We start from the raw sequence: 41475 nt of genomic DNA on the forward strand, positions 1-41475 counted from the left end.
GGCGAACACCAGACCCGCGAGCGCGGCGAGCGCGCCCATATTGACGAAGGTCAGGAAGACAAGCCGCTCGGCCTTGATGCCGGAGAGCTTCGCCGCCTTGGCATTGCCGCCGACCGCGTAGATCTGCCGGCCCACCACGGTCCGCCGGGTCATGAAGCCGTAGAGCGCGATCAGGATGGTCATGATCACGAGCACATTGGGCAGGCCGCGATGCGAGGCGATCAGATAGGTGAAGTACAGGATCACGCCGGCAAGCACCGCGTTCTTGGCGGCGAAGACCGCGAAAGGCTCGACCTCGATGCCATGCGCCTGCTCGCGTGAGCGGCCCTTTACGCTGGCATAGACCAGGCCGAGGGTGAGCAGCGCGCCGATCGCAAGCGAGGTCGGATAGAGATGCGCCGCGCTCGGGAACATTTCAGGGATGAAGCCGGAGGACAGTTTCTGGAACGTCGCCGGGAACGGACCGACCGACTGGCCCTGCAACAGCGCCAGCGCCAGACCCTTGAACACCAGCATGCCCGCCAGCGTGACGATGAAGGAGGGAATGCCGAAATAGGCCACCCAATAGCCCTGCGCCGCGCCGATCGCCGCGCCGACCACGAGGCAGGCGAGAATCGCGAGCGGGAAATCGACGTGGTAGCGGACCATCAAGACGGCCGCGACCGCACCGACGAAGCCCGCCACCGAGCCCACCGACAGGTCGATATGCCCGGTGACGATCACGAGCAGCATGCCCAGCGCCATGATGACGATGTAGCTGTTCTGCAGCACCAGGTTGGTGAGGTTGAGCGGCTGCAGCAAGGTGCCGTCAGTCATGAACTGGAAGAACAGCATGATCGCAGCCAGCGACAGCATCATGCCGTAGCTGCGCAGGTTGTTCTTCAGGAAGCTGCCATGCGTCCGCTCCTCGGGAAGCGAAACCGTCTTGTCGGTCATGATTCTTATCCTCCCACCCGCGCCACGAGGCGGTCGTCCTGCAGGTTCTTGATTGCTTCGTTGCGCATGATAGCACGCATGATTTTCTCCTGCGTAGCGTCATGGCCGGCAAATTCGCCGACAAAGGCGCCGTCATTCATGACGCAGATCCGGTCGCAGATGCCGAGCAGCTCTGGCATTTCCGACGAGATCACCACCACGCCGCGGCCGGCCTCCGCCAACTCGTTGATGATACAATAGATCTCGTATTTTGCGCCGACGTCGATGCCGCGAGTCGGTTCGTCCAGGATCAGCACCTTGGGATCGGTCATCAGCCATTTCGACAGCACGACCTTCTGCTGGTTACCGCCGGAGAGCTGGCCGACTTCCTGATAGACGTCCGAACAGCGGATCCGCATCCGCCCGCGATAGCCGGACGCCGCCTTGAGTTCCGCGATGTCGTCCACCACGCCCTTGGGCGCGACCTGAGACAGGCTCGCCAGCGTGATGTTCTTACGAACGTCGTCGGCCAGGATCAGGCCGAGCTGCTTGCGGTCCTCGGTGACATAGGCAAGCCCGGCATCGATCGCGGCCGGCACGCTGGAGAGATTGACGTCGTGGCCCTCGAGCCGGACGCTGCCGGTGATGTGAGTGCCCCAGGCGCGGCCGAACAGGCTCATGGCGAATTCGGTGCGGCCGGCACCCATCAAGCCGGCAATGCCGACGATCTCGCCGCGGCGCACCTCGAAATTGACGTTCTTGATCACTTGGCGGTCGGGATGCTGCGGGTGATAGACCGACCAGTTCTCGACCGTGAAGACGGGCTCACCGATCTTCGGCTGCCGCTCCGGGAAGCGATGCGCCATGTCGCGATTGACCATGCTCTTGATGATCCGGTCCTCCAGGACCGGCTCGGCCCGGCAATCGATGCCGTCGACGGAACGGCCATCGCGCAGCACCGTGATGCGATCGGCGACGCGGGCGACCTCGTTCAGCTTGTGCGTGATCAGGATCGAGGAGATCCCCTGCTCGCGGAAGGTCACGAGCCGGTCCAGCAGCGCCTGGCTGTCGGCCTCGTTCAGGCTCGCGGTCGGCTCGTCCAGGATCAACAGCTTGACGCGCTTCGACAGCGCCTTGGCGATCTCGACCAGCTGCTGCTTGCCGACGCCGAGATCGGTGATCAGCGTATCGGGCGACTCCTTCAGGCCGACCTGGGCCAGCAATTGCTGGGTGCGCCGGTAGACTTCGTCGCGATCGATCACGCCGAAGCGTGACGGCGCGTGCGACAGGAAGATGTTCTCGGCGATCGACATCAGCGGGATCAGCGCGAGTTCCTGATGGATGATGATGATGCCGAGGGCCTCGGAATCATTGATGTCGCGGAAACGCCGCTCCTCGCCCTCGAAAATGATCTGGCCCTCATAGCGGCCATGCGGATACACGCCGCTCAGCACCTTCATCAGGGTCGACTTGCCGGCGCCATTCTCGCCGACGAGAGCGTGGATCTCGCTTGGCTCGACCGTGAAGCTGACGTCGCGCAGCGCCTGGACATTGCCAAAGCTCTTGCTGACGTTGCGCATCTCCAGGATTGCGGTCATCGTTTTGTGTCCCTGTCCAAGACTTCCATCTCCCCCGCCTTCAACTCACCCCGCCTGCAGGAAGAGGTGAGCGGAAGCCTCCGTGAAAGTCACGGAGGCTTCCCTCAGCCTGCCCCCTCTCCCCGCAAGGGGGAGAGGGAATTTAGAGCAAGATCACTCGACCTGCGACTTCTTGTAGTAGCCGCTGTCGAGCAGGACCTTCTCCCAATTGCTCTTGTCGACCACGACCGGCTTGAGCAGATAGGCAGGCACCACCTTGACGCCGTTGTTGTAGGTCTTGGTGTCGTTGACCTGCACCTGCTTGCCGCTCAGCGAGGCGTCGACCATGTCTGCGGTCACCTTGGCGAGGTCGCGGGTGTCCTTGAAGATGGTCGAGTACTGGTCGCCGCGCAGGATCGCCTTGACCGACGGCACCTCGGCATCCTGGCCGGAGATGACCGGCATCGGCTGGTTGCCGCTGCCATAGCCGACGCCCTTCAAGGACGAGATGATGCCGATCGAGAGACCGTCATAGGGCGACAGCACCGCGTCAACCCGCTTGTTGCCGTAGTAGGCACTGAGCAGGTTGTCCATGCGGGCCTGGGCGGTGGCGCCGTCCCAGCGCAGCGTGGCGACCTTGTCCATGCCCTTCTGGCCGGAGGCGACGACCAGCTTGCCGGAGTCGAGATAGGGCTGCAGCACCGACATCGCGCCATTGTAGAAGAAGTAGGCGTTGTTGTCGTCCGGCGAACCGCCGAACAGCTCGATGTTGAACGGCCCCTTGCCGTCCTTCAAGCCCAGCTTGTCGACGATCGACTGCGCCTGCAGCACGCCGACCTGGAAGTTGTCGAAGGTCGCGTAGTAGTCGACGTTCGGCGTGTCGCGGATCAGGCGGTCATAGGCGATCACGGTGACGCCCTTGTCCTTGGCCTGCTTCAAGACGTCTGACAGAGTGGTACCATCAATCGCGGCGATCACCAGCACCTTGGCGCCCTTGGTGACCATGTTCTCGACCTGCGAGAGCTGGTTCGGGATGTCGTCCTCGGCATATTGCAGGTCGGTGTTGTAGCCGCGCTCCTTCAGCACCTTGACCATGTTGTTGCCGTCGTCGATCCAGCGCGCCGACGACTTGGTCGGCATCGCGATGCCGATGGTCGGCTTGCTCTGGGCCATGGCCGCGCCGGACAGCGCGACCGTGCCGAGGCCGGCGAGCGCCGCGGCCATGATGGTCTTCAGTTTCAACATATTTCACTCCCTTTGTCTTCTCGACTTTGAACAAACGAACGTGCGATCTCTGATTGCAGTTCCAGGATAGCTCGGTAGCAGCGGATTGCCTTGCTGAACGATCCTCCTCTTAGCTTGAGAGCTTGACGTCGGGCTCGGCGCGGCCGCGCGCGCCGACCTCCAGCAGGAAGGTGCGCCCGTGTTCCGGATCGGCGGCCTTGGCCGCCTCGTCCATGTCCTGCCACGCCGAGGTGACGAGCAGGCGCGACAGATCAGGACCGACGAAGGCCGGGCAGCTGGCCTGGCTCGCCGGCACCTTCAGGCAGCGCAGGTGCTCGCCTTGCGGGCTGTAGACGTCGACGCAGCCGCCGCCCCAGCGCGCATTCCAGATCCGTTCCTCGGCATCGACCACGGCGCCATCCAGGCCGCCGATGCCACGATGCCGGATCAGCTCGGTCGGCGCTTGCAGCGGCAGGCCTGTCGCGGCATCGAGCGCGACGCGATAGAGCACGTTCTCGTCCGTGTCGGCGAAGTAGCCGACCGAACCGTCGGCGCTGAAGCAGATCGCGTTGGGAATGGTGACGTTCGGAAACAGCCGCTTGAGCTCGCCGCGATGGAGCGCGTAGATCGCACCCAGGCCGCGCTCGGCTTTACGGCCCATGGTGCCGATCCAGAACGTGCCGCTCGGATGCACGCGGGAATCGTTGGAGCGTGTTGCCGGATTGTCCGCTTCCAGCGGCAGGTACAATGACAACGCGCCATCGGCGAGGTTGCGGATATAGAGCCCGTCCTCGGTGACGATCAGCTGGCGTGCTGCATCGATCCGCCCCAGCGCGCTGGCCATCTTGCCGAGCACATGGCGGCGCACCTCGCCGCTGCCGATCTTGGCCTCGAACAGCAGGCCCTCGCGGATATCGAACCACCAGGCGGTGTCGGTTGCGGGATCGTAGGTCGGGCCCTCGCCGAGATGGCAGCGCTCGGCGCAGAGAACGGACGTCGGCACCTGCTCCATCATGCGGCAGCTCCGGAGGTCGAAAAGCGATACACAATGTTGTGCTTGTAGGTCTGGTCCGGCACGAGGCGCGGGCTCGGAAAATCCGGCCGGTTCGGCGCGTCGGGCCAGACCTGCGGCTCCAGGCAGAGCGCATCGGACTGTCGATGCAGCCGTCCCTTGCCGCCCTTGGTGCCGTCGAGATAGTTGCCGGAATAGACCTGCAGGCCGGGCTGGTCAGTCAGGAGCTCCATGACGCGGCCGCAGCGCGGCGCCTCCAGGCGCGCGGCAAGCCGCAACCCGCCGCCGCGCAGGCAGAAATTGTGGTCGTAGCCGTGCCCATTGCGGAGCTGCGTGTCGTCCGCGCGGATGCGTGCGCCGATGGCAGTCGCCTCGCGGAAGTCGAACGGCGTCCCCTCGACCGCGCGCGGCGGCCCCGCCAGCGGGATTGCGCTTTCATCGATGCCCAGGAAATGGTCGGCGGCGAGCGTCAGCCGATGATCGAGAATGTCGGTCTGCGCCGACACGCCGTCCAGATTGAAGAAGCTGTGATTGGTCAGGTTGACGACCGTCGGACGGCTGGTCTTCGCCGTGAATTCCACCGACAGCTCAGTCGGAGCGGTCAGCCGATAGGTGACGCGAACATCGAGCCGCCCGGGATAGTTCGCCTCGCCATCAGCGCTGACATAGAGCAAGGTCACGGCCGGCTGCGGGCCGTCCTCGACTTTGGTGATCTGCCACAGCCTGCGGTCGAAGCCGTCAGGGCCGCCGTGCAGCGCATGCGGCCCATCATTGGCACTGAGCCGGACCGTCTCGCCGTCAAGCTCGAAGCGCGCGTTCGCGATGCGGTTGGCATAGCGGCCGACGGTGGCGCCGAAATACTGGCGATGCGCGAGATAGCCTTCGATATCGTCATGGCCGAGCACGACGTCGTCGCAGATGCCGCCCGCATCCGGCGCGATCAGCGCCTGCAGCGCCGCACCGTAGGTGATGATACGCGCCTCGAAGCCGCGCTCGCCGCGCAGCACGACCCGGTCGACAGCACGCCCATCGGGCAAGGTGCCGAACACGTCCTCGATGATGCGTCCGCCCGCCATGCGTTTAGTCCTCGAATGGTTCGACGATGCGGCGGCTGCCGAGCAGGAACGCATCGGCCACCAGCCGCAGCGGCACCAGATCGACATCGATGGCGCCGTGCGCGGTCAGTTCGACGAAGCGACGATAGAGCCCGGGATATTCGGCCTCCTTTTCGTCGACCAGCACCTCGTCGCCCGCCACCAGCCTGGCGCCGCCGCTCGACAGTTTCAGTCGGCCGTCATCGGTATCGACCACGATGTCCCAGCTCTGCGGCCCGGTCTGGCGGAAATCGAACTCGGCTGCGATCGGCAGCCCGCCGGTATCGGTGAGCGCGAGATTGGCTGCAATCGGCGCGGCGCGATTGGACGGGAACGACAGCTCGGCCGAGGTGACGAACACCGGCTCGGGCAGGATGCGGGTCAGGATCGACAGCGCATTGATGCCGGGATCGAACACCCCGAGCCCGCCGGGCTCCCAGATCCAGGCCTGCCCCGGATGCCAGACCCGTACGTCCTCCTTCCAGTCGATCTTGACCCTTTTGATGCGCCGGCGAGCGAGCCAGTTGCGCGCGGGCTCGACCGCCGGCGCGTAACGGGAATGCCAGGTCGCAAACAAGGTGCGCTTTTGCGCGGCCGCCAGCGCCACCAGCGGATCGAGTTCGCTGACGGCCGCGCCCGGCGGCTTCTCCAGCATCACATGCTTGCCGGCCTTGAGCGCAGCAACGGCCTGGGCGCGGCGGACCTGCGGCGGCGTGCACAGCGCCACCGCATCGATCTCGGGTCCATTGCGCAACAGCTCTTCGATGGTGCTGAAATGCGGCAGGCCCGGCAGCGAGGCATTGCGGCTTGCGACCGCCGCCAGCGTCACGCCCTCGGCGGCTTTGATCGCGGGGACATGCTGGTCGCGCGCGATCTTGCCGAACCCGACAATGGCTACGCGAAGCTCGGCCATTACCGCCCCCAGCGCAGCACGACCGGATCAAGCCGGCGCGCGATCTCGATCAGGCCGGCGCGGGTCGCCGGATGCATCGGCGGCTGCGGCGCGCGCAGCGTGTCGTGCCGGATCACGCCGCCCTCCTTCATCAGCACCTTGCAGGCGGCAAGGCCGGCCTGCCGGTTCTCGTAATTGATCAGCGGCAGCCAGCGCTGATAGGCGTCGATCGCCTTGTCGCGCTCACCGGCGAAATAAGGATCGGTGATCTGGCGGATACCGTCGGGATAGCCGCCGCCGGTCATCGCGCCGGTCGCACCGGCGTCGAGATCGGCCATCAGGGTGATCGCCTCCTCGCCATCCCACGGCCCCTCGATTGCGGCGCCGCCGGCTTCGATCAGCGCGCGCAGCTTCTCGGCGGCGCGCGGCACCTCGACCTTGAAATAAGCGAGGTTCTCGATCTCCTTGGCCATGCGGGCCAGGAACGGCACCGACAGCGGCGTGCCGGCGACCGGCGCATCCTGCACCATGATCGGAATCGAGATCGCGTCCGACACGCCCTTGTAGAACTCGTAGATCGATGTCTCCGGCACGCGGAAGGTGGCGCCGTGATAGGGCGGCATCACCATGACCATCGCGGCGCCCTTCTCCTGGGCGCGGCGCGAGCGCTCGGCGCAGACGAAGGTCGAAAAATGCGTTGTCGTCACGATGATCGGCACGCGACCGGCGACATGCTCCAGCACTGTCGTCATCACCGTGTCGCGCTCGTCATCGGTCAGGACGAACTGCTCGGAGAAATTGGCGAGGATGCAGATGCCGTGCGAGCCGGCATCGATCATGAAATCGATCGCGCGCTTCTGGCCTTCGAGGTCGAGGCGGCCATCGGCATCGAACACGGTCGGCGCGACCGGGAAGACGCCTTTAAAACGCGGGGTGGCTGATGCAGTCATGAACACCTCTAGTGATTGTCGCGCGGCACGGGCGAGCCGCTGCGGCCGACCAGGAAGTCGAAGTCGACGCCGCGATCGGCCTGCAGCACGTGATCGACGTAAAGCTTCTGATAGCCGCGCGCGGCATGTGGCTTGGGCGGCGTCCAGGCGGCACGGCGGGTGGCGAGCTCCTCGTCGCTGACATGCAGGTGCAGCGAGCGTGCGGTGACGTCGAGCGTGATCATGTCGCCGTTCTTCACCAGCGCCAGCGGGCCGCCGACGGTTGCTTCCGGTGCGACGTGCAGCACCACGGTGCCGTAGGCCGTGCCGGACATGCGGGCGTCGGAGATGCGGATCATGTCGCGCACGCCCTGGCGGAGCAGCTTGGCCGGCAGCGGCATGTTGCCGACCTCTGCCATGCCCGGATAGCCCTTGGGGCCGCAATTCTTCAGCACCATGATGCAGGAGGCATCGATGTCGAGGCTCTCGTCATCGACGGCGTCATGCATCTCCTCGACGCTCTCGAACACGACGGCGCGGCCGGTGTGGCGCATCAGTTCCGGCGAGGCCGCCGATGGCTTGATGACAGCGCCGTTGGGCGCGAGGTTGCCGGTCAGGATCGCGATGCCGGCCTCGGTCTTGAACGGAGTCTCGAACGGCGTGATCACCTCCGAGTTCCAGTTCGGCGCCGACTCCACATTCTGCCACAGCGTCTTGCCGTTGACGGTGGGGGCATCCTTGTGCAGCAGCCCGCGCTCGCCGAGCGCGCGCAACACCGCCGGCAGGCCGCCGGCATAATAGAAGTCCTCCATCAGGAAGCGGCCGGAGGGCATCAGGTCGACCAGGCAGTGCACGTCACGGCACAGCCGGTCGAAATCGTCAAGCGAGAGCTCGACGCCAAGGCGACCGGCGATCGCGAGCAGATGCACGACCGCATTGGTCGAGCCGCCGATCGCAGCAAGCGTGCGGATCGCGTTCTCGAAGGCGGCGCGGGTCAGGATGTCCGACGGCTTGAGATCTTCGCCGACCATCTCGACGATGCGACGACCGGACATGCGCGCCAACAGGTTGCGGCGCGCATCAGCGGCGGGAATCGCGGCGTTCTCAGGCAGGCCGATCCCGAGTGCTTCCACCATCGAGGCCATGGTGGAGGCCGTGCCCATGGTCATGCAGCTGCCGGCCGAGCGGTTCATGGCCGCTTCGGCTTCATGAAATTCAGCCAAGGTGATCTCGCCGGCGCGCAGCTGCTCGCTCATCGAGATGATGTTGGTGCCGGAGCCGATGATCTGACCGCGATAGACGCCGCGCAGCTGCGGCCCACCTGAGACGCCAATGGTCGGCAGATCCGCCGAGGCGGCGCCCATCAGAAGCGCCGGCGTGGTCTTGTCGCAGCCCATCAGCAGCACGACGCCGTCGAGCGGATGGGCGCGGATCGCCTCCTCGACATCCATCGAGGCGAGATTGCGGAACAGCATCGCGGTCGGGCGCATCGTCACCTCGCCGAGCGAGGAGACCGGAAACTCCAGCGGATAGCCGCCGGCATCGAGCACGCCCTGGCGCACATGCTCGGCGATGACGCGGAAATGCGCGTTGCACGGCGTGAGCTCGGACCAGGTGTTGCAGATGCCAATCACAGGCCGGCCTTCGAAACGGTCCTGTGGCGTGCCGCTGTTCTTCAGGAATGAGCGATAATAGAAGCCCATCTTGTCCTGACGGCCGAACCACGCCTGGCTGCGCAGCGGCTTCTTCCGATCAGCCTGCTTTGAATTGTCGTTGCTCATTCCTGATCCGCTTGTTCGACCGACTGCGCATGGCGGCGCCGGCCGTTGTGAATGACTTCGATCATCGCAGCGGATGCCGCTTCGGCATCGCAGGCGGCGATCGCATCGACGATGCTTTGGTGCCAGACCAGCACGGTCTCGCGATCGGCGGTCTCGACCGGCGCGCTGAGCACGAACGAGGCGCGCAGCGCCGCCTCGATCACGGCGCCAATCGAACGCATGAACGGATTGCCGGCAGCATTGGCGACCGCGACATGCAGGCTGAGATCGGCCTCCGCGAAGGCCATCGAGGTCGATGGCTCGCGCCGCATCCGCTCCATCGCCTTGCGCATCTCGTCGAGATCATTCTCGCTGCGCCGTTCGGCCGCGAGCGCGGCCGCGCGCGGCTCGACCGCAAGCCGGATTTCAGCAAGATCGGACAGGAAGCGCCTGTTGATGCCGGCATCGAGATGCCAGGCGAGCACGTCAGGATCGAACATGTTCCAGGCCGCGCGCTCGCGCACCACAGTGCCGACCCGGGCCTTGGTCGAAAGCAGCCCCTTGGCGACCAGCGTTTTCACGGCTTCGCGCAGCACCGGCCGCGACACGCCGAACATGGCGGTCAGCTCGGCATCGCCCGGCAGCCGCGTGCCTTCGGAATAACGTCCGGAGATGATATCGATACCGATGCTGCGCGCCACTTCCGCGTGGTTGGAATGCGCCCGGCGGGTCGGAATGACGACGATATGCGAGGTCATGCGTGAGCCCTCGCGGTTTTGGCCGCCGAGCGGCGTGACAGTGCAATCAGTCCCTGCTGCAGGCCGATAAAGGCGAACAGCAGCACGCCGGTCGCGATCTTGGTCCACCAGCTCGAAAGCGTGCCGTCGAAATTGATATAAGTCTGAATCATGCCCTGGATCAGGACCCCTAGGAAGGTGCCGATCACCGAGCCCTGTCCGCCAGTGAGCAGCGTGCCGCCGATCACCACCGCGGCGATGGTGTCGAGCTCGACGCCGACGGCGGAGAGTGAATAGCCGGCCGCAGTATAGAAGGAGAAGACGATTCCGGCGAGACCCGCGAGCACGCTGGACAGCATATAGATTCGGACGGTCATCGACCCGACCGGGATGCCCATCAGGGCCGTGGTGGCACGGCTGCCGCCGAGCGCATAGACATTGGCGCCGAACCGCGTGAGATGCAGGAGCCACGCACCGGCGACAAGGACCACCAGCATCGCGATCGCGATTGCGGTCAGCCGCCCGCCCCCGGGCAGCCGGATCGCGAAATCCGATACCGTCGAATAGATCGGCGCCGATATCGGGATCGACTCGGTCGAGAGCAGGAAGCTGACGCCGCGCGCCAGGAACATGCCGGCCAGGGTGACGATGAAGGGCGGCAGGTCGAAAATATGGATGATGCTGCCCATTGCCGCACCGAACAGCGCGCACAGCCCGAGCACCATGGCAAAGGCGAGATAGGGCGGGATGCCCCAGCGCTCGATCGCCAAGGCCACGAACACCGTGGTGAAGCCGATCACCGAGCCGACCGACAGATCGATGCCGCCCGAGATGATCACGAAGGTCATGCCGGTCGCGACGATGCCGAGGAAGGCATTGTCGGTGAGCAGATTGGCGACCACGCGCGTGGAGGCGATGTTGGGAAATTGCAGCGCACAAAGCGCAAAGCCGGCGACGAGCACCAGCGCGGTAATCGCAATCGGCGACAGACGTTTCATGGCTTCTTGCTCCGCCACCGCGCCATGATGCCGGAGAGATCGGACAGCCGCGGCGACTGCACCAGCAGCACCGCCAGCACGACCACCGCCTTGACCAGCAGATTGAGCTCCGGCGGATAGCCGGAGAGCAGGATGCCCGTGTTCATCGCCTGGATGATCAGCGCGCCCGCGACCGCCAGCACCAGGCTGAAACGGCCGCCGAACAGCGAGGTGCCGCCGATCACCACGGCGAGGATCGCATCCAGCTCGAGCCAGAGCCCGGCATTATTGGCGTCCGCGCCCATGATGTCGGCGGCCGCGATCACGCCGGCCAGCGCCGCGCAGATGCCGCACCAGACATAGACCGCGAGAATCATGGTGCGGGTGCCGACGCCGGAGAGCTCGCTGGCGCGTGCATTGCCGCCTGTGGCCTCGATCAGGAGCCCGAGCGCCGAGCCGCGCACCACCGCCGCGGTCAGCAGCAGCATGCCGATCGCGATTGCCACCGGGGTCGGCAGGCCGAGCACCGCGCCGTTGCCAAGCCAGACCAGGTCGGGCGAGGTGAAGGTGACGATGCGCCCTTCCGTGATCAGCTGCGCGATGCCGCGCCCGGCCACCATCAGGATCAGGGTGGCAACAATGGGCTGGATCCTGAGCACCGCGACCAGGATGCCGTTCCAGAGGCCGCACAGGAGACCGACACCCAGTGCTGCCAGCAGCACGACCGGCAAGGAATGCGCATCGGCGAGGCTCGCCGCGGTGGCTCCGGCAATCGCCATCACCGCGCCGACCGACAGATCGATGCCGCCGGTCGCGATCACCAGGACCATGCCGAGCGAGAGCAGCGCCACCGGCGTACCGCGGTTGAGCACGTCGATGACGGAGCCGAACAGCCGGCCGTCCTGCAGATGCAGATTGAAGAATTGCGGCGAGACGACGCGATCGACCATCAGAATCACGATCAGCGCGAGCGCTTGCGCAAGACCACGGCGCGGCAGGCGGAGCGTCATGGCACCGCCCCTTGCGCTGCGGTCGCGCCGTCGGCCGCGATCGCGGCCAGGATGCTGGAAACCTCGACCGCCTCGCCCTTGAGCTCCTCGACATGGGCACGATCGCGCAGCACCACGACGCGGTTGGAATAGGTCACGATCTCGTCGAGCTCCGAGGAGATGACGAGCAGCGCCAGCCCCTGGTCGCAGAGGTCCCGCACCAGGCGGATGATCTCGGCATGCGCGCCGACGTCGATGCCGCGGGTCGGCTCGTCCAGCAGCAACAGCCGCGGCTCGGTGGCGAGCCAGCGCGCCAGCAGCGCCTTCTGCTGATTGCCGCCCGAGAGCAGTCCGATCGGACGCTCCGGGTCCGGCGGGCGGATGTCGAGCAGGCGGATGAAGCGCATCGCGATCTCGTCCTGCTCGCGGCGCGACAGCGGCCGGTGCAGGCCGCGCCGCGCCTGCAGCGCCAGCACGATATTCTCGCGCACGGTGAGATCGGCGACGATGCCTTCGGTCTTGCGTTCCTCCGGGCAGTAGCCGAAGCCGAGGCGTGCGGCGTCGCGCGGCGAGTTCAGCCTGACCGCTTGGCCATCGACCTCGGCTTCGCCGGAGTCGGCGCGCTCGGCGCCAAAGATCAGCCGCGCCGTCTCGGTGCGGCCGGAGCCGAGCAGGCCGGCGAGACCGACGACCTCGCCGTGTCGCAGTTCGAGATCGAACGGCGCCACATAGCCCTGCTTGCCAAAGCCCTTGAAGCTGGCGCAGACCTCGCCCATGGCGCCCGAGTGCGCCGGCGCCCGCGTCTCCGTGGTCTCGGCGAGCTCGCGTCCCAGCATCATCCGGATCAGCTCGAGCCGCGGCAGCGAGGCGGTCTCACGCTCGCCGATCAGGCGGCCGTTGCGCAGCACCGTGATGCGATCGCAGATCTCATAGACCTGGTCGAGGAAATGACTGACGAAGACGATGCCGATGCCAGCAGCGGCAAGCTGGCGCATCGCCTTGAACAGGATCTCGACCTCGTGGCGGTCGAGGCTCGCGGTCGGCTCGTCCAGGATCAGCACGCGGGCGGACAGATCGACCGCGCGCGCGATCGCGGTGACATGCTGGATGGCGACCGAATAGCTCGACAGCGGCGCGCCGACATCGATATCGAGGCCGAAGCCGTTGAGCAGCGCCTTGGCGCGCCGCCGCATCTCGGCCTCACGCACGACGCCGAAGCACGTCGGCTGCCGGCCGAGATAGAGGTTCTGCGCCACCGACAGGTTCGGCAGCAGGTTCACTTCCTGATAAACGGTGGCGATGCCGGCATCGAGCGCAGCCTTGGCCGAGCGCGGCGCGATCTCGCCGCCTGCGAGCCTGACGACGCCGGCGTCACGCGCGAACACGCCGGTCACGACCTTGATCAAGGTCGACTTGCCGGCGCCATTCTCACCGAGCAGCGCGTGGATCTCGCCTGCGCGCAGGGTGAAGTCGACCTCCTGCAGCGCCTTCAGCGCGCCAAAGCTTTTGCTGAGGCCGCGCACCTCGAGCAGCGGCGAGTCGAGATCGACATTGGTCTGCATTGCAGGGGCCTGCATTGCAAGTCACTCCCGCCGGCGCCCGCGCAATGCGCGGACGCCAAGCGATGCATCGACGTCGTCCCGGCGAAAGCCGGGACCCATACCGCGGATCATCTCAGTCAGGCACATGGCCGATAGTACGCGCCTTACTAACGCCGGTGGTCATGGGATCCTGGCGTGCACCAGGACGACGGGAACACTTCCATCTCTGTAGGTGGAGCTCAGTAGCCCAGGCCCTTCTTGCTGTCGTAGACCTTCTGCGGATCGTCAGCTGCGGTGTAGAGCTTCGATTCGGTCTGGATCCACTTCGGCGGCGTCGTGCCCTTCTCCTTGTAAGCGATGACGGCATCGAGCGCCGGACCGGCCATGTTCGGGGTCAGTTCGACGGTGGCATTGGCTTCGCCTGCCGCGATCGCCTTGAAGATATCGGGCACAGCATCGATTGAGACGGTGAGGATGTCCTTGCCGGGCTTCAGGCCCGCTTCCTTCATCGCCTGGATCGCGCCAACCATCATGTCGTCATTGTGGGCGTAGACCGCGCAGATCGACTTGCCGCCGTTCTCCGCCTTGATGAAGCTCTCCATCACTTCCTTGCCCTTGGCGCGGGTGAAGTCGCCGGTCTGGCTGCGCACCACCTTCAGGTTCGGATGCTTGGCGACGGCGGTGTCGAACCCCTTCTTGCGGTTGGTGGCAACGCTGGCGCCGACCGTGCCCTGCAGCTCGACGATGTTGCAGGCCTTGTCGCCGACCGTCTTGGCCAGCCAGTCGCCCGCCACTTCGCCCTCATGCACGCTGTCGGAGGTGACGGCGGTCAGGTACAGGTCCTTGCCGGAGGGATCGATGTCGCGGTCGAGCAGCACGACCGGAATCTTGGCTTCCTTGGCTTCCTTCAGCACGGCGTCCCAGCCGCTTGCGACGACGGGCGCGAGGAAGATGGCGTCCACGCCCTGCGCGATGAAGGAACGGATCGCCTTGATCTGGTTCTCCTGCTTCTGCTGCGCGTCGGCGATCTTGAAATTGACGCTGCGCTTGGCGGCTTCCTGCTTCGAGACCGAGGTCTCGGCCGCGCGCCAGCCGGACTCCGATCCGATCTGGGAAAAGCCGATGGTGAGCTGGGCGGCGCTCGCGGAATGGGCGAGCATCAGAGCGGCGGTCGCAGAGGCCGCGAGAAGAGCTTTAAAAGTCATGTGGCGCGTTCTCCCAAGATTATCTATTCGGGTGCGTACCCCGCGTCGCAGGTGTCTTCGCACCTTCTGGACTGGCTCAATCAGCCAGCGCGCCCTTATTCCACGGAACTCTCGCCGTGACTAGTCATATTATTTGACTATAATACTTTTTATGGAGACGGCTGCGGCGCGCGCCGGCGGCACGCGGAACGACCACTGAAGGTTGTTAGATCCGCACTATAGCGTTCGAAATTGTGAAAGCTAGCGGAGTGCCGCGGCATCGCGGGCGCGCTGCTCGATCGCGGCCCATGCGCCAGCCTTGATGTCGGCTGACGGCGCCACCCAGGAGCCGCCGATCGCCACCACCTTCTTATGCGCGAGCCATTGCGCCGCGTTGCCGGCATTGATGCCGCCGGTCGGACAAAAGCGGACAGTCGGGAATGGACCTGTGAGCGCATCGAGCGCAGGCAGGCCGCCGGCCGGCACGGCCGGGAAGAACTTCACCAGCTCATAGCCTCTGACGACGCAGGCGATCAGGTCCGACGGCGTTTGCACGCCGGGCGCAAACGGCAGCTCGCCTACCTTCGCTGCATCCAACAGCTCGATCGAAAGGCCCGGGCTGATCGCAAAGGCGGCGCCGAGCTTGGCCGCGCGCTCATAATCCTCCGGCGTCAACACCGTGCCGATGCCGACCACGGCGTCGGGCACCTCACCGACAATGGCGCGCGCCGCATCGAGTCCGGCCTGCGTGCGCAAGGTGATCTCGATGACGCGCAGGCCGCCTTTGACCAGCGCGCGCGCCAGCGGCACCGCCTGCGCCGCGTCTTCGATCGTGATGACCGGGATCACCGGCGCCAGCGCGAAGATCGCGTCGAGCCTGGCGCGCTTGTCCTGCATGCTCATCATTGTTCTGTTCCCAAAATTTGCGTCGGCATCGCCGCACGCGGGATCACCGCGCCCGGCGCCATGATCACCGCCGCCGCCAAACGATGGCCCGCGCGCGCCGCCTCGCGCGGCGCAGCGCCCTTGATGCGCGCGGCGATGTAGCCCGCATTGAAGGAGTCGCCGGCCGCCGTGGTATCGACCGGCAGCACCACGTCCGGCGGCGCGATGTCGACCAGCACGCCATCGGAATCGACCAGGCAGCCCTGGGCGCCACGTTTGACGACGATCTCCTTGACGCCTGCGTCCTTGAAGCGCCTCAGGCTGATCGACGCATCGGCGTCACCGAACAGCATCTGCTCGTCGTCCCAGGTGGGCAGAGCAAGATCGATCAGCGGCAGCACCGAACGGAAGGCCCGTTGCGCCGTCTCCCGGTTGCTCCAACCGCGCGGCCGATAATTGCCGTCAAAGGCGACGCGCCCGCCACGCTTGCGCATGGCCGTCAGCAACTCCCGCAGCTTTGCCCTTCCCGTCTCGCCATACAAGGACAGGCTGATTCCGGAGAAGTAGAGCCAGTCGAACCCGGCGAGCCGATCGAGCATCGCATCGTCGGCACGGTCGAACAGCTCGCGCGCCGGCGCGCGGTCGCGCCAATAGAGGAAGCTGCGCTCGCCCTTGGCATCGCGCTCGATCATATAGAGGCCGGGAACGCGGCCGGAGATACAAAGCACCTCCGACGTTCCGATGCCCTCGGCCTGCCACGCCGCCAGCATCGCCGCGCTCAAGGGATCGTCCCCGAGCGCGGTGATATAGGAGGTGTCGATCCCGAGCCGCGCCAGATACAGCGCGGTGTTCAAGGTGTCGCCGCCGAAACCACGCCGAAACAGGTCGCCGCCCTCCTGTGCGAACTCGACCATGCACTCGCCGACACAGGCAATCTTCATCGAACACCCGTCAATCAAAATGTCAGCTGGACCTTCATCGCCCGGCTCCGGTCGCTGGCGAGTTCGAAAGCTTCGACGGCGCTCTCGAACGGCAGCGAGGCCGAGATCAGCGGCTTGACGTCGATCAGCCCCTCGCCCATCAGCCGCACGGCCAGCTCGAATTCGCGATCGAAGCGGAAAGTGCCGCGCAATTGCAGCTCCTTCGTGACCAGCGTGTTGAGCGGCAGCGTCATCTCGCCGCCGAGCCCGAGTTGCACGATCACCCCGCCCGGCCGCATCACCTCCAGCGCACCGCGCAGCGCGGCCTGATTGCCGGAGGCCTCGAACAGGACGTCGAATGTCCCCTTGCCCGCGCGCCAGGGCTCGAGCGCGGCCTGATCGCGCGCGACATTGAGCGCATGGGTTGCGCCCAATGTCCCGGCGACGGCAAGCGGCGCATCCGCAATATCGGTTGCGACGATCTCCGCCGCGCCACCGTAACGCGCAACCAGGACGGATAGCGCTCCGATCGGGCCGCAGCCGGTCACCAGCACACGCTTGCCGAGCAACGGCCCGGCCTGATGCGCGGCGTGGAGGCACACAGACAAAGGCTCGGCCATCGCGGCTTCCGCCAGCGACAATGTCGGGGCGATCGGAAACACCTGGGAGGCATCGACCGTGACGAACTCGCGGAAACCGCCCTGCACGTGGGGATTGCGCATCGCGCTGCCCATGAAGCGCATGTCGAGGCACTGGTTGCGCAGCCCCTCGCGGCAATAGGCGCAGTGACCGCAAGGCAGGCTCGGATTGACGGCAACGCGCGTGCCTTCGGCAAAAACGGTCGCCCCGGTGCCGACCGCGGCAACAACACCGGCGATCTCGTGGCCCAACGCCATCGGCTGCTGGATTCGCACCGTGCCGAAGCCGCCGTGATGATAGTAGTGCAGATCCGAGCCGCAGATGCCGCCATTAGCAATCCTGACGCGCACCTCGCCCGGAGCGGGCACGGCGTCTGGAAAGCTGTCGATCCGCAGATCCTTGGGCGCATGGATGACGACGGCGCGCATGGCTTATTCCTTCTGCTCAGTCGTCTCACATCGCGGCGAGCATGCCGCCATCGACATAGATGGTCTGGCCGTTGACATAAGTCGACGCGTCGGACGCCAGGAAAATCGCGGCGCCGACCAGCTCGTCAGGCTTGCCCCAGCGCTTGGAGGGAATGCGCGACATCAGCCAGTTGTTGAAATCGGGATTCTGCACCAAGGCCTGGTTCATGTCGGTCAGCATGTAGCCGGGACCGATCGCATTGGCCTGGATGCCGTGCTGCGCCCACTCCACCGCCATGGCGCGGGTGAGATTGCGGATGCCGCCCTTGGCCGCGGTATAGGGCCCGACGGTCGGCCGCGCCAGCTCGCTGGCGAGCGAACCGATGTTGATGATCTTGCCGCGGCCGCGCGGGATCATGCGCTTCGCCGCTTCGCGGCCGATGATGAAGGCACTCGTCAAATTGGTCGCGATCACCTTGCCCCATTCGGCCGAGGTGAATTCGACCAGCGGCTTGCGATGCTGGATGCCGGCATTGTTGACGAGGATGTCGACGGCGATCCCGGCGGCGTCCAGCCTTTCGAACGCCACCATCACGGCGGCTTCGTCGGTGACATCGAAGGCGGATGCCTCCGCCTGATGGCCGGCAGCGCGAAACTCGGCAGCGGCGGCTTGCGTGCGCGCTTGATCGGTGCCGTTGATGACAAGCCGCGCGCCAGCCTTGGCGAACCCGTCCGCGATGGCGCGTCCGAGACCGCGAGACGAGCCGGTCACCAGCGCCGTCTTGCCGGAGAGATCGAAAAGCGAGGTCGACATCGGTTCAACTCACGTCAAAGGAATCCGCAATAAGCGCCACCGGTCGCACACTGACACCCGCGTTGTCCAGGGGACCCAGGACCGGTCAGACCGGCAGGCGGTTAATGGCGGCCACCGCGGTCATGACGCCGCGGATCTCAGCCAGCCCCTTCAGCCGGCCGACCAGCGGATAGCCTGGATGCGTGCCGCGGCCGATATCGTCGGCGAGCTCATGGCCGTGGTCGGGACGGAACGGAATCCGCCAGTCCGGATCGCCTGCCGCTTTGCGACGGGCCTGCTCCTGCAACAGCGTCGTCACGACAGAGACCATGTCGACGTCGCCGCGCAGATGTTCCGCCTCCATGAACGAGCCGTCCAGCATCTTGGCGACGTTGCGCAGATGCACGAAGCGGATATGTGGAGCGAAGCGCTCCGCCATTGCCGGCACGTTGTTGTGGCCGCCGGCGCCGAGCGCGCCGGTGCAGAACGTGATGCCATTGGCCTTTGACGGACGAGCGTCCACGATGAATTGCAGATCGTCGGCACTCGATACGACGCGCGGCAGGCCGAACAGATCGCGCGGCGGATCGTCGGGATGGACGCACAGGCTGACGCCGCACTCCTCCGCCGCCGGCACCACCTCGCGCAGGAAGCGCGCGTAGTTGGCGCGCAGCTCGGCATGACCGATGCCGTGATAGCGTTCCAGCATACGACGGAGTCCGGGCACATCGTAGCGATCATATGCCCCGGGCAACCCGGCCATGATGGTCGCGAGCAGCCGGTCCTTGTCGGATTCGGAGGCCTGCGCCACCCAGGCCTTGGCGCGGTCGAGCACGTCGGAGGAGAACTCCGCCTCGGCGCCCGGCCGCCCCAGGATGTAGCAGTCGAACGCAGCGAGCCGGTCGACATCGAAACGCAACGCGGTCGCGCCGCCCGGCAGGCGGAAGGCGAGCTCGGTGCGGGTCCAGTCCAGCACCGGCATGAAATTGTAGCAGACCGTTGTGACGCCACAGGCAGCGAGATTGCGCAGCGACTGCCGGTAAGTGTCGAACAGCGGCGCGAGGTCGCCTTCACCGAGCTTGATCGCTTCCGCGACCGGCAGGCTTTCGACGACGCTCCAGCGCAGCCGCAGCGATGAATCCCCCTCGATCATCCCGATGCGCTTGACGATTTCGTCCGTGCTCCACGCCACGCCATAGGGGATGTGATGCAGCGCCGTCACGATGCCGGTCGCGCCGGTCTGACGGACCTGCGGCAGGCTAATGGGATCCTCGGGTCCGAACCATCGCCACGTCTGTTCCATGTCGTCCACCTTCCTGAAAGCGGTCCCGCCCCACAAGTCCCTTCGGGGGTCGCGGACACCAATCTCACGCCGCAGCGTCATCACCCCCATCCAGGATCTCCTGATGCTGCGCAATCGGGAGCGGAATGTGGCCGGCGTCCTCCTGCAAGGTGACATGGCGGACGCGATCGCACGCGCTGATTTGACGCCTCAGACCTCGCTGCGGCGGACGGTCAGGTCGGACCGGTCGAACACGGCCGGCAGCAGGTCGACGCCGAGGCCCGGCCCTTCCATCGGGAAGACATAGCCGTCCTTGATCACGGGCATGGTGGTGACAAGCTCGTTGTACCAGCCCTTGTAGAAAGCGCGCACCGATTCCTGGATCAATGTATTGGGCTGGCTGAACGACATGTGCACCGCGGCAATGAAGCCGACCGGACCGATGCAGTCATGCGGCGCAAAGGGGCGGTGATAGGTCTCGGCCATCGCCGCGATCTTGCGCCCTTCGGTGAGACCACCGGTCCAGCACAGATCGGCCATCACCACATGGGCGGCATCGCGATCGAGCATGTCCTTGTAGGGATAACGCGAGCCGAGCGTCTCGCTCGCAGTGACCCAGACATCGGTGGAGCGGGCGTATTCGGCGAGCGCCTGCGGCGAGTTCATCCGGATCGGGTCCTCGTACCAGGTCGGCTGATAGTCCTCCAGCACGCGGGCGATTTGTTTGGCGGTCGGCAGATTCCACAGCGAATGGAATTCGACCATGATCTCCATGCGGTCGCCGACCGCCTTCCTGATCTTCTCGAACGGCTCGACCGCCTTCTTCATCTGCGCCGCCGTGATGTAGAGGCCCTGGTTCTCCTGCGCCGGCGGATCGAACGGCCAGATCTTCATCGCGGAGATGCCGCTCTCGAGCAGGCTCTCGGCGAGCGCGTCGGCGCGGTTCATGAAGGCGTCGAGATCTTCGTAAGGGCTTTGCGTCTCCAGGCTCCAATTCGAGACCGGGCTGATATTGGTCGAGCGGACATAACGGGTGCCGGCGCAGGTGTTGTAGATGCGCTGTTTGTCGCGGCAGAGTCCGCCGAGCATCTGGTGCACCGGCTGGCCGCAGACCTTGCCGAACAGGTCCCACAGCGCGATGTCGATCGCGGATGCGGCGCGATATTCGACGCCGGTCGAGGACTGCGCCATCGGCAAATTGAGCATGTCGCGGTGGATGGCCTCGATCCTCAGGGGATCGCGCCCGAGCAGCCGGCCGGCGAAGGTGTCGTGGATCTGCGCCTCGACGGCCCCTGCGCCATAAAAGGTCTCGCCCAGCCCGATCACGCCGGCATCGGTGTGGAGGCGGACCCAGATGACGTTGGCGAACTCCTCTGTCCGCAAGGTCTCGATCGCGGTGATCTTCACGTCTGCCGTCCTCCCACTGACCGTTCTGTCTTGTATCTGTTACGCGCGTTGCCCCAGCCATACGCCCTCTTGTAATATATCACAATATGTTTAATGCTGATCACGGAGGCCCGGTGTCAAAACGCCGGCCGGAGGAAGCTCGAGGACACCAGATGGCGCGCCGCAAAAGCGCTCTTGCAAAGTCGGATGCCGACGACGCCGCGCCGTCGCGTGGCGCGGGCAATTTGTTCGAGGCGGCCTATCTCAAGATCGAAGAGCTACTGGTCAATTGCGCGCTGAAGCCCGGCCGGTTTCTGACCGTGCAGGAGCTGCAGTCGCTGACCGGCTTCGGGCGGACGCCGGTGCATGCTGCCGTCAACAGCCTCGCCGCCGATACGCTGATCATCATCCGGCCGCGCCATGGCTTGCAGGTCGCCCCGATCGATCTCGCCCGCGAGCGCCTGCTGCTGGCCTTGCGCCGCGACATGGAGCGCTTCGTTGTCCGGCTGGCGGCCGAGCGGGCCAGCCTTTCGCACCGCAACCAGATGCAGCACATCGAACGCGTGCTGAGTGAGCGCCGGAACACGGTGTCGATCGACGAGTTCAATCAGCTCGACCGCCGTATCGATGCGCTGATCCTTGCCGCCAGCGGCGAGCCGTTCCTGGTGCACACCATGCGCCCGCTGCACACCATCTATCGCCGCATCGGCTACATCTATCATCGCCTGCTGCCGGAGCACGACCTGACCGGGACGGTCGATCGCCATCTGGCGATCCTCAGCGCGGTGGCGAACCAGCGCGCCAACAGCGCGGTGAAGGCCAGTGATACGCTGATCGATTTCATGGATCAGATGTTCGAGGAGATGGAGGCCGGGATCGATCCCGGCCTGCTCGACTGCAGCATCGAGCCGCTGCCGGTCGCGTAGGATCAATGCCAATAACAACAAGGAAGGACCAGTTATGAGTGTCGCAGCCGCAACGGAAGCCGCCCCGGAGAGGGCGGCGATCGATAGCGCCGTCCGCTATCTCATTCAGAACTACAGCCCCAAGGGCAACCGGGTCGGCTGGCTGATGATGGCATCGATCCTGGTCGAGGCCTGGGATCTGTATTCGATCGCCTTCGTGCTGATCTTCATCAAGGAGCAATACAACCCCGGCCCGCTGGAGTTGGGCCTCGCCGCCGCCGGCACCCAAGGCGGCGCGCTGATCGGCGCCCTGCTCGGCGGCTGGCTTTCCGACAAGATCGGCCGCCGCTGGATGTTTCTGGGCACCATGACCATGTTCGTGGTGCTGGCGCTGGCGCAGGCCTTCGTGCCCAACATGACCTGGCTGATCATCATCCGCTTCCTGCTCGGCGTTCCGCTCGGCAGCGACATCTCCACCGGCTACACCTACATCATGGAGTCGATGGCCAAGGGTCAACGCGAGGTGATGGGCAATCGCTGGCAGTTCATGTTCGCGGTCGGTGAGGTCATCACGCTCGGCGTGATCGCGGTCTTCCTGGTGATGGAGCTCAACCACGAGACGCTGTGGCGCGTGACGCTCGGGTTAGGGGCCGTGCCGGCGCTGATCATCCTGTTCCTGCGCCACGACGTGCCGGAGACCGCGGTGTGGCTGGTGCAGCATGGCCGCTTCAAGGAGGCCAAGGTGGTCGCGCAGCAGATGTACAACGATAATCTTGCGATGCTGCCGAACCACGACGTGGTCGTCGAGAAGCCGAGCCCCTGGGACTTCCTCGCCGATTTGCGCAAGGACCCGATCCGCTGGCGCGCGACCATCTATGGCTGGATTGCCTGTTTCGCACAGGGCAGCGAGTTCTCCACCTTCGCCTTCTATCTGCCGGTGCTGTTCGCAATGATCGGCGTGTCCAGCGTGCTCGGCAACAATCTCGTCACCATGGCGCTGTTCAGCTTTGCCGCGATCTCCGGCTGGATCGGACCGCTGCTGACGCCGCGGATCGGCCATCGCGGCATCGGCATCGCCGGCTTCGGCATCGTGCTGGTCTCGCTCTTGATCGCAGCCGCCGCGCTCTACACCGACCACAAATACATCCTGCCGTTCGCGGCCGCCGGCATGCTGTGGGGCCATTATTGGGACGCCTCGAACTGCATGACCATCCCGACCATGGTGGCGCGCCCGCGCTATCGCGGCACCGCCAGCGGCTTCGCCTATATGTTCGTGAAGCTGCCGTCGTTCCTGGCCATCTTCCTGTTCCCGGTGCTGTTCACCGCGATCGGCCAGGCCAACGCGACGCTGTTCGTGGCGATCTTCCCGCTGATCGGCCTCTTGGCCGCGATCTTCATCCTGCCGGAGGTCTACGGCTACGAGGCGGATTGAGCGGATATTCCACGGCTGTCATCCCCGCGAAAGCGGGGATCCAGTACGCCGCGGCCTCTCGGCTGAGAGACGCTGTCTCTGGAATACTGGATCGCCCGGTCAAGCCGGGCGATGACGGTGAAGACAAGCCCACAGGATGAGGAGAAGCCTAGGTCGCTTCGCTACTCGCGATGACGGTTGTAGGGTGGGCCAAACGCAAGCGTGTCTACTGCACAGACGCTCGGTGATAAGGTGGGCACGCGCATTGCGCCTTCGCCCGCCCCCCCTTTCGCAACAATCCAAAAAGGATGCGACGCCGGTATCGACCGTGCGCTATAGTCCGATCAAACGGTCGGACGGACGACAATGCGGTCTTTGGTTTTTGCGTTTTTGATTGTATTCGCTACCCCAACAACGTTGTTTGCAGATGAGGCAGCCTATCAGCAGCAGGTCCACCGACATCTGTTCGGAAACTCTTCGGCCTTTCCCCAACCACTTCAAGACCGATCGCTAGATATCGATCTGACGGTTACGCTTGATCGAAATGGCAAGCTTCTAAGCGTCGACGTCGACCGAAGCTCCGGCTCGTCGGAGGACAATGACAACGTCGTGACGGGCCTCCGCCGCATACAACCTTTTCCGCCGGTTCCGGGCGACGTGCAGGTGCCTTATAAGATAAAACTCCCGCTTACGTTCGCCCCAACAAGAAATGTGGCCTTTATCAATTTGAAAGGAAGCAAGGCCGCCAGCCCCTCGGAAAAGGAGATCGCCTTCAGGGGCGAGATTTTGAAGCGTCTATATTCGTATGACCATCGGCCCGTACTGCCCGACAATATCGAGAAGCCAGCCGACGCTCGGCCCACCGTGGTGTTTTCGATCGATCGCGACGGAAAACTGCTCGATGCTGCGGTCACGAAGAGCTTTGGTCTGAAGATGGTCGACGACAATGCCCTCAATTGGCTGAAGAAAGCAGGTCCGTTTCCAAGCATCCCCCCGGAATTGAAAGCACCAATGAAGCTAACGGCCGAGATTGTATTCGGACCGCCGACTTTTTCGGACGACGCGCGTATCAAGAAGTTGATCAATGGCGTTTGTCGCGGGTGCTGATCCGCGGGCTGTCATTGCTAGCGCGAAAGCGCGAAACCAATCCAGAATCCGCCCGCGCGACTCTGATAGCTTCTCTTCGCTCGCAATGACCGACAGCTAGGCCAGTGCCAGCTCGGCCCGCTGAATATGCGGTACGGCGTCGACCAATTCGCGTGTGTAGTCGGTCTGCGGATTGGCAAACAGCGCCCGGCTTTCGCCCTGCTCGACGATCTGGCCTGCGCGCAGCACAATGGTGCGGTCGCACATCATGCGGACCACGTTGAGATCGTGGCTGACGAACAGGAAGCCGAGATTGTCCTCGCGGCGCAGCCGGTTCAGGAGCTGCAGCACCACCGCCTGCACGGAGACGTCGAGCGCCGCGGTCGGCTCGTCCAGCACCAGAAGCCGCGGCTTGCAGGCGATCGCCCGTGCGATGCCGACGCGGGCCTTCTGCCCGCCGGACAGCTGATGCGGAAAGCGCGACAACAGCTCACGGGGCAGTCCGACCCGATCCGCACAGTCCTCGACCTGACGCCGCAAGCGATCGCCCGATCGTAAGCCCAGCAGCCGCAGCAACGGATGCGCGATGCAGTCGAACGCGGTGTAGCGCGGATTGAGGCTCTCGTTCGGGTCCTGGAAGACGATCTGGATGTCCTTGCGGAATTCAGAACGGTGAAAGTCGCGCGCCGGAATCTGGCCGATCGCCCGGCCATCGAACAGGATCTCGCCCGCGCTCGGATCGATCAGGCGGCAGATCATCCGCGAGATCGTGCTCTTGCCCGAGCCGGATTCGCCGACCAGGCCGATGCTCTCACCGTGGCGCATCGTCATCGAGAAATCGGCGACCCCGGTGGTGCCGTCGTCGAAGCGCTTGGCGATCTGCTTCACGTCCAGCAACAACGGCGTGCCGTGCGGCGGAAGCGATAGCGCGCTGACCTGAACCAGTGGCACCCGCTCGCCATCCGGTACGAGGTCCTCGACCCGCGACGTCGCGGTCGGTGATGCCGCCACCAGCCGCTTCGTATAGGGATGTTGCGGCCGGTGAAACAAGGTCAGCGGCTCGGCCTCCTCGACCAGACTCCCCTGCTCCATCACCACGACGCGGCGGCAGTAGCGCGCCGCCAGACCAAGGTCGTGCGTAATCAGGATCGCCGCCATGCCGCGCGCGGCTGCGATGTCGGCGAGCAGGTCCATCACCACCTTCTGCGTGGTGACGTCGAGGCCGGTGGTCGGCTCGTCGGCGATCAAAAGCTGCGGATTGCAGGAGATCGCAATCGCGATCATCACGCGCTGGCACATGCCGCCCGACAGCTCGTGCGGATAGGCCTTGACGCGCTGTTCAGGGTCACGGATCTGCACTGCGCGCAGGAGCTTCAGCGCCTCGTCGCGCGCCTCTGGCCGTGAGATGCGGCGATGCGCGAGGATGGCATCGGCAATCTGCTCGCCGATGGCGCGGATTGGATTCAACGCGGCGCGCGGATTCTGGAAGATCATCGCCATCGCCGCGCCGTGCAGCTGGCGCAGATCGGCGCTGCCGGCGCCGGTGATGTCCTGTCCCCTGAAGCGGATGCGGCCGCCGGCGATGCGGCCGGCCTTGTCGAGCAGATGCGTGATCGCAAAGCCGGTGACCGATTTGCCCGAGCCACTTTCGCCGACCAGCCCGAGCATCTCACCCGGCTGCAGCGACAGCGTGACGCCGCGCACCGCCTCGACCAGGCCACGGCGGGTCGAGAACGTCACCTTGAGATCTTCGACCTCGAGCAGCGGCGCGGTCATGTGCGCATTCTCGGATGCGCCCGGCTCAGCCTGCGGTGCCGACGGCTCATGTGCGCGTCCGCGGATGCGCCCGGCTCTGCGTGGTGCGACGGGATCATGTGCGCATCCTGGGATCGAGGATGTCGCGCAGGCCGTCGCCGAGCAAATTGAAGCACAGCACCGCGCTCATCAGCGCGAAGCCGGGGAATGCGACCAGCCACCACCGCCCCGTCGAGATGAAGCGCGCGCCCTCGGCGACCATGATGCCCCATTCTGGCGTCGGCGGCTTGACGCCGAGGCCGATGAAGGAGAGACCTGCGGCATTAAGGATGGCCCAGCCCAGATTGAGCGACATCTGCACCGCCATCGCCGGCAGCACATTCGGCAGCAGAAAGCGCAAGACCACCGCGACATGGCTTTCGCCGCAGGCGCGCGCCGCTTCCACCCAGCCGAGATTCCGGCGGATGTTGACCTCGGCACGGGCGAAGCGGATGTAGAACGGCAGATTGATGATGGCGGTCGCGATCACGATGTTCTCGACCCGGTTGCCCAGCGCGGCCACCATGGCCATGGCCAGCACGAACAGCGGAAACGCCATCAAGACATCGACGAAGCGGCCGACCGCCTTGTCGAGCTTACCGCCGCCGTAGCCACAGAGCGCGCCGATCACCGAGCCGATCGCAAAGGACACTGCGACGGCGGTGACGGCGATCGTAAGATCGAGGCGCGTGGCGACGATCAGGCGGCTGAACACATCGCGACCGAGCTGGTCGGTGCCGGCCCAATGCAAGGCGCTCGGCGGCTGCAAGGCCTGCGGCACGTCGGAAGCGATCGGATCATAAGGCGCGAGCCACGGCGCCAGGATGGCGACAAGCGCCAACACCAATGCGCCGCAAGCTGCAACAGCAGTCACCGGATTGCCGCGCAGCACGAACGCCGTATGGCGCAAGGTCGAGGAGGCGTCGATCGCGCTCATGCCCAAGACCTCATGCAATCGTCGCCCTGGGATCGGCGATACCGTAGAGCAGATCGACGAGGAGATTCACGACGACGAAGATCGTCGCCATCAGCAGCACGAAGCCCTGCACCGGCGCGTAATCCGAGACCAGCAGCGCATCGAGCGCGTAGGACGCGACGCCCGGCCAGGAGAACACCTTCTCCACCAGCACGTTGGCGCCCAGCATGGTGGAGAACACGATGCCGGCGATGGTGATGACAGGAAGGATGGCGTTGCGCAGCGCGTAGGTGACGACGACGCGCCACCAGGACAGCCCGACCGAACGGGCGGTGCGGATGAAATCGCTGCCGAGCGAGACCAGCATCGAAGCGCGGGTGATGCGCGCAAGTGGCGCGATCACGAACAGCGCCATGGTGAAGGCCGGCAGCATCAATTGCCGCGCCGCGGCCCACCAGCCTTCGATATCGCCGGCGAGCAGGAAATCGATGATCAGGAAGCCGGTGCGTGACGGCGGCAGCGTCGTGAAGATGTCGACGCGGCCGGTCGGATCCGGCGCGAGACCGAGCAGATAATAGAAGACGTAGATCAACAGCAGGCCGGAGACGAAGGTCGGTACGCAGACCCCGAGCGAGCAGAATAGCCGCACGCCATGGTCGATCAGCGAGCCCGGGCGCAGGGCAGCGATCACACCCAGCGGCACCGCCGAGATCAGCGCGATGAGCAGGGCCGTGAGCGTCAGCTCGAGCGAGGCCGGCAGCCGTTCGCGCAGGTCCTTGGCGACCGGCTGCCCCGTCATCATCGAGCGGCCGAGATTGCCGCGACCGACGTCGTAGAGATAGATGCCGAGCTGGGCCGGGAGCGGCTTGTCGAGCCCCATCTGCTTGCGGATGGTCTCGATCTCCTCCTTGCCGGCATTGGGGCCGGAGGCGAAGAACACCGCGGGATCGCCCGGCAGCACCCGCATCAGCAGGAAGGTGAACACGAGAACGCCGAACAGCGCCGGCAGCGACGAGATGAACCGTCGCCCCGCGCGGATCAGAATTGCGCCGATCGTCCCCATCGTCCCTGCGGTCCAATCCCCTATTTGCGGCTCAGGTTACGATAATCCACCTGCCGGGTGAACTGGTAGACATAGCCGTCGACGCTCGGCTGCATCACCGCGTCCTGCGCGGCCTGCCAGATCGGAATCTGGAACATCTGGTCGAAGTGGATGGCGTTGAGCTCCCTGCCCTCCTCCTCATATTTTTCCTTATCGGCCTCGAAGCGCGCGGCTTGCGCGATCTTCTCCAGCTCCGTATTGTCCGTGGACGAATAGTTCCAGCGCTGATTGCCGGTGTAGAAGTTGCGGTAGAAATAGTCGGTCGACGGCAGCCAGGCGACGATTCCTTCCGTGAAGAACGGCAGCTTCTTCTCGTTGATCGCCGTCGACATCTGCGCGTCCGGCAGCTTCTGAATGTCGACCTTGATGCCGATCTTGGCCAATGATTCCTTGACCAAGGCCGCCATCGGCTCGGCGGTCGCGGCCTGGCCAACATTGAAGCTGAAGGTGGTGGCGAAGCCGTCCGGCATGCCGGCGTCCTTCAGATACGCCTTGGCCTTATCGAGATCCAGCTTGACCGGCTGCGGGATCGGATAGGCGCCGCTCGGCGGCTTGCCGTCGGTCCAGCTGGCGCCAAACAGCGGCGCGCCACGGCCGAACAGCGCCGCCTTGAACATGTCGTCATAAGGCAGCGCATAGGCGATGGCGCGGCGCACATTGACGTTGTCGAATGGCGGGATCCTGTTGTTCATCGAGACGAAGCTGACCGCGTTGTATTGCGGCGTCGAGATCACCTTCAGCTTGCCCTTGCCTTCCAGCGCCTGCACGTCGCTCGCCTGCAGGTCGATGACGAGATCGGCATCGCCGCGCTCGACCAGGTTGGCGCGCGTCGCGGGCTCCGGCACCGACTGGATGATCAGGCGCTTGAACGCGGCCGGCTTGTCCGGCGTGCCGCGATTCCAGGCGTCGTTGTGCTTGGCAATCACCTGCTCGCCCGGCTTGAAGGTTTCGACGATATACGCGCCGCTGCCGGCGGCGTTCTCCTTGGTCCAGTTCAGCGCCCACGGGTCGTCGGCGGTCGCATGCGCTTTCGCGAGCTTGGAATTGATGATGATGGGATAGACGGTCGCGAGATTCGGCAGCGCCAGCTTGTCGGGCTTCGGCAGCGTGACTTCGAAGGTCAGGGGATCGATCACCTTGAACTGATCGGGTGATGTCAGCGAGCCCGTGAGCAGCTGGGACTTGCCGAGGATCGGCGCACTGACGCAGCGGTCGAGTGACCATTTCACGTCCTCTGCGGTCACGGGCGAACCGTCCTGGAATTTGGCGTCAGGCCGGAGCTTGAAGGTGATCCTCAGCCCGTCCGGGCTCACCGTGTAGGACTCCGCGAGCTCGCCGGTGATGGTGTCGAGATCGAACACCCATTTGCCGTTGAGCTGCTTGCGGCCGAACGACACCAGCCGGTCATAGCTGCTCATCGACAGCGCGAAGGCTTCGCGGGTCGAACCCGGAATGTTCGGATCGAGCGTGTTCACGGTGGCGCCCGTGACGTAACGCAGCGTCTCGGCACGGCTCTGTGCATGCGCACGCGGCGTCGCCGATATCACCGCAAGCGATGCGGCCGCCACGACCAATATCCGTTTGGAAATCGCAAAACTCATGCTCTTGCCCTTCGGTTCATCTTGGCCGCCCCCGATGGCTCGGCCCGTCCTGAGTTCCTCGCCGGAAATGCCGAGGAGGCAGCAAATCACGTGCCAGCAGCGCCTTCCGCAAGGCCGCTCGCGGCCTCGCGCCGCACCACGGCCTGGGGAACATCATAGGCCTGGAATGCCGCCCAATGCTTGTCGATATCGGCCCGGAACAGCCCGCGCGTGAGCCCATGCACCAGCTTTGGAATGGCCGTCGTCATCGCATTGATCGACGAACCGGAGGCGCCGAAGCTCATCGTGGAAGCGATCGCGAACACATGGATATCGCCGATCCAGGGCGTCTCCCCGCGCACGCGCTCGCACAGCGCGTAGTCATCGGCGAGATAAGGGAAGTCGCCGAGCCGTGCGTTGCGCTCCTCGGGCGGCGGCGTGTAGCGATCCGACCAGCGCGCGATATTGTGTGCAAAGCGCTTCAGTTCGGCGCGGCCGGCGAAATTCATCGCGATCCCGGTGGCGCTGATGATGAAGTCGCAGACGGTCTCGCCGCGTGGCGTCTGCAGCACGATGCCATGCGAGGTCTCCCGCGCCGCCTCGACCGGTGTCCCCTCATATAGATGAAACGCGGCGTGGCGCGCGCAGCGGTCATAAGTGTGCTGCGGAAAGCCTTCGCGCAGCTCCAGGATGGCGCGCATGAAGCGCCAGCGCCAGGCATCGTCGAGCTCGGAGAAGTGCCGCAGGAATCCGCGGAAGGTCAGCCAGCGATAGGGCTGCACCAGCTGGATCTCGGCGCGGCGGCACAGCAGATCGACGCGGCTAGCGCCGGCTTCCAGCGCCATCGCCGCATTGTCGAAGGCCGACGCGCCGGCGCCGACGACAACGACGCGCTTGCCGCGCAGCGCATCGTCATCGATTGGCGCGGCTGAGGTCACGCAATGTGAGGCAGGCAGATGCCGCAGCGGCTCGGGAATGCTCCAATCCCCCATGCCTTCCTGGCCGGTGGCGAGCACGATCTTGCGCGCGTAAAGCAGCGTCTCGCCATCGCGGCTGCGCACTGTCGCGCGCAGCAGGCCATCGGCGGCCGGCGCGATGTCGATCACCTCGCAGCCATTGCGCACGGGAAGCTCGAGCACCCTGCGATACCACGCGAGATAGTCTGCCCAATATTCGCGCGGGATCAGGTCAAGATCGCGCCAGCTCTGTGCGCCGAATGTCGCCTCGTGCCAGGATTGATAGGTCAGGCTGGGAATATCGAGATCGGGCCCGGTGAAATCCTTGGGCGAGCGCAAGCTCGGCATGCGCGCATAGGTCAGCCATGGGCCCTCGCGTGCCTCCTCCGCCTTATCGAGCACGAGGACATTGGTGACCTGCGAGCGCAACAGCCCGAAGGCAGTCGCAAGGCCGGATTGGCCGGCGCCGACGATCAAGACGTCCAGCGCAGGGCGACCATCGGGACCCACCATCGGCTTCAGCCAGGGCATGCTGGGATGGGCGATCCTGGCGAGATCGCGCCGGACCTGGCTAGCGAGTACCGCAAGCCCGTCAGTCATGCCGCACACCGGGACGGCTGCCGGTATCGCGCTCGGCACGATCGCTGTCGTCCACGCTCGCTCCATTCGTTCCAGACCCGGCGTTGCAGCCTAGCAAAGCATTGCGACCGGAAAAAATTTCATTTTGCTGGCGACTATTCACCGGACTTATAGCTCGATGCGTCATCCCGCTCACGCTGCGAGCCAGCCGCCATCGACGGGGAGCACCACGCCGGTCACGAAGGAGGCTTCGTCGCCGGCGAGGTAAAGCGCGGCAGCAGCGACCTCCTCGGCCTGGCCGAAGCGCTTCATCGCGTGGCGCTGGCGCGAGGCGTCGCGCACGGCATCGGGGTCGGCATGGCGCGCAAAGCTGCGGCGAAGCATGGGCGTGTCGATCGCGCCGGGTGCAAGCGCATTGACGCGGATGCCGTCGGCCGCGAAATCGACCGCCATGGTGCGGGTCAGGCTGATGATCGCGCCCTTGGCGGCGATATAGGCGCTGTTGCCCTTGCCGCCGGCGATCGCCAATTGCGAGGCCAATGTGACGATCGCGCCCTTCTGCTGGCGCTGCATGATCGGCACCGCGACCCTGGCCCACAGCCAGGTGCCGCCGACATTGGTGCGGAACACAGAGTCCCAATCGGCGGGATCGGTGGTGACCACGGTGCCGCCGCAGGAGAAGCCGGCCGCGGTCATCAGCACGTCGAGCCGGCCGCGCGCATTCGCCACGCTGTCGACGGTGGCGTTGGCGAAATCCGCTTCGCCAACGTCGCCGAGATGGACGCTGCCCTCGCCGCCGGCCCCGCGCAGCAGCGCCAGCGTCTCTTCCGCGCCTTGGGCATCGCGATCCACCAGCGCGACGAAGGCACCCTCGCGCGCGAACGCAACCGCACTGGCGCGGCCGATGCCGGAGCCTGCCCCCGTGATGATGACCACCTGTCCCGCGAGCCTCATGTTAGCTTTCACCCCGATGTTCGATCCACCAAGCGCTCAGATCGGCGACCGATTCAACGAGGCCGAAACGCGCCCGCCAGCCAAACTCTTGAGCCATTCTCTCGACAGAAAGCGGAGCACGCTCAGGACCGTGATACTTGATCAGAGTTTCCTCGCCTGGCGCCGCCAGCCGGCATTGTAAACCAGGGTGCAAAGCTGCAAAGGCCTGGCCCCACTGCAGCGCAGACCATGCCCTTCCGCTCGAGATATTGTAGAGCCGATATTGCGGCCGCTCCGCTTCGAGCAGCACCGCTACAGCGTCAGCAACATCGGGAGCATAGATCCAGTCCTTGACACCTCGGTCCGGCAAAATCGCGGGCTCGCCGCGACTGAACTCATGCAGAATCTGAAACTGCATGCTCGGCGTGTCGCGTACCTTGCCGACCCGCTCCCAAGGCCCGAAAACGGCACTCAGTCGAACGTTGATAAAGTCTCCGCCCCAGAGATCAGCGTACCTCAACAAGAGGCGTTCCAAAGTAAACTTGCTGATTGAATATAGAGAGACAGGATCGCACGGCGTGGTCTCCTCCAACAGCGGGTAGTTCTGACCTGCGGCACCATAGGCCGCTGCCGATGAAAGATTGATGAGGCGACGAACGCGCTGTCGGATCGCTCGTTCCAGAATTGGGATTTGAGCCATCACGTTAATCTCGAAGATGTTTCCCCGAGAAGTCCTTTCCAGATCAACGCCAGCGGTGATCGCCGCTCCAAGCACAATGGCATCGCACCCCTTCGCGATAAGAGCTCCCGTTCTCTCCGTGTCCGTGATCTCGCCTTGTACGACGTTGAGCCTATCTCCATGCTGCGCTAAGGATTGCTGTGCTGCCGACGGTAACTGTTTGCGGTCGAACACGGTTACCACGTGGCCACGCTCCAGCAGCCCCTGCGCGATGTTGAGCCCGACAAAGCCACACCCACCGAAGATCAGGATGTGCATGGGACTATCTCATCCTGACGCTGGTGGCCTCATGGTTCGAGACGGCTGCTCGCGCAGCCTCCTCACCATGAGGAGCAGGGCCTGTGATGCCGCGAGGATGGTGCTGTTCCCTCGTCCCGAGGCGGGAGGGAAGCGACCGTCTCGAAGGACGAGGCCCGGTTGCCTCAAATCGCTCCTGCGCGCTCACAGCAGCCGCGCACCAAAATTCTGCTCGGGGTCCATGTCGGCGACCAGCCGCCCCGTCGGTTTCGCGGCCTCGCCGCCGCTACGCGGCAGGAAACGTCCGGAGCCTGCTGCTACGGACAGCTTGCCATCATCGACAATCACCCGGCCGCGCGACAGCACCGTCACCGGCCAGCCCTGCAGGCTGCGCCCGGCAAACGGCGTGTAGCCGGCAAGATCATGCATCATCGCATCGCTGACCGTGACACGCTTGTCCGGATCCCAGATCGCGATGTCAGCATCAGCGCCGATCGCGATCGCGCCCTTCTTCGGATGCAGATTGTAGATCTTGGCCGGCGCGGTCGCCGTCAGCTCGACGAACTTGTTGAGACCGAGCCTGCCCTTCGACACCATGGCGTCGAACAGCAGCGGCAGCCGCAGCTCCAGCCCCGGCAGGCCGTTGGCGATCTGCTTGAAGTTTGGCGTGGGACCGGCGCGCAGCTTGCCGGTCTCGTCGAAGCGATACGGCGCGTGATCGGACGAAATCGTCTGGAGATCGCCGAGCGACAGTGCCTGCCACAGCGCCTCCTGGTCGGAGGCACGGCGCGGCGGCGGGCTGCACATCCATTTCGCCCCTTCGACGCCGGGTTTGTCGAGATCGTCGGCGGTGAGAAACAAATATTGCGGGCAGGTCTCGGCGAACACTTTCAGCCCCTGCCCGCGCGCATCGCGGATGACCCTGGTGCCTTCGGTGGTCGAGACGTGGAAGATCATGATCGGCTGATCGATCAGCGCCGCCATGCCGATCAGCCGATTGAAGGCTTCGGCCTCGGAAAAGCGGGCGTGGCTGATGGCGTGATATTTCGGATGAGTGTAGCCGCGTGCCAGCAGCCGCTTCACCATCCAGGAGATGATGCCGTGGTTCTCAGCATGCGCACACAGCATAGCGCCGCCCTCGCGCGCCGCAACCAGAATGTCGAGCAGCGGCTCGTCGTCGATCTTCAGGAGATCATAGGTCATAAAGATCTTGATCGAGCCATGCCCCTGCTTGATCAGCGCCGGCAGATCATGCTCCAAGGTCTCCTTGGTCGGATCCGCAATGATCATGTGGAAGGCGTAGTCGATGACCGCACCCTTGCGCGCCAGCGCATGATACTCCTCCAGCACCTGCGGCAGCTTCATGCCGATGTGCTGGGCCGCAAATGAGATCACCGAGGTGGTGCCGCCGAAGGCCGCCGACGTGGTCGCGCTCTCGAAGGTATCAGCATTGACGATGCCGGCCGCCGAGAGCTGCTCGATATGGCAGTGACTGTCGACGCCGCCGGGCAGGACGAGCTTGCCGCGCGCATCGATCTCGCGCTTCGCCGGGCCTAGCCCGCGGCCGATCGCAGCGATGCTTTCGCCGGCGATGGCGACGTCGGCCTCGAAAATATCGGTGGTGGTGGCGACGCGCCCTCCCCGGATGATGAGGTCATAGGCGGGCTCGGTCATGGCGGTCTCCTCGTCAGTTCTGCCCAATGGAACACCGCTGATATCGCGGCGCGCCGTTGCGCCCGGCGCATGACGATCTCATGTGCCTGATGGCATAGTGATTGCCTTTCACGTCGCGTCAACACTCCTCGAGCAGGAAGCTCCCATGTCCCGCCCGCGCATCACGGTGATCAATCCGAATTCCAATCAAGTTGTCACTGATGGCCTCACTGAAGCTCTGAAGCCGTTGATGTTTGCCGACGGCCCGGAGATCGTCTGCGAGACCCTGAAGGAAGGGCCTTACGGGATCGAGAGCCAGAAGGACGCCGACAGCGTGACCATGCCGCTGCGGCGCTTCGTCGAGGGCGACAATGCGTCGTCCGCCTTTGTGATTGCCTGCTACAGCGATCCCGGCCTGCATGTCTGCCGCGAGGCGACCACGCGCCCGGTGCTCGGCATCGCCGAATGCGGCGTGCTGACCGCGCTGACCCGCGCCGACAGCTTTGGCGTGATCGCGATCGCGCAGCGCTCGATCCGCCGCCATTTGCGCTATCTCCGGCAGGTGGGGCTGATGGACCGGCTCGCCGCCGAGCGGCCGCTCGACATGACGGTGGCGGAGACCGCCTCCGGCGGAGGCACGCTGGCGAAGATGATCGCGGTCGGCCGTGCGCTGAAGGAGGAGGACGGCGCCGGCGCGATCGTCATGGGCTGCGCCGGCATGGCGCGCCATCGCAAAGGGCTCGAGGATGCACTCGGCATTCCCGTTGTTGATCCGACCCAGGCCGCGGTGACGATGGCGCTCGGCGCGGTCGCGTTCGCGGGGTAAGTGGATAACGCGCTGATCCTCGCGGTTGCTAATACTCCGGTCTGCTCCACTGGCTGCGTTACATACTGCTGTCTCCCGGCCTTGAGCCGGGACCCATAACCACCGGCGGCAATGTGGCAGGTAGCTGCCGGTTGCGATCCCCGAGACATCCCGCGGTATGGGTCCCGGCGTTCGCCGGGACGACACCTTTGTTGTTGGGGCTCTCGTGCGACATCATTGGGCTGTAGCAGCTTGGATCAGCCGACGGCGCAGGCGTCTCACTCACTCCGGCGGGATCGCGCCGGTGCGGCTGGTGATCAGGCCGTAATGCTCGATGCGGCGGTGGCGGGCGAAATCGAAGATCGTCTCCTTGCCGAATCTGGTCGCATCGAGATCGCAAGGCGCGACCAGAAGCTCGTCGCCTTCGGTCTTGGCCTCGGCGACGATCTCGCCATCGGGATTGACGATCAGGCTGCCGCCGATCAGCGGATGACCGTCCTCGACGCCGGCCTTGGCGACCGCGATGACCCAGCAGGAGTTCTGATAGGCGCCTGATTGCACCGAGAGCCGGTTGTGAAACAGCCGCTGCTCCGGGCCTTCCACATTCTTCTGCGAATTCACCGACGGCGTGTTGTAGCCAAGCACCACCATCTCGACGCCCTGCAGCCCCATCACGCGATAGGTCTCCGGCCAGCGGCGGTCGTTGCAAACAGCCATGCCGACGATGCCGCCAAGATTGCGCCAGACCGGAAAGCCGAGATCGCCAGGCTCGAAATAGCGTTTCTCCAAATGCTGGTGGCTGCGCGTCGGATCGTACTCCTCGTGACCCGGCAGATGCACCTTGCGATATTTGCCGACAATGTTGCTGTTACGATCGGTCAGGATGGCCGTGTTGTAGTGATGTCCATCCGGCGTCAGCTCGGCGTATCCGAACGACATCGCCATCTGGTGCTGCCTGGCGCGGTCGAACAGCGGCCGCACCGCTGCATCAGGCATCTCGCGCTCGAACCAGCTGTCGACCTCGGCCTGATCCTCCATGTACCAGCGCGGGAAGAAGGTGGTCAGCGCCAGCTCGGGATAGACGATGAGATCGGCGCCCTTTGCCTTGGCCTCATCCATCAGCGCCAGCATCCGCTTGACCACGACCTCGCGGCCGTCGGCCCGCTGGATCGGCCCCATCTGGGCGGCGGCAACGTTGATCACGCGCATGGTGTTAGTCCTTCATGATAAACGCCAACGGCGCGGCGAGCTCGCTGCAACCTCGCCCCGCTTGCGGGGAGAGGTCGCATCGCATCGCTAGATGCGATGCGGGTGAGCGGGTACAGGTTCATCTACTCGCACCGCTCGTGCGTCTGCCCCTCACCCCACCCCTCTCCCCGTGAAGAACGGGGAGAGGGAGCTCACCGCCATTGCTGCTACAACTGTGGCTCATACCCAACTTCTCTAGCGCCCCGTCAATGTGGCCCATGCAGCACCGGCCGTGGGCGCGTGAATGAGGGGCGGCCGCGTTTCAGGCCCCACAACGGCTGCGCCAGCGTCGCGATCGCCTCCGTCGGGTTGCGCGCGTCGATGCAGACGAGATCGGCCGGCGCGCCGACCGCGAAGCCATAATCATCGAGCCGCATCAGCCGCGCGGCATCCGACGTGATCATGTCGAGACAGCCGGCCAGGTGATCGGGGCGCGAAACATGACAGACATTGGCGTAGAGATTCGCCATGCGGATCAGCGAGCCGTCGCCATAGGGCGTGAACGGGTTCAGCACATTGTTGGTCGAGATCGAGCAGGTGACGCCCGCCGCGCGCAAAGGCTCGAGCGGCACCACGCCGCGCGGGATCGCGTGATCCTGCCTCCGCCCCATCAGATGCAGATCGGTCGACGGCAGCACGGTGACGGCGACGCCGGCATTGGCAAGCTGCGTTGCAATTGCATTGAAGCGCTCCGGTGGCAACAGCGACAGCTGCGTGACATGGCCGACCGCAACGCGCCCGCCCCAGCCATGGTCCTCGGTCTTGCGGCAGACATATTCGATCTGCATGTGATCGAGCGTCTCGGCGAGATCGAGATGCATGTCGATGTCGACATCGAACTCGCGCGCAATGGCAAAGATGCGGTCGACCTGCGCGCCCGGATCGGTGTCGAAATACGGCGCCGCCCCGATAGTGGGTGCGCCGCGGCGCAGGCCCTCGATCAGCAGCTGCTCGGTGCCCGGATAGTTCGTCAGCCCTTCCTGCGGAAACACGCAGATCTCGAGGTCGAGCGCCCAGGCATAGTCGCGCCGGAGCTGATCGATGGCGTCATAGCCGATCATGCCGATGCCGGGATCGAGCTCGACATGGGTGCGCATGCGCATAGTGCCATGGCTGATGCAGCGCTCAACCGTCTGCTTGGCCCTGCTGTAGACATCTTCGCGGGTGAAGTTGCGCTTGGCCGCCGCGGTTTCGCGCACGGCTTCGGCAACCGTGCCTTCCTGGATCCGGCAGCGATCGAGAATGCAGGTCTTGTCGAGATGGATGTGGGTCTCGATCAGGCCGGGCACGACGAGACAGCGTTCCGCATCGCGTTCGCGTGCGTCCGCCTGCAACGCCGCCTCGATCGCGACGATCTTGCCTTCGCTGATGCCGATGTCCGCGCTGCGATGTTCGCCGGCGCACCACAGCGACGCATTCCGGATGATCAGGTCCAACACGTCATTGCCCGAAGAAACGGCCCATGCTGGCCCTTGAGCCGACCAAAGGCAAGCGCTATGCCAGCCCTTGGAAAAGCGCGCTGCTGGACCAAATGTGTAGGAATGGTGAATCAAACCGTCAGAGGGCAGCCAACCATTTGCCTACAAACAAGGCGGCCCGCGCCGTTCGCAGGAGCAGCATCGCGGAGACCCTTGTTTTCAGCGGAAAACGTGCTATATTCATGCATGGAAACTAACAGCTCTTTCCGGTCAGGCCCGTCGTATCGGCGGGCCGTTGCCGTTTTGGGGGTGGCTCTGATGGGGTTACTCTGAGATGACTCGCTCCAACCGCACTGACCACATTCGCCTGACCTCACATCCGGTTCCGGGCGCCAAGCACAACTTTCCGCTCCAATGGGGCGCGCCGAGCGCGCGCGAACGCGGGCCCATCATCGGCACCGTTTCGCGGCCGCAGGACCGCAACGTGATCGGCAGCCATGGCGGCTCCTATACCGTCTATCGGGCGCTGGCCGTCTCCTCCGGCGCGCTCGATCCGATCCGCCGCCCTGACCTCACCAACACTCACCCGGCCGCCACGATCGGCCCGTTCGCGCAATGGCGCGATCCGGCGAAGATTGTCGCGCTCGATCCCTGGGGGCATCTGGTCGCGGAGAATTTCGGCGCCGAAATCGCCGAAGGCATCGACATCCGGCCGACCATCGCCGTGACCAAGGCGCGCCTCGATCTGCCGGAGCTGCATGCCGCGATCGCGGCCAAGCGCCTCGCCACAGATGGCGATGTCGTCCACGCCAATGGCAGCGTCTCGGTGACCAAGATCGCGATCGATCCGGTGTGGTACCTGCCCGGCGTCGCGGCGCGGTTCGGCACCAGCGAGACCAATCTGCGCCGCGGCCTGTTCGAGCAGACCGGCGGCATGTATCCGGAGCTGGTGACGCGGCCCGATCTGCAGGTGTTCCTGCCGCCGATCGGCGGCACCACCGTGTATCTGTTCGGCGATGTCGACAAGCTCAGCGACAGCAAGACCAAGATCACCTGCCGCGTCCACGACGAATGCAACGGCTCCGACGTGTTCGGCTCCGACATCTGCACCTGCCGTCCCTATCTCATCCACGGCATCGAAGAATGCGTCCGCGCCGGCCAGACCGGCGGTCTCGGCATCATCGTCTACAATCGCAAGGAAGGCCGCGCGCTCGGCGAGGTGACCAAATTCCTGGTCTACAACGCGCGCAAGCGCCAGGAGGATGGCGACGCCGCAGCGGCCTATTTCGAACGCACCGAATGCGTCGCCGGCGTGCAGGATGCGCGCTTCCAGCAGCTGATGCCCGACGTGATCCATTGGCTCGGCCTTACGCGCATCGATCGCTTCATCTCGATGAGCGACATGAAGCATGATGCGCTGACAGGCCAGGGCGTCGACATCGTCGAGCGCGTGCCGATCCCGGACGAGCTGATTCCGGCCGATGCCCATGTCGAGATCGCGGCCAAGAAGGCAGCCGGCTATTTCTCGCTCGAACCGCAGAAGCCGCAGGAGCTCGGCGACACGGTCGGGCGTCCGCTCGAGAAGTACTGAGCGAGCCGGACGACATGGTCGATGCTTCCTCCCTCTTGTCGGCCAAGCTCTTGTCGGCCGAGGCGGTGCGCGAGCGGGCCCACCGAATGCTTGCCCTCGGCCTCGACGACAGGCTGCCGCATTTCCGCATCGCTCTTGCAAAGCTCGATGTAGTCGCCGAGCTTGTGCTCGCAGTAACACGCGAGGCCTATCCGAGCGGCGACGTCCCGTTCCATTCGCGCTGGCGGCATTTCGTTGTCGCCGGCGAGGACCGCTGGGCGGCGCTTGCCGGCAAGGTCAGCTGGCCCAACGCCGCGGCACGGGCGCGCGCGGAATTCGATCTCGCCATCGTCAGCGTGCTGCTCGATGCCGGCGCCGGCGCGGCGTGGCGCTATCATGATGCGGTGAGTGGCGCGCGCATCGGTCGTTCGGAAGGCCTGGCGCTGGCCAGTCTCGACATGTTCGCCAGCGGCGCATTCTCGGCTGATGCAAACGATCGGCTGCGCGCCGATGCGGCCAAGCTGGCGCAGCTCACGGTCGCAGATCTCGAACGCGGCTTTCAGGTCGCTGCCGAGAATCCGCTGGTCGGGCTCGAAGGCCGGACCGATCTGTTGCGCCGGCTCGGCGACCTCATTGCCGGTAAACCCGACATCTTTGCGCAGAAGGACCGCGCCCGGCCGGGCGGACTGTTCGACCGTCTCGCCGCGCGCGCGCAAGGCGGCCGCATCGACGCACCTGCTGTTCTCTCCGAGGTGCTGCTTCAGCTCGGGCCAATCTGGCCATCCCGCATCACGCTCGACGGTGTCGCGCTCGGCGATTGCTGGCGCCATCCGGCGCTCGTGACCGGTGATGCGACCAGTGGGCTGGTGCCGCTGCACAAGCTGTCGCAATGGCTCAGCTATTCGCTGATCGAGCCGCTGCAGCGCGCCGGCCTCGTGGTCGACGACATCGACGGCCTCACCGGGCTCGCCGAATACCGCAATGGCGGGCTGTTCGTTGACGGCGGGGTGCTGGTGTTGCGCGATGCGGAGGAAGCGATGCGGGCGCACGCGGTCGACTCCACGCTGGTGGTCGAGTGGCGCGCGCTCACCGTCGCCCTGCTCGATCGGCTCGCCGAGGTCATTCGTCAGCGCCTCAACCAGGATGCCGAGCGCCTGCCGCTGGCCAAGATCCTCGAAGGCGGCAGCTGGGCTGCGGGGCGGAAGCTCGCTTTCGAGCGCCGCCCCGACGGCTCGCCCCCGATCAAAGTGATCAGCGACGGCACGGTGTTTTAGGGTATTTGAGGTAGGCACCTGTCGTACGGCACTAGACGGTGCCCCCTCTCCCCTTGTGGGAGAGGGTGGATCGGACGAGCGAAGCGAGTTCGAGCCGGGTGAGGGGTTCTTTCCACGGAGACAGAC

35 protein-coding genes are annotated in these 41475 nt (G+C 65.0%); 6 read left to right on the plus strand and 29 right to left on the minus strand.

The genetic code is table 11. The features are described 5' to 3' along the window. The 19 genes from BRAS3843_RS27980 to BRAS3843_RS28070 form a co-directional block, all read right to left on the minus strand. Window positions 1–936: sugar ABC transporter permease (locus BRAS3843_RS27980; RefSeq protein WP_035983038.1), on the minus strand; the 936-nt coding region annotated here is incomplete at its 3' end. A gap of 5 nt (window positions 937–941) precedes the next feature. Continuing rightward, complete coding sequence (gene mmsA, locus BRAS3843_RS27985; RefSeq protein WP_008972494.1) at window positions 942–2513, minus strand: multiple monosaccharide ABC transporter ATP-binding protein; 1572 nt, start codon at window positions 2511–2513, stop codon at window positions 942–944. A gap of 153 nt (window positions 2514–2666) precedes the next feature. Next, window positions 2667–3737 carry a multiple monosaccharide ABC transporter substrate-binding protein gene (gene chvE / locus BRAS3843_RS27990; protein ID WP_008972495.1) on the minus strand — a complete coding sequence of 357 codons (1071 nt, stop codon included), beginning with the start codon at window positions 3735–3737 and terminating at the stop codon, window positions 2667–2669. 109 nt (window positions 3738–3846) lie between these two features. Continuing rightward, the gene (locus tag BRAS3843_RS27995; RefSeq protein ID WP_008972496.1) at window positions 3847–4728 is read right to left on the minus strand and encodes an SMP-30/gluconolactonase/LRE family protein; all 882 of its coding nucleotides are present in this window, start codon (window positions 4726–4728) and stop codon (window positions 3847–3849) included. After that, window positions 4728–5804 carry an aldose epimerase family protein gene (locus BRAS3843_RS28000; RefSeq protein WP_008972497.1) on the minus strand — a complete coding sequence of 359 codons (1077 nt, stop codon included), beginning with the start codon at window positions 5802–5804 and terminating at the stop codon, window positions 4728–4730. Before BRAS3843_RS28000 ends, BRAS3843_RS27995 begins: the two co-directional genes overlap by 1 nt. Before the next feature lie 4 nt (window positions 5805–5808). After that, window positions 5809–6735 carry a Gfo/Idh/MocA family oxidoreductase gene (locus BRAS3843_RS28005; RefSeq protein ID WP_008972498.1) on the minus strand — a complete coding sequence of 309 codons (927 nt, stop codon included), beginning with the start codon at window positions 6733–6735 and terminating at the stop codon, window positions 5809–5811. Further along, a complete protein-coding gene (locus tag BRAS3843_RS28010) occupies window positions 6735–7664 on the minus strand; it encodes a dihydrodipicolinate synthase family protein (RefSeq protein WP_008972499.1) in 930 nt (309 codons plus the stop codon). The genes BRAS3843_RS28005 and BRAS3843_RS28010 overlap by 1 nt, the downstream gene beginning before the upstream one ends. Window positions 7665–7672: 8 nt before the next feature. After that, on the minus strand, window positions 7673–9424 hold the full coding sequence (locus BRAS3843_RS28015) for an IlvD/Edd family dehydratase (protein WP_035983041.1): 1752 nt from the start codon (window positions 9422–9424) through the stop codon (window positions 7673–7675). After that, the gene (locus tag BRAS3843_RS28020) at window positions 9421–10161 is read right to left on the minus strand and encodes a FadR/GntR family transcriptional regulator (protein ID WP_008972501.1); all 741 of its coding nucleotides are present in this window, start codon (window positions 10159–10161) and stop codon (window positions 9421–9423) included. Before BRAS3843_RS28020 ends, BRAS3843_RS28015 begins: the two co-directional genes overlap by 4 nt. Beyond that, window positions 10158–11138, minus strand: coding sequence for a galactofuranose ABC transporter, permease protein YjfF (gene yjfF, locus BRAS3843_RS28025; protein WP_008972502.1), 981 nt, complete (start codon window positions 11136–11138; stop codon window positions 10158–10160). The genes BRAS3843_RS28020 and yjfF overlap by 4 nt, the downstream gene beginning before the upstream one ends. Further along, the gene (locus BRAS3843_RS28030) at window positions 11135–12127 is read right to left on the minus strand and encodes an ABC transporter permease (RefSeq protein WP_008972503.1); all 993 of its coding nucleotides are present in this window, start codon (window positions 12125–12127) and stop codon (window positions 11135–11137) included. The genes yjfF and BRAS3843_RS28030 overlap by 4 nt, the downstream gene beginning before the upstream one ends. Then, window positions 12124–13668 carry a sugar ABC transporter ATP-binding protein gene (locus tag BRAS3843_RS28035; protein ID WP_008972504.1) on the minus strand — a complete coding sequence of 515 codons (1545 nt, stop codon included), beginning with the start codon at window positions 13666–13668 and terminating at the stop codon, window positions 12124–12126. Before BRAS3843_RS28035 ends, BRAS3843_RS28030 begins: the two co-directional genes overlap by 4 nt. A 218-nt stretch (window positions 13669–13886) precedes the next feature. Further along, entirely contained in the window at window positions 13887–14852 is a 966-nt protein-coding gene (gene ytfQ, locus BRAS3843_RS28040) for a galactofuranose ABC transporter, galactofuranose-binding protein YtfQ (protein ID WP_008972505.1), read from the minus strand. A gap of 240 nt (window positions 14853–15092) precedes the next feature. Beyond that, window positions 15093–15737, minus strand: coding sequence for a bifunctional 4-hydroxy-2-oxoglutarate aldolase/2-dehydro-3-deoxy-phosphogluconate aldolase (eda, locus tag BRAS3843_RS28045; protein ID WP_008972506.1), 645 nt, complete (start codon window positions 15735–15737; stop codon window positions 15093–15095). Then, entirely contained in the window at window positions 15734–16657 is a 924-nt protein-coding gene (locus tag BRAS3843_RS28050; protein WP_008972507.1) for a sugar kinase, read from the minus strand. Before BRAS3843_RS28050 ends, eda begins: the two co-directional genes overlap by 4 nt. A 14-nt stretch (window positions 16658–16671) precedes the next feature. Beyond that, complete coding sequence (locus tag BRAS3843_RS28055; protein ID WP_008972508.1) at window positions 16672–17703, minus strand: L-idonate 5-dehydrogenase; 1032 nt, start codon at window positions 17701–17703, stop codon at window positions 16672–16674. 25 nt (window positions 17704–17728) lie between these two features. Next, a complete protein-coding gene (locus tag BRAS3843_RS28060) occupies window positions 17729–18496 on the minus strand; it encodes a glucose 1-dehydrogenase (RefSeq protein ID WP_008972509.1) in 768 nt (255 codons plus the stop codon). Between the two features lie 85 nt (window positions 18497–18581). Beyond that, window positions 18582–19778, minus strand: coding sequence for a mannonate dehydratase (uxuA, locus tag BRAS3843_RS28065; RefSeq protein ID WP_008972510.1), 1197 nt, complete (start codon window positions 19776–19778; stop codon window positions 18582–18584). A 189-nt stretch (window positions 19779–19967) separates the two neighbouring features. After that, window positions 19968–21164: a mandelate racemase/muconate lactonizing enzyme family protein gene (locus BRAS3843_RS28070; protein WP_008972511.1), complete on the minus strand. Its 1197-nt coding sequence runs from the start codon at window positions 21162–21164 to the stop codon at window positions 19968–19970. A 152-nt stretch (window positions 21165–21316) separates the two neighbouring features. Between BRAS3843_RS28070 and BRAS3843_RS28075 the strand changes: the two genes are divergently transcribed. From BRAS3843_RS28075 to BRAS3843_RS28085, 3 genes are all read left to right on the plus strand, one after another. Beyond that, a complete protein-coding gene (locus BRAS3843_RS28075) occupies window positions 21317–22069 on the plus strand; it encodes a GntR family transcriptional regulator (protein WP_008972512.1) in 753 nt (250 codons plus the stop codon). Between the two features lie 34 nt (window positions 22070–22103). Continuing rightward, complete coding sequence (locus tag BRAS3843_RS28080; protein WP_008972513.1) at window positions 22104–23480, plus strand: MFS transporter; 1377 nt, start codon at window positions 22104–22106, stop codon at window positions 23478–23480. A gap of 345 nt (window positions 23481–23825) precedes the next feature. Beyond that, complete coding sequence (locus BRAS3843_RS28085; RefSeq protein WP_083841450.1) at window positions 23826–24566, plus strand: energy transducer TonB; 741 nt, start codon at window positions 23826–23828, stop codon at window positions 24564–24566. Window positions 24567–24662: 96 nt separating this feature from the next. Here the strand turns inward: BRAS3843_RS28085 and BRAS3843_RS28090 are convergent, their stop codons facing one another. The 8 genes from BRAS3843_RS28090 to hydA all read right to left on the minus strand — a co-directional run bounded on the left by BRAS3843_RS28090 (window position 24663) and on the right by hydA (window position 35055). Next, a complete protein-coding gene (locus tag BRAS3843_RS28090; protein ID WP_008972515.1) occupies window positions 24663–26321 on the minus strand; it encodes an ABC transporter ATP-binding protein in 1659 nt (552 codons plus the stop codon). A 94-nt stretch (window positions 26322–26415) separates the two neighbouring features. After that, the gene (locus tag BRAS3843_RS28095) at window positions 26416–27276 is read right to left on the minus strand and encodes an ABC transporter permease (protein WP_008972516.1); all 861 of its coding nucleotides are present in this window, start codon (window positions 27274–27276) and stop codon (window positions 26416–26418) included. A gap of 10 nt (window positions 27277–27286) precedes the next feature. Then, entirely contained in the window at window positions 27287–28318 is a 1032-nt protein-coding gene (locus BRAS3843_RS28100; RefSeq protein WP_008972517.1) for an ABC transporter permease, read from the minus strand. Window positions 28319–28338: 20 nt separating this feature from the next. Continuing rightward, window positions 28339–29958 (minus strand): ABC transporter substrate-binding protein, encoded by a 1620-nt coding sequence (locus BRAS3843_RS28105; RefSeq protein ID WP_008972518.1) that lies wholly within the window; start codon window positions 29956–29958, stop codon window positions 28339–28341. An 86-nt stretch (window positions 29959–30044) separates the two neighbouring features. Then, window positions 30045–31493: an NAD(P)/FAD-dependent oxidoreductase gene (locus tag BRAS3843_RS28110; protein ID WP_008972519.1), complete on the minus strand. Its 1449-nt coding sequence runs from the start codon at window positions 31491–31493 to the stop codon at window positions 30045–30047. Between the two features lie 171 nt (window positions 31494–31664). Continuing rightward, complete coding sequence (locus BRAS3843_RS28115) at window positions 31665–32426, minus strand: SDR family oxidoreductase (protein ID WP_008972520.1); 762 nt, start codon at window positions 32424–32426, stop codon at window positions 31665–31667. 1 nt (window position 32427) lies between these two features. Then, the gene (locus BRAS3843_RS28120; protein ID WP_008972521.1) at window positions 32428–33402 is read right to left on the minus strand and encodes an NAD(P)-dependent oxidoreductase; all 975 of its coding nucleotides are present in this window, start codon (window positions 33400–33402) and stop codon (window positions 32428–32430) included. A gap of 183 nt (window positions 33403–33585) precedes the next feature. Next, window positions 33586–35055: a dihydropyrimidinase gene (hydA, locus tag BRAS3843_RS28125; protein WP_008972522.1), complete on the minus strand. Its 1470-nt coding sequence runs from the start codon at window positions 35053–35055 to the stop codon at window positions 33586–33588. A gap of 145 nt (window positions 35056–35200) precedes the next feature. Between hydA and BRAS3843_RS28130 the strand changes: the two genes are divergently transcribed. After that, entirely contained in the window at window positions 35201–35860 is a 660-nt protein-coding gene (locus BRAS3843_RS28130) for an aspartate/glutamate racemase family protein (protein WP_175361159.1), read from the plus strand. A gap of 261 nt (window positions 35861–36121) precedes the next feature. Here the strand turns inward: BRAS3843_RS28130 and BRAS3843_RS28135 are convergent, their stop codons facing one another. After that, window positions 36122–37048, minus strand: a complete 927-nt coding sequence (locus BRAS3843_RS28135) for an N-carbamoyl-D-amino-acid hydrolase (protein ID WP_008972524.1) — start codon at window positions 37046–37048, stop codon at window positions 36122–36124. A gap of 245 nt (window positions 37049–37293) precedes the next feature. Beyond that, on the minus strand, window positions 37294–38523 hold the full coding sequence (locus BRAS3843_RS28140) for an amidohydrolase family protein (RefSeq protein ID WP_035983045.1): 1230 nt from the start codon (window positions 38521–38523) through the stop codon (window positions 37294–37296). 316 nt (window positions 38524–38839) lie between these two features. Here BRAS3843_RS28140 and BRAS3843_RS28145 point away from each other — a divergent pair, with 316 nt between their 5' ends. Both BRAS3843_RS28145 and BRAS3843_RS28150 read left to right on the plus strand, forming a co-directional pair. After that, on the plus strand, window positions 38840–40096 hold the full coding sequence (locus BRAS3843_RS28145) for a GTP cyclohydrolase II (RefSeq protein WP_008972526.1): 1257 nt from the start codon (window positions 38840–38842) through the stop codon (window positions 40094–40096). Between the two features lie 14 nt (window positions 40097–40110). Next, entirely contained in the window at window positions 40111–41349 is a 1239-nt protein-coding gene (locus tag BRAS3843_RS28150; RefSeq protein WP_008972527.1) for a URC4/urg3 family protein, read from the plus strand. The last annotated feature ends 126 nt before the right edge of the window (window positions 41350–41475 follow it).

It is taken from the genome of Bradyrhizobium sp. STM 3843 (genome assembly GCF_000239815.1).
In the GTDB taxonomy this organism is placed as follows: domain Bacteria; phylum Pseudomonadota; class Alphaproteobacteria; order Rhizobiales; family Xanthobacteraceae; genus Bradyrhizobium.

Bases quoted from the DNA above. Each gene is read 5' to 3' on its own strand.
- mmsA (WP_008972494.1), bottom strand. From the start codon at position 2,513: ATGACCGCAATCCTGGAGATGCGCAACGTCAGCAAGAGCTTTGGCAAT.
- chvE (WP_008972495.1), bottom strand. From the start codon at position 3,737: ATGTTGAAACTGAAGACCATCATGGCCGCGGCGCTCGCCGGCCTCGGC.
- BRAS3843_RS27995 (WP_008972496.1), bottom strand. From the start codon at position 4,728: ATGGAGCAGGTGCCGACGTCCGTTCTCTGCGCCGAGCGCTGCCATCTC.
- BRAS3843_RS28000 (WP_008972497.1), bottom strand. From the start codon at position 5,804: ATGGCGGGCGGACGCATCATCGAGGACGTGTTCGGCACCTTGCCCGAT.
- BRAS3843_RS28005 (WP_008972498.1), bottom strand. From the start codon at position 6,735: ATGGCCGAGCTTCGCGTAGCCATTGTCGGGTTCGGCAAGATCGCGCGC.
- BRAS3843_RS28010 (WP_008972499.1), bottom strand. From the start codon at position 7,664: ATGACTGCATCAGCCACCCCGCGTTTTAAAGGCGTCTTCCCGGTCGCG.
- BRAS3843_RS28015 (WP_035983041.1), bottom strand. From the start codon at position 9,424: ATGAGCAACGACAATTCAAAGCAGGCTGATCGGAAGAAGCCGCTGCGC.
- BRAS3843_RS28020 (WP_008972501.1), bottom strand. From the start codon at position 10,161: ATGACCTCGCATATCGTCGTCATTCCGACCCGCCGGGCGCATTCCAAC.
- yjfF (WP_008972502.1), bottom strand. From the start codon at position 11,138: ATGAAACGTCTGTCGCCGATTGCGATTACCGCGCTGGTGCTCGTCGCC.
- BRAS3843_RS28030 (WP_008972503.1), bottom strand. From the start codon at position 12,127: ATGACGCTCCGCCTGCCGCGCCGTGGTCTTGCGCAAGCGCTCGCGCTG.
- BRAS3843_RS28035 (WP_008972504.1), bottom strand. From the start codon at position 13,668: ATGCAGACCAATGTCGATCTCGACTCGCCGCTGCTCGAGGTGCGCGGC.
- ytfQ (WP_008972505.1), bottom strand. From the start codon at position 14,852: ATGACTTTTAAAGCTCTTCTCGCGGCCTCTGCGACCGCCGCTCTGATG.
- eda (WP_008972506.1), bottom strand. From the start codon at position 15,737: ATGATGAGCATGCAGGACAAGCGCGCCAGGCTCGACGCGATCTTCGCG.
- BRAS3843_RS28050 (WP_008972507.1), bottom strand. From the start codon at position 16,657: ATGAAGATTGCCTGTGTCGGCGAGTGCATGGTCGAGTTCGCACAGGAG.
- BRAS3843_RS28055 (WP_008972508.1), bottom strand. From the start codon at position 17,703: ATGCGCGCCGTCGTCATCCATGCGCCCAAGGATCTGCGGATCGACAGC.
- BRAS3843_RS28060 (WP_008972509.1), bottom strand. From the start codon at position 18,496: ATGTCGACCTCGCTTTTCGATCTCTCCGGCAAGACGGCGCTGGTGACC.
- uxuA (WP_008972510.1), bottom strand. From the start codon at position 19,778: ATGGAACAGACGTGGCGATGGTTCGGACCCGAGGATCCCATTAGCCTG.
- BRAS3843_RS28075 (WP_008972512.1), top strand. From the start codon at position 21,317: ATGGCGCGCCGCAAAAGCGCTCTTGCAAAGTCGGATGCCGACGACGCC.
- BRAS3843_RS28080 (WP_008972513.1), top strand. From the start codon at position 22,104: ATGAGTGTCGCAGCCGCAACGGAAGCCGCCCCGGAGAGGGCGGCGATC.
- BRAS3843_RS28085 (WP_083841450.1), top strand. From the start codon at position 23,826: ATGCGGTCTTTGGTTTTTGCGTTTTTGATTGTATTCGCTACCCCAACA.
- BRAS3843_RS28090 (WP_008972515.1), bottom strand. From the start codon at position 26,321: ATGACCGCGCCGCTGCTCGAGGTCGAAGATCTCAAGGTGACGTTCTCG.
- BRAS3843_RS28095 (WP_008972516.1), bottom strand. From the start codon at position 27,276: ATGAGCGCGATCGACGCCTCCTCGACCTTGCGCCATACGGCGTTCGTG.
- BRAS3843_RS28100 (WP_008972517.1), bottom strand. From the start codon at position 28,318: ATGGGGACGATCGGCGCAATTCTGATCCGCGCGGGGCGACGGTTCATC.
- BRAS3843_RS28105 (WP_008972518.1), bottom strand. From the start codon at position 29,958: ATGAGTTTTGCGATTTCCAAACGGATATTGGTCGTGGCGGCCGCATCG.
- BRAS3843_RS28110 (WP_008972519.1), bottom strand. From the start codon at position 31,493: ATGACTGACGGGCTTGCGGTACTCGCTAGCCAGGTCCGGCGCGATCTC.
- BRAS3843_RS28115 (WP_008972520.1), bottom strand. From the start codon at position 32,426: ATGAGGCTCGCGGGACAGGTGGTCATCATCACGGGGGCAGGCTCCGGC.
- BRAS3843_RS28120 (WP_008972521.1), bottom strand. From the start codon at position 33,402: ATGCACATCCTGATCTTCGGTGGGTGTGGCTTTGTCGGGCTCAACATC.
- hydA (WP_008972522.1), bottom strand. From the start codon at position 35,055: ATGACCGAGCCCGCCTATGACCTCATCATCCGGGGAGGGCGCGTCGCC.
- BRAS3843_RS28130 (WP_175361159.1), top strand. From the start codon at position 35,201: ATGTCCCGCCCGCGCATCACGGTGATCAATCCGAATTCCAATCAAGTT.
- BRAS3843_RS28135 (WP_008972524.1), bottom strand. From the start codon at position 37,048: ATGCGCGTGATCAACGTTGCCGCCGCCCAGATGGGGCCGATCCAGCGG.
- BRAS3843_RS28145 (WP_008972526.1), top strand. From the start codon at position 38,840: ATGACTCGCTCCAACCGCACTGACCACATTCGCCTGACCTCACATCCG.
- BRAS3843_RS28150 (WP_008972527.1), top strand. From the start codon at position 40,111: ATGGTCGATGCTTCCTCCCTCTTGTCGGCCAAGCTCTTGTCGGCCGAG.